The 57,671-nt window shown below is 39.9% G+C and carries 57 protein-coding genes and 1 pseudogene (2 of these 58 running past the window's edge); 46 read left to right on the top strand and 12 right to left on the bottom strand.

Annotated features, from left to right (window positions below):
* From mutS to FCL54_RS09690, 3 genes are all read left to right on the top strand, one after another.
* Window positions 1–2,380, top strand: partial view of a DNA mismatch repair protein MutS gene (mutS, locus tag FCL54_RS09680; protein WP_138125811.1) — the 3' portion only. The gene continues 245 nt to the left of window position 1, outside the view; only the last 2,380 of its 2,625 coding nucleotides appear in the window; its start codon lies beyond the left edge, outside the window; its stop codon occupies window positions 2,378–2,380.
* Window positions 2,381–2,418: 38 nt separating this feature from the next.
* Window positions 2,419–4,365: a DNA mismatch repair endonuclease MutL gene (mutL, locus tag FCL54_RS09685; protein ID WP_138125813.1), complete on the top strand. Its 1,947-nt coding sequence runs from the start codon at window positions 2,419–2,421 to the stop codon at window positions 4,363–4,365.
* A 122-nt stretch (window positions 4,366–4,487) separates the two neighbouring features.
* Window positions 4,488–4,886: a DUF1259 domain-containing protein gene (locus tag FCL54_RS09690; RefSeq protein WP_138125815.1), complete on the top strand. Its 399-nt coding sequence runs from the start codon at window positions 4,488–4,490 to the stop codon at window positions 4,884–4,886.
* Between the two features lie 75 nt (window positions 4,887–4,961).
* On the opposite strand, the gene FCL54_RS09695 is transcribed toward FCL54_RS09690, so the two are convergent.
* Window positions 4,962–5,318 (bottom strand): hypothetical protein, encoded by a 357-nt coding sequence (locus tag FCL54_RS09695; protein WP_138125817.1) that lies wholly within the window; start codon window positions 5,316–5,318, stop codon window positions 4,962–4,964.
* Between the two features lie 162 nt (window positions 5,319–5,480).
* Between FCL54_RS09695 and FCL54_RS09700 the strand changes: the two genes are divergently transcribed.
* From FCL54_RS09700 to hfq, 3 genes are all read left to right on the top strand, one after another.
* Complete coding sequence (locus tag FCL54_RS09700; RefSeq protein ID WP_246055193.1) at window positions 5,481–5,675, top strand: hypothetical protein; 195 nt, start codon at window positions 5,481–5,483, stop codon at window positions 5,673–5,675.
* A 92-nt stretch (window positions 5,676–5,767) separates the two neighbouring features.
* The gene (gene miaA, locus FCL54_RS09705; RefSeq protein WP_138125819.1) at window positions 5,768–6,703 is read left to right on the top strand and encodes a tRNA (adenosine(37)-N6)-dimethylallyltransferase MiaA; all 936 of its coding nucleotides are present in this window, start codon (window positions 5,768–5,770) and stop codon (window positions 6,701–6,703) included.
* A gap of 51 nt (window positions 6,704–6,754) precedes the next feature.
* Entirely contained in the window at window positions 6,755–6,988 is a 234-nt protein-coding gene (gene hfq, locus FCL54_RS09710; RefSeq protein ID WP_138125821.1) for an RNA chaperone Hfq, read from the top strand.
* Between the two features lie 74 nt (window positions 6,989–7,062).
* Here the strand turns inward: hfq and FCL54_RS09715 are convergent, their stop codons facing one another.
* Window positions 7,063–8,043, bottom strand: a complete 981-nt coding sequence (locus FCL54_RS09715; protein ID WP_138126231.1) for a tyrosine-type recombinase/integrase — start codon at window positions 8,041–8,043, stop codon at window positions 7,063–7,065.
* 130 nt (window positions 8,044–8,173) lie between these two features.
* Between FCL54_RS09715 and FCL54_RS09720 the strand changes: the two genes are divergently transcribed.
* From FCL54_RS09720 to glnA, 6 genes are all read left to right on the top strand, one after another.
* A complete protein-coding gene (locus FCL54_RS09720; protein WP_138125823.1) occupies window positions 8,174–8,359 on the top strand; it encodes a cold-shock protein in 186 nt (61 codons plus the stop codon).
* 59 nt (window positions 8,360–8,418) lie between these two features.
* Entirely contained in the window at window positions 8,419–8,793 is a 375-nt protein-coding gene (locus tag FCL54_RS09725; protein WP_138125825.1) for a hypothetical protein, read from the top strand.
* Between the two features lie 217 nt (window positions 8,794–9,010).
* Window positions 9,011–9,949 carry a stage V sporulation protein K gene (spoVK, locus tag FCL54_RS09730; protein ID WP_138125827.1) on the top strand — a complete coding sequence of 313 codons (939 nt, stop codon included), beginning with the start codon at window positions 9,011–9,013 and terminating at the stop codon, window positions 9,947–9,949.
* A gap of 56 nt (window positions 9,950–10,005) precedes the next feature.
* The gene (gene hflX, locus FCL54_RS09735) at window positions 10,006–11,274 is read left to right on the top strand and encodes a GTPase HflX (protein ID WP_246055194.1); all 1,269 of its coding nucleotides are present in this window, start codon (window positions 10,006–10,008) and stop codon (window positions 11,272–11,274) included.
* A 10-nt stretch (window positions 11,275–11,284) separates the two neighbouring features.
* Window positions 11,285–12,553, top strand: a complete 1,269-nt coding sequence (locus FCL54_RS09740; protein WP_138125829.1) for a methionine gamma-lyase family protein — start codon at window positions 11,285–11,287, stop codon at window positions 12,551–12,553.
* 233 nt (window positions 12,554–12,786) lie between these two features.
* On the top strand, window positions 12,787–14,121 hold the full coding sequence (glnA, locus tag FCL54_RS09745) for a type I glutamate--ammonia ligase (RefSeq protein WP_138125831.1): 1,335 nt from the start codon (window positions 12,787–12,789) through the stop codon (window positions 14,119–14,121).
* Between the two features lie 204 nt (window positions 14,122–14,325).
* Here glnA and lexA read toward each other — a convergent pair whose 3' ends face one another.
* Entirely contained in the window at window positions 14,326–14,946 is a 621-nt protein-coding gene (gene lexA / locus FCL54_RS09750) for a transcriptional repressor LexA (RefSeq protein ID WP_138125833.1), read from the bottom strand.
* Between the two features lie 152 nt (window positions 14,947–15,098).
* On the opposite strand from lexA, the gene yneA reads away from it, so the two are divergent.
* From yneA to FCL54_RS09805, 11 genes are all read left to right on the top strand, one after another.
* Window positions 15,099–15,395 carry a cell division suppressor protein YneA gene (yneA, locus tag FCL54_RS09755; RefSeq protein ID WP_138125835.1) on the top strand — a complete coding sequence of 99 codons (297 nt, stop codon included), beginning with the start codon at window positions 15,099–15,101 and terminating at the stop codon, window positions 15,393–15,395.
* 21 nt (window positions 15,396–15,416) lie between these two features.
* Window positions 15,417–16,070, top strand: coding sequence for a YneB family resolvase-like protein (locus FCL54_RS09760; protein WP_138125837.1), 654 nt, complete (start codon window positions 15,417–15,419; stop codon window positions 16,068–16,070).
* 60 nt (window positions 16,071–16,130) lie between these two features.
* Window positions 16,131–16,367, top strand: coding sequence for a DUF896 domain-containing protein (locus FCL54_RS09765; protein ID WP_138125839.1), 237 nt, complete (start codon window positions 16,131–16,133; stop codon window positions 16,365–16,367).
* 131 nt (window positions 16,368–16,498) lie between these two features.
* The gene (locus FCL54_RS09770) at window positions 16,499–16,786 is read left to right on the top strand and encodes a HesB/YadR/YfhF family protein (protein ID WP_138125841.1); all 288 of its coding nucleotides are present in this window, start codon (window positions 16,499–16,501) and stop codon (window positions 16,784–16,786) included.
* A 314-nt stretch (window positions 16,787–17,100) separates the two neighbouring features.
* Window positions 17,101–19,101: a transketolase gene (gene tkt / locus FCL54_RS09775; RefSeq protein ID WP_138125843.1), complete on the top strand. Its 2,001-nt coding sequence runs from the start codon at window positions 17,101–17,103 to the stop codon at window positions 19,099–19,101.
* Window positions 19,102–19,247: 146 nt separating this feature from the next.
* A complete protein-coding gene (gene sirA, locus FCL54_RS09780; protein WP_138125845.1) occupies window positions 19,248–19,691 on the top strand; it encodes a sporulation inhibitor of replication protein SirA in 444 nt (147 codons plus the stop codon).
* A 148-nt stretch (window positions 19,692–19,839) separates the two neighbouring features.
* Entirely contained in the window at window positions 19,840–20,058 is a 219-nt protein-coding gene (locus tag FCL54_RS09785) for a YneF family protein (protein ID WP_138125847.1), read from the top strand.
* A 160-nt stretch (window positions 20,059–20,218) separates the two neighbouring features.
* Window positions 20,219–21,127, top strand: a complete 909-nt coding sequence (locus FCL54_RS09790) for a M15 family metallopeptidase (RefSeq protein ID WP_246055195.1) — start codon at window positions 20,219–20,221, stop codon at window positions 21,125–21,127.
* A gap of 114 nt (window positions 21,128–21,241) precedes the next feature.
* Window positions 21,242–21,952, top strand: coding sequence for a cytochrome c biogenesis CcdA family protein (locus FCL54_RS09795; protein WP_138125849.1), 711 nt, complete (start codon window positions 21,242–21,244; stop codon window positions 21,950–21,952).
* Window positions 21,953–21,977: 25 nt separating this feature from the next.
* Complete coding sequence (locus FCL54_RS09800; RefSeq protein WP_246055196.1) at window positions 21,978–22,430, top strand: Na(+)/H(+) antiporter subunit B; 453 nt, start codon at window positions 21,978–21,980, stop codon at window positions 22,428–22,430.
* 192 nt (window positions 22,431–22,622) lie between these two features.
* Window positions 22,623–23,108, top strand: a complete 486-nt coding sequence (locus FCL54_RS09805) for a CcdC family protein (RefSeq protein ID WP_138125853.1) — start codon at window positions 22,623–22,625, stop codon at window positions 23,106–23,108.
* A gap of 64 nt (window positions 23,109–23,172) precedes the next feature.
* Here the strand turns inward: FCL54_RS09805 and FCL54_RS09810 are convergent, their stop codons facing one another.
* Window positions 23,173–23,595 (bottom strand): DUF2621 domain-containing protein, encoded by a 423-nt coding sequence (locus FCL54_RS09810; RefSeq protein ID WP_138125855.1) that lies wholly within the window; start codon window positions 23,593–23,595, stop codon window positions 23,173–23,175.
* A gap of 251 nt (window positions 23,596–23,846) precedes the next feature.
* Here FCL54_RS09810 and FCL54_RS09815 point away from each other — a divergent pair, with 251 nt between their 5' ends.
* Window positions 23,847–25,280: a carbon starvation CstA family protein gene (locus FCL54_RS09815; protein ID WP_138125857.1), complete on the top strand. Its 1,434-nt coding sequence runs from the start codon at window positions 23,847–23,849 to the stop codon at window positions 25,278–25,280.
* 115 nt (window positions 25,281–25,395) lie between these two features.
* Here the strand turns inward: FCL54_RS09815 and FCL54_RS09820 are convergent, their stop codons facing one another.
* The 3 genes from FCL54_RS09820 to FCL54_RS09830 form a co-directional block, all read right to left on the bottom strand.
* Window positions 25,396–25,656: a DUF1292 domain-containing protein gene (locus FCL54_RS09820; RefSeq protein WP_138125859.1), complete on the bottom strand. Its 261-nt coding sequence runs from the start codon at window positions 25,654–25,656 to the stop codon at window positions 25,396–25,398.
* 203 nt (window positions 25,657–25,859) lie between these two features.
* Window positions 25,860–26,885, bottom strand: a complete 1,026-nt coding sequence (locus tag FCL54_RS09825; protein WP_138126237.1) for a glycosyltransferase family 2 protein — start codon at window positions 26,883–26,885, stop codon at window positions 25,860–25,862.
* An 18-nt stretch (window positions 26,886–26,903) separates the two neighbouring features.
* Window positions 26,904–28,589, bottom strand: coding sequence for a DUF6044 family protein (locus tag FCL54_RS09830; RefSeq protein WP_138125861.1), 1,686 nt, complete (start codon window positions 28,587–28,589; stop codon window positions 26,904–26,906).
* 338 nt (window positions 28,590–28,927) lie between these two features.
* On the opposite strand from FCL54_RS09830, the gene FCL54_RS09835 reads away from it, so the two are divergent.
* The 4 genes and pseudogenes from FCL54_RS09835 to selA all read left to right on the top strand — a co-directional run bounded on the left by FCL54_RS09835 (window position 28,928) and on the right by selA (window position 34,275).
* Window positions 28,928–30,061 (top strand): zinc-dependent alcohol dehydrogenase, encoded by a 1,134-nt coding sequence (locus FCL54_RS09835; protein ID WP_138125863.1) that lies wholly within the window; start codon window positions 28,928–28,930, stop codon window positions 30,059–30,061.
* A 421-nt stretch (window positions 30,062–30,482) separates the two neighbouring features.
* The gene (selB, locus tag FCL54_RS09840) at window positions 30,483–32,372 is read left to right on the top strand and encodes a selenocysteine-specific translation elongation factor (RefSeq protein WP_138125865.1); all 1,890 of its coding nucleotides are present in this window, start codon (window positions 30,483–30,485) and stop codon (window positions 32,370–32,372) included.
* 248 nt (window positions 32,373–32,620) lie between these two features.
* Window positions 32,621–32,812: pseudogene (locus FCL54_RS24595) on the top strand (Rdx family protein); the annotation flags it as partial.
* 65 nt (window positions 32,813–32,877) lie between these two features.
* Window positions 32,878–34,275, top strand: coding sequence for an L-seryl-tRNA(Sec) selenium transferase (gene selA, locus FCL54_RS09850; RefSeq protein WP_138125869.1), 1,398 nt, complete (start codon window positions 32,878–32,880; stop codon window positions 34,273–34,275).
* A 121-nt stretch (window positions 34,276–34,396) separates the two neighbouring features.
* Here the strand turns inward: selA and FCL54_RS09855 are convergent, their stop codons facing one another.
* Complete coding sequence (locus FCL54_RS09855) at window positions 34,397–34,534, bottom strand: small acid-soluble spore protein P (RefSeq protein WP_138125871.1); 138 nt, start codon at window positions 34,532–34,534, stop codon at window positions 34,397–34,399.
* Window positions 34,535–34,651: 117 nt separating this feature from the next.
* Here FCL54_RS09855 and FCL54_RS09860 point away from each other — a divergent pair, with 117 nt between their 5' ends.
* The 8 genes from FCL54_RS09860 to FCL54_RS09895 all read left to right on the top strand — a co-directional run bounded on the left by FCL54_RS09860 (window position 34,652) and on the right by FCL54_RS09895 (window position 40,528).
* Entirely contained in the window at window positions 34,652–34,906 is a 255-nt protein-coding gene (locus FCL54_RS09860; protein WP_138125873.1) for a hypothetical protein, read from the top strand.
* A 311-nt stretch (window positions 34,907–35,217) separates the two neighbouring features.
* Window positions 35,218–37,938 (top strand): aconitate hydratase AcnA, encoded by a 2,721-nt coding sequence (gene acnA, locus FCL54_RS09865; protein WP_138125875.1) that lies wholly within the window; start codon window positions 35,218–35,220, stop codon window positions 37,936–37,938.
* Between the two features lie 191 nt (window positions 37,939–38,129).
* On the top strand, window positions 38,130–38,258 hold the full coding sequence (locus FCL54_RS09870) for an FbpB family small basic protein (protein ID WP_138125876.1): 129 nt from the start codon (window positions 38,130–38,132) through the stop codon (window positions 38,256–38,258).
* 195 nt (window positions 38,259–38,453) lie between these two features.
* Window positions 38,454–38,597 carry an acid-soluble spore protein N gene (sspN, locus tag FCL54_RS09875; protein WP_138125878.1) on the top strand — a complete coding sequence of 48 codons (144 nt, stop codon included), beginning with the start codon at window positions 38,454–38,456 and terminating at the stop codon, window positions 38,595–38,597.
* A gap of 138 nt (window positions 38,598–38,735) precedes the next feature.
* The gene (locus FCL54_RS09880; RefSeq protein WP_138125880.1) at window positions 38,736–39,254 is read left to right on the top strand and encodes a hypothetical protein; all 519 of its coding nucleotides are present in this window, start codon (window positions 38,736–38,738) and stop codon (window positions 39,252–39,254) included.
* 179 nt (window positions 39,255–39,433) lie between these two features.
* Window positions 39,434–39,652, top strand: a complete 219-nt coding sequence (tlp, locus tag FCL54_RS09885; RefSeq protein ID WP_138125882.1) for a small acid-soluble spore protein Tlp — start codon at window positions 39,434–39,436, stop codon at window positions 39,650–39,652.
* Between the two features lie 132 nt (window positions 39,653–39,784).
* Complete coding sequence (locus FCL54_RS09890) at window positions 39,785–40,204, top strand: acyl-CoA thioesterase (protein ID WP_138125884.1); 420 nt, start codon at window positions 39,785–39,787, stop codon at window positions 40,202–40,204.
* A 12-nt stretch (window positions 40,205–40,216) separates the two neighbouring features.
* Entirely contained in the window at window positions 40,217–40,528 is a 312-nt protein-coding gene (locus FCL54_RS09895; RefSeq protein WP_138125886.1) for a hypothetical protein, read from the top strand.
* A gap of 41 nt (window positions 40,529–40,569) precedes the next feature.
* Here FCL54_RS09895 and FCL54_RS09900 read toward each other — a convergent pair whose 3' ends face one another.
* Window positions 40,570–40,857: a HesB/YadR/YfhF family protein gene (locus FCL54_RS09900; protein ID WP_138125888.1), complete on the bottom strand. Its 288-nt coding sequence runs from the start codon at window positions 40,855–40,857 to the stop codon at window positions 40,570–40,572.
* A gap of 176 nt (window positions 40,858–41,033) precedes the next feature.
* Between FCL54_RS09900 and FCL54_RS09905 the strand changes: the two genes are divergently transcribed.
* The 5 genes from FCL54_RS09905 (at window position 41,034) to FCL54_RS24600 (ending at window position 46,210) form a co-directional block, all read left to right on the top strand.
* A complete protein-coding gene (locus FCL54_RS09905; protein ID WP_138125890.1) occupies window positions 41,034–41,999 on the top strand; it encodes an SGNH/GDSL hydrolase family protein in 966 nt (321 codons plus the stop codon).
* A gap of 578 nt (window positions 42,000–42,577) precedes the next feature.
* The gene (locus tag FCL54_RS09910) at window positions 42,578–44,206 is read left to right on the top strand and encodes a M4 family metallopeptidase (protein ID WP_138125892.1); all 1,629 of its coding nucleotides are present in this window, start codon (window positions 42,578–42,580) and stop codon (window positions 44,204–44,206) included.
* 163 nt (window positions 44,207–44,369) lie between these two features.
* Window positions 44,370–45,173 carry an SGNH/GDSL hydrolase family protein gene (locus FCL54_RS09915; RefSeq protein ID WP_138125894.1) on the top strand — a complete coding sequence of 268 codons (804 nt, stop codon included), beginning with the start codon at window positions 44,370–44,372 and terminating at the stop codon, window positions 45,171–45,173.
* Window positions 45,174–45,235: 62 nt separating this feature from the next.
* Window positions 45,236–45,889, top strand: a complete 654-nt coding sequence (locus FCL54_RS09920) for a uracil-DNA glycosylase family protein (RefSeq protein ID WP_138125896.1) — start codon at window positions 45,236–45,238, stop codon at window positions 45,887–45,889.
* Between the two features lie 189 nt (window positions 45,890–46,078).
* Window positions 46,079–46,210, top strand: coding sequence for a hypothetical protein (locus FCL54_RS24600; RefSeq protein ID WP_281281362.1), 132 nt, complete (start codon window positions 46,079–46,081; stop codon window positions 46,208–46,210).
* Between the two features lie 268 nt (window positions 46,211–46,478).
* Here FCL54_RS24600 and FCL54_RS09925 read toward each other — a convergent pair whose 3' ends face one another.
* A complete protein-coding gene (locus tag FCL54_RS09925) occupies window positions 46,479–47,372 on the bottom strand; it encodes a helix-turn-helix domain-containing protein (RefSeq protein ID WP_138125898.1) in 894 nt (297 codons plus the stop codon).
* A gap of 199 nt (window positions 47,373–47,571) precedes the next feature.
* Window positions 47,572–48,372: an SDR family NAD(P)-dependent oxidoreductase gene (locus FCL54_RS09930; RefSeq protein WP_138125900.1), complete on the bottom strand. Its 801-nt coding sequence runs from the start codon at window positions 48,370–48,372 to the stop codon at window positions 47,572–47,574.
* A gap of 164 nt (window positions 48,373–48,536) precedes the next feature.
* Here FCL54_RS09930 and FCL54_RS09935 point away from each other — a divergent pair, with 164 nt between their 5' ends.
* Window positions 48,537–49,307, top strand: coding sequence for an SDR family NAD(P)-dependent oxidoreductase (locus FCL54_RS09935; protein ID WP_138125902.1), 771 nt, complete (start codon window positions 48,537–48,539; stop codon window positions 49,305–49,307).
* Between the two features lie 97 nt (window positions 49,308–49,404).
* On the opposite strand, the gene FCL54_RS09940 is transcribed toward FCL54_RS09935, so the two are convergent.
* Window positions 49,405–49,998 carry a hypothetical protein gene (locus FCL54_RS09940; RefSeq protein WP_138125904.1) on the bottom strand — a complete coding sequence of 198 codons (594 nt, stop codon included), beginning with the start codon at window positions 49,996–49,998 and terminating at the stop codon, window positions 49,405–49,407.
* Window positions 49,999–50,223: 225 nt separating this feature from the next.
* On the opposite strand from FCL54_RS09940, the gene dat reads away from it, so the two are divergent.
* The 4 genes from dat to FCL54_RS09960 form a co-directional block, all read left to right on the top strand.
* The gene (gene dat, locus FCL54_RS09945; RefSeq protein WP_138126239.1) at window positions 50,224–51,090 is read left to right on the top strand and encodes a D-amino-acid transaminase; all 867 of its coding nucleotides are present in this window, start codon (window positions 50,224–50,226) and stop codon (window positions 51,088–51,090) included.
* An 806-nt stretch (window positions 51,091–51,896) separates the two neighbouring features.
* The gene (cshA, locus tag FCL54_RS09950) at window positions 51,897–53,360 is read left to right on the top strand and encodes a degradosome RNA helicase CshA (protein WP_246055197.1); all 1,464 of its coding nucleotides are present in this window, start codon (window positions 51,897–51,899) and stop codon (window positions 53,358–53,360) included.
* 225 nt (window positions 53,361–53,585) lie between these two features.
* Window positions 53,586–57,368, top strand: a complete 3,783-nt coding sequence (locus FCL54_RS09955) for a dynamin family protein (protein ID WP_138125906.1) — start codon at window positions 53,586–53,588, stop codon at window positions 57,366–57,368.
* Between the two features lie 26 nt (window positions 57,369–57,394).
* On the top strand, window positions 57,395–57,671 hold the 5' end (the start) of the coding sequence (locus tag FCL54_RS09960) for a sulfurtransferase (RefSeq protein WP_138125908.1). The gene runs 554 nt beyond the window's last position; only the first 277 of its 831 coding nucleotides appear in the window; it begins with the start codon at window positions 57,395–57,397; the stop codon falls past the right edge of the window.

Here is a 57,671-nt window from a genome sequence, read left to right on the forward strand (position 1 = left end):
AATCGCAATCTGCGAACAAACCGAAGACCCTAAGCAGGCGAAGGGTGTAGTCCGAAGAGAAGTTGTCCAGTTGATTACGCCTGGTACAGTAATGAATGACGGATTGATTAAAGAAAAAGAAAACAATTACATTGTTTCCATCTCTCGCTTTGATGATCTTACATACGGATTGGCTGCAAATGACCTTACTACAGGAGAAACAATGGCAACACTTCTGTCTGGGACATGCGAGGATGTTATTAGTGAGGCTGCTTCACTGTCACCCAAAGAGATTGTTGTGTCCTCGTCGATGCCTGAAGGTGAGAGAAAGCTGATTAAAGAACGACTTGCAATCACCTTATCATTTGAAGAACAGTCTCATCTCCCGGATGCTTTCACTCACCTGGCAAAACATATTGATCAGGTAAAGCTTCTTGATGTGTTTGGCCGTTTATTGCATTACCTTGTCCGTACACAAAAGCGGTCACTTGATCATTTACAGCCACTAAAGCATTATCAGGTCAACGAGTTTATGAAGATTGACATGAACTCAAAGCGGAACCTAGAGCTTGTGGAAACGATCAGGGAGAAACGCCGAAAAGGGTCGTTGGTATGGTTTCTGGACCATACAGTTACAGCGATGGGCGGAAGGTTGCTCAAACAATGGGTTGAGCGTCCTTTGCTTAGTAAAACGACGATCAACCATCGGTTAAGCATCGTAGAAACGTTGATCAAGCAGTTTTTTGAAAGGGAAGCATTAAGAGACCAGTTAAAGCAGGTCTATGATTTGGAAAGACTGGCAGGAAGGGTTGCTTTTGGGAATGTGAATGCAAGAGATCTTGTCCAGTTGAGAAAGTCGCTTGGAAAAATACCAGAAATCAAACAGCTTGTAAGTGAGCTTGAGGATGAGTGTGCACAAAAGCTTGCTGCATCGATAAAGCCGTGCAATGAGTTGAACGGGCTGCTTCAGGAAGCCCTTGAAGAGAACCCTCCCGTTTCAGTAAAAGAGGGAAACATGATAAAGGATGGCTTTCACAAGGAACTTGACAAATACAGGGATGCAAGCAAAAACGGTAAAAGCTGGATTGCTTCACTTCAACAAAAAGAACGCCAGGAAACGGGTATTAAGTCATTAAAAATCGGCTATAACAGAGTATTCGGTTATTACATTGAGGTCACGAAGGCGAACCTTCATCTTCTTGCTGAAGGTAGGTATGAACGCAAGCAAACATTGACGAATGCCGAGCGTTTTATCACCCCGGAGCTTAAGGAAAAAGAAGCTCTGATTCTTGAAGCGGAAGATAAGATGATGGAGCTTGAGTACGAACTATTTTCGAATCTGCGTGAACAGGTGAAAACTTTTATACCGGAGCTTCAAGAGCTAGCAAAAACGTTAAGTGAAATCGATGTTCTCCAGGGCTTTGCATCGGTAAGTGAAGAAAACAGGTTTTGCCGCCCGGAATTTTCAGATAACCGCGAAATCAGGATAAATGAGGGGCGGCATCCTGTGGTCGAAAAGATGCTGGATGACCGAGAGTACGTTGCCAATGACGTGATGATGGATGAAGATCGTGAAATCCTGCTTATTACCGGTCCTAACATGAGCGGTAAGAGCACTTATATGCGCCAGCTTGCCTTGATTGCCATAATGGGCCAAATCGGATGTTTTGTACCCGCGACGTCTGCAGTTCTTCCAATCTTCGATCAAGTGTTTACAAGAATTGGAGCTGCCGATGACCTTGCAGCAGGCCAGAGTACGTTTATGGTAGAAATGCTGGAAGCAAACTATGCGATCACAAAGGCAACACAGGACAGTTTGATATTATTAGATGAGATCGGGAGGGGAACGTCTACTTACGACGGAATGGCTCTTGCCCAGTCTATCATCGAATATATTCACAATGAGGTCAGGGCAAAAACATTGTTTTCCACTCACTATCATGAATTGACCGTACTCGAAAAGGAACTTTCCCGCGTTAAGAATGTCCATGTAAAAGCAGTGGAAGAAAAGGGCAGGGTAGTTTTCTTGCATAAGGTTCATGATGGTTCTGCCGATAAAAGTTATGGTATCCATGTTGCGCAACTTGCAAATTTGCCAGACAGGCTAATAGAACGTGCAGCAGCAATTTTAAAAGAGTTAGAACGTCCTGTCCATCCAAACGGCCAAACTGTTCAAGCGGAGCAGGTTAACGAATCAGAAGCTGCCGCACAGCTTGCTGCAGCAGAAGAAGATAACGAAGCGCAGCTGTCATTTTTTGGGGGGAGCAAGAAAAAAAGTTTAGAATCTTTTTCAAAAGAAGAGAAAGCAGTTCTCCAGCTGTTGCGGAAATCCGATATTTTAGAGATGACGCCGATGGAGGCGATGAACATACTATACGATATGAAACGGAAACTAAAATAAGTCGTTATATTTAGTTAACCATGGAAGAGGTGAGAGTGATGGGGAAAATTATTCAGTTGGACGAGCAACTGGCAAATAAGATTGCAGCAGGAGAAGTGGTTGAGCGTCCTGCATCCGTTATTAAAGAACTAGTTGAAAATTCTATTGATGCCAACAGTTCAGAAATTACTATTGAAGTGGAAGAGGGCGGTCTTTCAAAGATCAGGGTTGTCGACAATGGAGACGGTATGGAAAGGGAGGATTGCAAGCTTGCCTTTTTCAGACATGCAACAAGCAAAATCAAAGATGAACGGGACTTGTTCCATATCAACACACTTGGATTCCGAGGAGAGGCTTTGCCAAGTATAGCTGCAGTATCCCACCTCGAGCTTAAAACAAGTAACGGGAAACAGGCTGGTACGTATGTAAACATTCAAGCCGGTGAGATAAAAGAATTTTCCTCAACGGATAGCCGTAAGGGAACTGAAATCACTGTCACGAACCTGTTTTATAATACGCCTGCACGCTTGAAACACATGAAAACAGTTAATACCGAGCTAGGGAACATTGCAGATATTATTAACAGACAGGCAATGGCGCATCCGGAAATAGCTTTTCGCTTTTATCATAATGGGAAAAGGCTGTTGTATACGAACGGGAACGATGATCTCCTTCAGGTGGTCGCGCAAATTTACGGTTATTCCGTAGCAAAAAAAATGATTTCATTAAAAAGGGATACGATTGATTTTAATATAAGCGGCTATATGGCGAAACCGGAAGTAACCCGCGCCTCAAGGCAGTACATTTCGCTTTTTATGAACGGAAGGTATATTAAGAATTATCCGATCAGTAAAGCGATTCAGCAGGGCTATCATACACTATTGCCGATCGGAAGATATCCGGTTATTGTATTGCATGTAGAGTTGGATCCGACTTTGATCGATGTTAACGTACATCCTTCAAAACTGGAAGCGAGAATTAGCAAGGAAAAAGAGTTGGCTGCATTGATTCAAACCGCCATCCAGGACGGATTTAAAAGAATCCAGCTCATACCTGAAGCAGCCGTACCGAAACAAAAGAAAGAAAGATCAGAGCAACCGTCCTTTTCTTTTCAGCATGCCGGATCAAGAGAAAATGAAGAAACTTATACAGCTTCCGAACAAAATTTTGAAAAAATGTTTCAAAGTGATTCGAAAAAGCCTGCCCAAGGAAACTATTATAACCAGGAACCTTTTTCAAAACCGCCGAAAAAAGCGATTGATCTCATAAACAAGGATATATTGGATAAGGATGAACTTAATGAAGAATCCGATAACAATCCAGGACAGGAAGAGATAGAATACTACAAGAAACAAAATGTGAGGGAAGAGGATCTGGAATTGGAAGATAAGGGCCTTTCTGATACTTCTGTAAAAGAAGAATCCAGAATCCCACCCCTGTACCCGATCGGACAGATGCATGGAACTTATATTCTTGCCCAAAATGAAAACGGCCTTTATATTATCGATCAACATGCTGCACAGGAAAGGATTAAATATGAATTTTATCGAGAAAAGGTCGGACAGCTTAATGATGAGGTTCAGGAAATGCTTGTACCTATTACGCTAGAATTTAGTAACGCTGAAACTTCAATCATTAATGAAAGGATGGAAGATCTGGCAAAGGTAGGCGTATTTTTAGAGGAATTTGGAAACAATGCGTTTATCGTCCATTCCCATCCACAATGGTTTCCAGCGGGCGAGGAACAAAGTACTATTCAAGAGATTATCGATGAAGTGCTAGCGAATAAAACGATAGATATAAAAAAGCTTAGAGAAGAAGCAGCCATCATGATGTCGTGTAAAGGATCGATCAAGGCAAACCGGCACCTTCGAGAGGATGAAATTTTCACTCTGCTCGAAACGCTCAGAAAAAGCATCGACCCATTTACCTGCCCTCACGGTAGGCCGATCATCGTTCATTACTCAACATATGAAATGGAAAAAATGTTCAAACGGGTAATGTAAATAAGAAGCAGCGACATTGTCGTTGCTTCTTATTATTTTTACTGTTCTTCTGAGAAATCTTCGTTAAAAATGTCACAATGTTAAAAGAAGAATAGGATAATAAAAAACGGAGTTGAAGTGGGATGTCTGCTGAAAGCATACAAGGTATTTGCAACGAATTCGGAAGAATATTAAATGGAAAAGCAAACGTGGACAATGGTGTTTGTTCCGTGAATATAAAACGGAACCTGCACGTTGAAATACAGGGTAGACCAAGCAAAGCAGAATTGGAAGCGGCTTTATCTTTCGAATCAATGGACCAGTATGGCAGGGCATTAAACCTTGGGGAAACAGTTCTGTTGACTGAAGAAGTTAATCCTTTTATGGATGTAATTAAAAGGAACGGTATACTCATCAGTGCACTTCATAACCACTGGCTGTTCACAAGTCCTAATATTTTGTACTTGCATTTTCAGTCAGTTGAGCCGCCGCTTCATTTTGCCTCAAAGGTAGCAGAAGCGTTTAAAGTGCTTAAGTACTAGGAGAGATCCACTTTTACACTTTTCCTGGTATGAAACAACAGAACGGCAGAAACCGTTCTGTTGTTTGATCAAGATTTAATCATTATTATTGTTGTGCAGGTCTAAGTCGTTTTCTCTTCTTTGTTCAGATGGCTCTTCATCAAGATCAGGTTCTTCTTCGTCCATCCCATTATTACGGATGTCGTAGTCTCTTTCATCCTCGTCTAATCCACCAGGCACAACATCTTCATCAAGGTCCGGGCTGATGTCATTATCATTCATATCGTTGTCTAAACGATTGTCGTCATTATCCAAACGATTAATATCATTACGGTCATCATTGATGTTTTGAATATCAGGATCACCGTTGTCATCATTATTCATGTTACAACCTGTCAATAATCCAGCGGTTAATAAAAGTGAAAAAGCTGAAATCTTAATAAGATGTTTCATTTTTTACCTCCGAAAAGTAAATTTTTATCACTTGTTATTATTTCTAATCTTTTTATAAATAAACGAAATACTTATTTCTATTTTTATCCATTAAGAAACAAATACCAGTATTGCTTTCAAGAACTTTTCGCAAAATAAAAGAAACGAATGAAAGGAAAGATCATGATGCAAAATCAAGGAAAATGGCTGCCGTTTGTAGCATCTGTAGGGCTCGGTGCTGCAGCTTATTATAATATGACGAGGAATCAAAATTTTGGAGGTACTATGCAACAGATGATACCTCTTGTAACAGGATTAAGCGGAGGAAAACAAAAGCAAAAAGATCAAACAAATACACAAACCCAGCAGCTCCAATAAAAAAACAAGTCCACTTCTCTAGGGTGGACTTGTTTTTATGCAGAGAGTTGACTAAAATGAAATGCATAATACATAAAAAAGGGATTTGATGAATGGGACATTATAAAGAAAAGTTAGTGACGATCCTTGGACCTACTGCAGTAGGAAAGACGAAAACAAGTATTGAAGTTGCAAAATCGGTCGGAGGAGAAATCATCAGTGGCGATTCTATGCAGGTGTATAAAGGGATGGATATCGGAACAGCCAAAGTAACAAATAGCGAAATGGATGGAATCCCTCATCATCTACTCGATATTAAAGAACCGACTGAAGCATTTTCTGCTGCAGAGTTCCAGGAGCTTGCGACAAAGTTGATCACAGACATAAACAAGCGTGGGAAAATACCGATCATTGCAGGGGGGACAGGGCTTTATGTAAAAGCGGTAACGCATCAGTATCACTTCTCTGAAGCTCCCTCTGACCCTCGATATAGACGTGAGTTAGAGGAATTCGCAGACAAAAACGGTCCGGTTCTTCTTCATGAAAAGTTGAAAAAAGTGGATGAAGAAAGCTATTCAAACATTCATCCAAATAATGTGCGTAGAGTGATACGCGCACTCGAAGTTGTCCATGCAACCGGCAGGCCTCTTTCAGAAAATAAAAGCAATAAGGAAGAGCGCTCTCCATATCATCTTGTAAACATAGGCTTAACAATGGATAGGGAAAAGCTATATAAGAGAATCGATCGCCGCGTTGATATGATGATTGAAGATGGTTTAATTGAAGAAGCCTGGAAATTATACAATGAGGGTGTTAGGGACTGCCAATCTGTACAGGCGATTGGATACAAAGAAATTTATTACTATCTTGAAAATAGAGAGACAAAAGAAGTAGCGATCGAAGAATTGAAGAAGAATTCAAGAAGATATGCCAAACGCCAATTAACCTGGTTCAGGAACCAGATGGAAATAAATTGGTTTGATATGACCGAGGACAGAGAACAAAAAATAAAGGAAATTGTTCAATTTGTTGCAGGAAAGCTGCAATAAAAAGAGAATGTAATTAGGGAATGTCTATAGAGAATAGAGGAGGACTGAATAATGAAGCAGCAAATTAATATCCAGGACCAATTTTTAAACACTCTCCGCCGTGACAACGTATATGTAACAGTTTATCTGTTGAATGGATTTCAATTAAAAGGACTAATCAAAGGGTTTGATAATTTTACTGTAACTCTTGAAACAGATGGAAAGCAGCAGCTCATCTATAAGCATGCTATTTCTACATTTGCTCCTCAGCGTGCAGTAGAATTAAATATGGATTCAGAAAAATAATGCAAGTCCCTCACGAAAGTGGGGGACTTTTTTGGATTACTTTTAAGCTGGCGATTTTTCCCTGTCCTAGTGTTTCAACTACTGTATTGTTGTTCTGAATTAACGTAATTATAATATCTTTTCAATGTTAGAGAAGATTTTAGGCCTAATCTTTGTTTGATGTCTTCTTCGGAAGCGTGTTGTGTAATTAAGTCTTTAACATAGGTTCGTCTCATATGCTGAGCGGAAATTCCCTTCCTTAACCCTGCTCTTGCAACCTCCTGGCGGATCATTTTTTGTACGGCAATCTCTGTTAACCGTTTGGGTTTCTCATAATCATAGTCCCACCGATATGTTTCCCGTTGAAAGTCGAAAGCTACGAAGAAGGGATCTTGGCTGTGCAGCCGGGGTCTTACAGCAACTGGTATTGTTTTAAAATAGTTATATAGTTGCTTTTTGTGTTCAGGCTTTATTTTGACTATCCGTTTAGTTTCCATGTTTTGTATCTCTAATTCATTTTGTTCAAAGTGAATGTCTTTCATATTTAAACTGACAAGCTCCCTAAGCGAGAGTCCATATTGCAAGAAAAGCTGAATGATACTGATATTTCTCTCGATCAGAAGGTGTCTGGTTTTAAGCTGGTTATCAGAGAGGCCATCAGGTGAAGAGACACTGCTGATCAACCTTTCTTGCTCTTTCGTTGAAATGAAATGTTCGGTTTTGAACTCTACCGATTCAGTCGTGTTGATCGAAAGTTCACTGACCGGATTGAAAGCGAGTCGTCCTATGCTTCTATAGAACCGGTACAGCTGGTTGATTACCGTTATTATTCTTTTTATCGTCCGTTCTGAATATCTTCTAGAAGTGAGCAAAAAATCGATATAACGTTCCAATTCTTCAGTGGTCAATGCCTTAATAGTATCAAAATTAACCTGTTGGGAAGAGGCGAGTTTGAGCCATCTATGAAAATCCTCAAGATCATACCGATACCGTTTTATCGTAGAAGGCTGCCTGCCCCTGGTCTCAAGAAAAGACAAATAACTTTCAAAGCAATCCGGCAATTTTTGTTCCATCATATCCAACTTGCTCAACTCCTCTCAAGCCCTATTATAACAAACCAAAAGAAAGCAGGTTACTTTCAAAAGAATGAAAATGAATTTTATGGAGATACTATGCCTAACAAAACGAGGACTGGGGGAAAATTAAATGGCTTTCTTCTCTAAACAACAACCTGAACCAATACCTGAAGTGGAAACTTCCGTGTGGTCATGTACAAACGACGGATGCTCAGGATGGATGAGAGAAAATTTTTCATTTGAAGCAACACCAGCCTGCCCGTTATGTGCTTCAACCATGCAGCCTGAGGTTAGGATGCTGCCAGAAATCAGTTAGTAGCGCGAGAATTTTCTCGTGCTTAATTTTATTCAGGGGTTCATTGAAAGGAGTAAGAAATGAACGAGAATATTAGCAGATTCCTATCATGGACAAAAGGAGTCATCATTCAATCCCGGGGTGTCTTAAAAGAAAAAATAAGCAATGCGTTAAACAGTGAATCGATAACGATCGAGGACCTGGCAACGATTATTAGATACCATCCAGAATCTAAAAAACAAACACAAGATTTTCTTGGGATCACGTTTGTAACCTGGACAGTAAATCACGGAGACAATCATTATCGGCTAATGGAAAAAGGGAAATATGGCGAAAAAATATTAGAAGTGGATGCAATAGTGGGTGGAGAAAAAATAATACGTTATCGAACTTATGAGAGCCGTTCCTCGCTCGAAAAGAAAATTTCGCTTCCAGCAGACCTTCTAGGTAATTAACAAGGCTAATATTTCCTGAGGAAGCGCATAAAACGACATTTTATTTTAAGCTGATTTATTTTAATAGATAAACGATAGTTGCCTATTAGAAGAAAAGCAGACCTTAACAGGTTCTTTTCTTCTTTTTAGTGTGCATTTTAGCGGAGCATTGGGCTGTTGTCACGGTTTGTGCCCCTATTGCGTATACTATCCTGTCAAACGAAAAGGGGTGAATGGCTTGCAGGGCTCCATTACGAAGCGTACTAAAGGTCAAATCAACGTTGTCCTAAATCAAAAGCAGGGAGAATCTCTTTCAAAGCAAGACACTTTTCTTTTAGATAAAGAAAGCCGTGACAAACATTATCCGTTGGATGTTATACAAAAAGAAATGGCAAAACTTATAGGGATGGATGAATTAAAATATCTCGTGAAAGAAATATATGCATGGCTATACATCAACAAGTGCAGAAAGGAAAAAGGACTGAAGGCAGGGAACCAGGCCCTTCATATGCTGTTTAAAGGAAATCCTGGTACGGGAAAAACGACGGTCGCACGATTGCTTGGCAAGCTTTTTTTTGAAATGAAAGTTCTTTCTAAAGGGCATCTGATCGAGGCGGAAAGGGCAGACCTCGTTGGGGAATACATCGGCCATACCGCTCAAAAGACCCGGGAACTGGTAAAAAAAGCTTCTGGGGGCATTCTCTTTATCGATGAAGCTTATTCTCTTGCAAGGGGAGGGGAAAAAGATTTTGGGAAAGAAGCAATCGATACATTGGTGAAAGCGATGGAAGATAAGCAGCATGATTTTATGTTGATTCTTGCTGGATATTCAGATGAAATGGAAAACTTTTTATCCTTGAACCCCGGATTGCCGTCAAGGTTCCCAATCGTGATCGATTTTCCCGATTATACGAATGATGAACTCCTTTCGATTGCCCGCCAGATGGTAGTTGAGCGTGAATATCTCATCACTAAAGAAGCAGAATGGAAGATTAAGCAATCGTTAATGAAGGCAAGATCACGCCATTCCGATGCAGCTTTCAGCAACGGGCGTTACGTAAGGAATTTGATTGAAAAGGCTGTTAGAAAGCAGGCTGTAAGGTTATTAAGAGAAGATGAAATAGACAGGGATCGGCTGATGACCCTTGAAGCTGCTGATATACAAGTAGAAGAATGAATTAAGGTCTGGTAAGATAGATGAAGATAAAGTCAAAATAGGAAGGATATCAGTGATTGAGACCAAATAATATCTCTAACCAGGAAAAAGCAATATTAGTTGGCTGTCATTTGTCCAAAGAATCAACAGAACGGTTTGAATACTCCATGGATGAATTGGCAGCTCTAACTGAAACAGCTCAAGGGACATCTATTGCAACAATTACCCAAAAACGGGAAAGGCTGGATCCGGCTACTTATATTGGCTCGGGTAAAGTGAAGGAAATAGCTGAACTGGAAGAAGAGTTGGAAGCGGATGTAATTATTATTAACGGAGAACTTTCACCAAGTCAGGTTAGAAACCTGTCGTCTTATTTCACTTCCAGAGTGGTGGACAGAACTCAGCTAATTCTTGATATTTTTGCACAGCGGGCAAAATCTAAAGAAGGTAAATTGCAAGTTGAGCTAGCCCAGCTTCAATACATTCTGCCGAGGCTGGCAGGTAAAGGGATCGAGTTATCCCGGTTGGGCGGTGGAATCGGTACTCGAGGTCCCGGTGAAACAAAGCTTGAAACAGACAGAAGGCATATACGAAACAGAATAAAAGATATAAAGCGCCAGCTCAGTACGATTGTCCAGCATAGAGAGCGTTACAGAAGCAGAAGAAAGCGTAATGAAGTTCTTCAAATCGCACTTGTTGGATATACAAATGCCGGCAAGTCCACAATTTTTAACCGGTTAACAGAATCGGACGCTTACGAAGAAAATAAATTATTCGCCACGCTCGATCCGATGACTAGAAGGTTAAAGCTTCCTAATGGTCTTGAAGTCTTGTTAACAGATACGGTAGGGTTTATTCAGGATCTACCGACGACTTTGGTGGCTGCGTTTCGCTCTACACTCGAAGAAGCGACAGAAGCAGATCTCATTTTGCATGTCATCGATGGTTCCCATCCTGACCACGACCAGCATGAAAAAATTGTTACCGGTTTACTGAACGAACTGGATGCAGCACACATTCCGGTTTTAACGGTCTATAACAAAAGAGACTTAATTGAAAACAGTTTTGTACCGGCAAGTATACATGACACCATTTTTATTTCTGCTTTAGAAATGGGAGATATAAGAAAGTTAAATAAAAAAATCGAAACGGTTCTTATCGATCAAATGGAATATTATCATTTCTTTGTTCCGCCGGAAAATGGAGCAAGCCTTTCGAAGCTGCGCTCTAAAACTGTGTTACAGTCTAAACAGTGGGATGAAGAGAAGAACCTATTTGAATGTAAAGGGTATGCGCCAGTTGCAGTCCTTCATAATATCGAGAAAGAATTGGACAACATCAGGTAGGAGATACATCATGTTTAAACACTTGCAATATGGCGAGGCTTTAAAAAGTCTCGCAAGATCGATCGAAGAAAAAATCGCTCCGGTACACCGGAAAATTGATGAAATAACAGAAGGCAACCAGTACAGGGTATTAACCAGTTTTCAACGATTAAGGATAAGCGATTATCATTTCACTCCCTCTACAGGTTATGGGTATGACGATGACGGGAGAGACACATTAGAGCAGCTCTACGCAGATGTTATGGGAACCGAATCCGGGCTGGTCAGATCCCAAATCGTTTCAGGAACACACGCGATTTCTACTGCCCTTTTTGGTGTCCTTAGACCGGGGGACAACTTACTTTATATTACTGGATCCCCGTATGATACGCTTGAAGAAATCGTAGGCTCAAGAGGAAACGGTTCTGGCTCATTAAAAGAATTTGGCATAGGATACAATGCTGTGCCGCTACTGGAAAACGGCAAAATTGATTTTGAGGCTGTACGTTTATCTATCGATGAAAATACGAAAGTGATTGGCATTCAGCGTTCGAAAGGATATGCCAACCGTCCTTCCTTTACGACAAAAGAAATAGAAGAAATGATTACATTTGTTAAATCAATAAAAGCAGATGTTATTGTGTTTGTGGACAATTGTTACGGAGAATTTGTGGAAGAAGTAGAACCCTGCCATGTAGGGGCAGATCTTATGGCAGGCTCCTTGATCAAAAATCCTGGAGGAGGAATCGTAAAGACTGGAGGCTATATTGTAGGAAGGCAAGACCTCGTGGAACTTTGCGGGTACCGGCTTACATCACCTGGGATCGGAAGGGAAGTAGGCGCCTCCTTATATTCTCTTCAAGAGATGTATCAAGGGTTCTTCCTTGCACCACATATAGTTGGACAGGCTTTAAAAGGAGCAGTGTTCACCGCTGCATTCCTGGAAGAAATCGGATTCGATACACATCCTTACTGGAACTCTCCAAGGACGGATTTAATCCAGTCAGTCCAATTTAACGACAGAGACAAAATGGTCGCGTTTTGCCAGGCTGTACAGTTTACTTCTCCTGTAAATTCTCATGTAACGCCACATCCCAGCCCGATGCCAGGATATGAAGACGAGGTCATAATGGCTGCGGGAACGTTTATACAGGGGTCTAGTATCGAGTTGTCAGCAGATGGTCCCATCCGCCCTCCTTATCTTGCTTACGTACAGGGTGGCTTAACGTATGAACACGTGAAAATCAGTGTTATCAGTGCGGTTAACGATTTACTTGAAAAAGGTTTAATTACCATGTAAATAGGTTATAAAAAGCAGGGGAGGTTAAGTCCTTCCCTGTTTTTTTAAGTGAAAGAAAAATAATGTGAGATTTTCTTACATACTTAAACACCTGTAGGAATTTTCATAGTATAGTGACAATAAGCAAAGGGAAGAGGAAGGAAAAATAAACTTCTGCAAAAAACTTCCCGCCCGAAAAGGAAGATTCTTTCACTAAATAGTATTGATTATTCTTGAGGAGGATTCAGTTTAAAATGGGAAAGTATAACAGAGAAGACATTCTAAGAATGGCAAAAGAAGAAAATGTTAAGTTTATCCGTTTACAGTTTACGGATATGCTTGGAATTATTAAAAACGTAGAAATTCCTTTGGATCAGCTTCCAAAGGCGCTTGATAACCAAATGATGTTCGACGGTTCTTCTATTGAAGGATTTGTCCGGATCGAAGAATCTGATATGCTTTTATATCCTGATTTAGATACATGGGTAGTTTTCCCATGGACGTCTGAAAAAGGGAAAGTTGCACGTTTGATCTGTGATGTATGTATGCCGGATGAAACTCCGTTTGAAGGAGATCCGCGTTCTGTGTTGAAACGTGTTCTTAAAGAGATGGAAGAATTGGGATTCACTGACTTTAACATAGGGCCTGAACCTGAATTCTTCTTGTTTAAAATGGATGAGAAGGGTGAACCGACTCTTGAATTGAATGATAAGGGCGGTTACTTTGACCTTGCTCCAACTGACCTTGGAGAAAACTGCCGACGTGATATTGTTCTTGAACTGGAAGATATGGGATTTGAGATTGAAGCTTCTCACCATGAAGTAGCTCCTGGACAGCATGAAATTGATTTCAAATATGCAGATGCAGTAACAACCTGTGATAACATTCAAACGTTTAAGCTTGTTGTTAAAACGATCGCACGTAAACACGGCTTGCATGCTACGTTTATGCCGAAACCATTGTTCGGTGTCAATGGATCTGGAATGCATGCGAATATGTCATTGTTTAAAGACGGCGAGAATGCATTCTATGATCCGAACGATAAGGACGGCCTAAGCGAAACTGCCAGACAGTTTATCGCAGGAACAATGAAGCACGCAGAAGCTTTCACAGCGATTACAAATCCTACTGTTAACTCTTATAAGCGTCTTGTGCCTGGCTATGAAGCACCTTGTTATGTTGCATGGTCAATGCAAAACAGAAGTCCGCTGATCCGTGTGCCGGCTTCACGCGGGTTAAGTACAAGAATTGAAGTCCGCAGTGTCGATCCTTCAGCAAATCCATACCTTGCAATGGCGGCGTTGTTAGCGGCTGGTCTTGACGGAATAAAAAATCAAATGAAAGCTGTAGCTCCGACAGACCGCAATATTTACGCGATGGATAAAGAAGAGCGTCGTGAAGAAGGAATTGCAGATCTTCCGGCAACATTAAAAGATGCGCTTGAAAAGTTCAAACAGGATGATGTATTGACTTCTGCTCTTGGAAGTCACACAACAGAACATTTCATTGAAGCGAAAGAAATTGAATGGGATATGTTTAGAACGCAAGTACATCCATGGGAACGTGAACAATACCTTACAACTTATTAAGACTATTTTAAAAGAGACGGCCGTTGCCGTCTCTTTTTTATACCTTTGACACGCTATGTGAATAATGGGAGGGAATAACTTTAATGAAAGGAAAGAACAATTAAGGAAATATATTGCTTTTTACAAACCGTTAACCCGGTGTGTAGGTTACATTCACATGAAAAATGGCCCCTTCTGCTAAACGGGCAGTGAGGCCATAAATGCTTAATGGATCGTTCTGAATACACCGATCACTTTTCCAAGGATAGATACATTTTGTAAGATGATAGGCTCCAAAGAAGAGTTCTCCGGCTGAAGCCGCACATAATCTTTTTCCTTAAAGAAACGTTTTACTGTCGCTTCTCCTTCTTCTGTCATCGCTACAACGATATCGCCATTTTGAGCAGTCGGCTGCTGTTTTACAATAACCATGTCTTTATCAAAAATACCTGCTTCGATCATACTATCGCCTTCGATTATTAAAATGAATGTCTTATCGTCCTGTACAAACTGGTCAGGGAGGGGAATGTATTCTTCGATATTTTCAATAGCAGTGATGGGCTGCCCGGCAGTTACTTTACCGATCACCGGGATATTAACAGTTTCACTTCTAGGAATCTGTTGTTCCTCTTCTAATCCCAGCACTTCTATTGCCCGGGGTTTAGTGGGATCGCGTCGGATGTAGCCTTTTTTCTCCAGCCTTGCTAGATGGCCGTGGACAGTAGAGCTTGAAGCTAAGCCGACTGCTTCTCCAATTTCTCTTACCGAAGGGGGATATCCCTTCTTTTTTACTTCGACTTTAATAAAGTCAAGTATATCCTGCTGGCGTTTTGATAGCTTTATCATATTTGGCACCTCGTTCCAATCTATCTATTTATTAGTAGTATACCAGAATTTCTGTTCGGGTACAAACGGTTGTTCGAAAAAAACGGTTGACACGAACAGAGGTTCTGTATAAACTATAAAACAGAACAAATATTCGTATCGGGGTGTATTATATGAAAAAGTCAGCTAATCAGTATACAGGAATGGACTATTTGTTAATAGTTATGTTTGTTATGATATTATTGTTTGTTATGACATCATTGATGACAGCAGCGAGTTCTCCTGACCTAATAGGATACAAAGAAGTAACCGTTCAAGCAGGTGATACCTTATGGGATATTGCTGATGAATATGAGGAAGATCATGAGCTGAGTAATGAAAAGTTCGTGAGCCTGGTAGAGAAGGCAAATGGGGTAAATGCAAACAATCTTATCGCAGGAGAAGTTATCAGAATCCCTGTTGAGCAATAAGTAAGGAGAGCAAACACATAAATGAAAGCAATCATATACTGTAGGGTCAGCACACAAAAGGAAGCGCAGTTTTCTTCCCTGGAAAGGCAAAAGGAAGAATTAATAGTTTTTGCTGATAGGAATGGCTTTGCCGTGAAAAGAATTATTGAAGAGAAACACAGCGGTTATGAGATAGACCGTGAAGGGATACTGGAAGTGCTGGACCTCCTAAAAGACGGAGAAGCAGATGCAGTTCTCGTTTCTGATGAAACCAGGCTTGGCAGAGGAAATGCAAAGATTGCCCTGTTGCATGCAATTCACAAATACGCTGGAAAGATCTATTCGATAAGTGACAAAGGGGAGTTGCAAATTTCCGAAGCTGATTCGATGGTTCTCGAAATAGTAGGTATCGTCGAAGAGTTCCAGAGAAAATTACACAACCTAAAGATTAAAAGAGGGATGGAAAACGCTGTGAAAAAGGGGTATAACCCCCGAAAGAACCTTAAAAACAATACATATGGGGGCAGAGACCGAAAAGAAGCCCCTCTTGAAGAAATAGTAAGGTTAAGAAATATGGGATTAACTTTTAATGATATAGCAGCCACATTAAAAGGATTTGGCTATAATGTCTCGAAAGCAACGGTCCATCGCAGATACAAAGAGTTTGAAGAAAGTCAAAATCAGCAACATTCTTGAGATTCTTTCCTTATTGCGTTACGATTGTGAAATAAGCGACGCGTATAAAGGAGTAGAAATATGTTATCAAAAGAAAAGATTGATCGTATAAATGAACTAGCTAAGAAAGCTAAAAGCGAAGGGTTAACACTATCTGAAAAAAAAGAACAACAGGGATTAAGAGAAGCTTACTTAAAAAATCTTCGGAAATCTTTTTCAAATCAACTTCATTCTGTAAAAGTTGTGGATGAAGAAGGAAATGACGTGACGCCCGATAAGTTGAAAAAGAGTAAAGAAAGAAGAAGAAACTCCCATTAATCCATTCTTTAAGGCCTAATTTTGCACGTTTGCGAAATTAGGCCTTTTTTATGGTTGCAATATTCTTAAAATTCGTTATACTGTTATATAACAAGTTGTTATATTACACATCAATAGAAAGGGTGGATTAGATGACTTTTTCAGTAACGGATTCTGCGGCGCGTTTTTATAAACATGAGATGGATTTGAAGAACGGGGATTGCCTCCGCCTGTTTTGCAGATATGCAGGAAGTGGTGCGGAAGGTGGTTTCAAGCTGGGAGTAATGGCGGATCATCCTGAAGATGGTGATTTTATACAGCAGTTTAACGGAATTAATTATTTTGTTCGGCCGGGAGACCAATGGTTTATTGACCAGATGAAGCTTGATTATGACGAATCCAACCAGGATGTAATTTGCGAGTTGCCGAGTATGGTATAACACGAAACCTGTACTATAACATTAATGTTATAGTACAGGTTTTCTTTTTGAACAAAGTACCCTCTAAAAAGCATTTTACTTTTGTATTCCCTCCAAGCGGTAAAGATACAAGCGTTATAAGGAGCAGTTCGTATAATGACAACTATTAAAATGAAAAGAAAAAAAGTTGGACAATATAAGGAAAGAAGGCTTGATCAATCGCCGTTTACTTTATCCCTTTTACAGAGGGAAGTTATAGCAAATTCTTGTACTCTGCAGCAATAAAGTATAAGATGATAACTAGAAAAATTATTCTATCGAAAAGGAAGGATAAAATGACACAGAATATTGATCAATTGGCTATTAATACGATTCGTACTCTTTCAATAGACGCGGTAGAGAAAGCGCAATCCGGGCATCCAGGAATGCCGATGGGTGCAGCTCCTATGGCATACGAGCTGTGGAAGGATTATATGAATCATAATCCTGGAAATCCTGAATGGTTTAACCGTGATCGTTTTGTGCTGTCTGCAGGGCATGGATCAATGCTTTTATACAGCCTGTTGCACCTTTTTGGCTATGATGTTTCGATGGAAGATTTAAAGAATTTCAGGCAATGGGGAAGTAAAACTCCTGGACATCCAGAATATGGTGATACGCCTGGAGTTGATGCAACAACTGGACCGCTCGGACAGGGGATAGCGATGGCTGTAGGAATGGCGATGGCAGAAAGACATCTTGCAAGCCAATATAACAAGGAAGGCTTTCCTGTTGTAGACCATTATACATATGCAATTTGCGGAGACGGAGATTTAATGGAAGGTGTTGCAAGTGAAGCTTCCTCTCTTGCTGGCCACTTGAAACTGGGACGTCTTGTTCTTATGTATGATTCAAATGATATTTCACTCGATGGAGACCTTGATCTTTCCTTTACTGAAAACGTTCAAAAACGTTTCGAATCTTACGGTTGGGAAGTTATTCGAGTGGAAGACGGAACAGATATTGATTCGATTGGAAAAGCGATTGAAAAAGCAAAAGAAAACGAAGAACAACCTACATTAATTGAAGTGAAAACCGTGATCGGATATGGATCTCCTAATAAATCCGGTAAGTCAGCATCCCACGGTGCACCGCTTGGAGAATCAGAGCTTAAGCTTACGAAAGAAGCTTACAAGTGGGATTTCCAGGAGGATTTCCATGTTCCTGAAGAAGTACAAAAGCATTTTGCGGCTTTAAAAGAACAGGGACAAAAGAAGGAAGCAGAATGGAACGAGTTAGTTAGTAAGTATGAACAAAAGTTTCCGGAACTTGCTAGTCAGCTGAAAAACGCGATTGAGGGTACACTTCCTGAAGGATGGGACAATGACCTACCTACTTACCAAGCAGGAGACAAGCAGGCAACAAGGGCTATTTCTGGTGAGGTTATAAATGCTATCGCAAAGGCAGTGCCTCAATTCTTTGGCGGAGCAGCCGATCTGGCAGGGTCTAATAAGACCTTGATCAAAGATGGCGGAGATTTCTTCCCAGGAAGCTACAATGGCCGAAACGTATGGTTTGGTGTTCGTGAGTTTGCGATGGGAGCAGCGATGAATGGAATGGCGCTTCATAAAGGATTAAAGCCTTTTGGCGGAACGTTCTTTGCTTTTTCTGACTATATGCGTCCTGCTATCCGTCTTGCAGCATTGATGAAACAGCCGGTAAGTTTTGTGTTTACACATGATAGTATTGCTCTTGGTGAAGATGGTCCTACCCACCAGCCGATTGAGCAGCTTCCTTCACTGCGTGCAATGCCAAACTTAACCGTCTTGCGCCCGGCTGATGCAAATGAAACAAAGGTTTCATGGAAAGTTGCACTTGAAAGCCAGGATCGCCCATCTGCCCTTGTTTTGACTCGCCAGGGCTTGCCAACACTGGATAGTTCTTCTGAACTTGCAGAAGAAGGAGTTAGAAAAGGAGCGTATGTAGTTAGTGAAGCAGAAGGGAAAGCATCTGCATTATTGCTTGCGTCCGGATCTGAAGTAAGCCTGGCAGTAGAAGCACAGAAAGCGTTGAAAGAAGATGGGATCAATGTATCCGTTGTAAGTATGCCCGCATGGAATCTTTTTGACGAGCAATCAGATGAATACAAGGAAAGCGTTCTTCCTTCTTCTGTTAAGTATCGACTGGCAATCGAAATGGCTGCACCGTTCGGATGGGAAAAGTATACTGGAGATAAGGGCGAAGTTTTGGGAATTAATCGCTTTGGCGCCTCTGCTCCTGCAGAGAAGTTAATGGAAGAATACGGCTTTACAGTAGAAAACGTTGTTTCTAAAGTGAAAGCTATGTTAAATAAGTAATAATTGCGAGGATGGGAACGATTGGTTTCCATCCTTTTTTTATTTCGACAAAACTAGTGCCTCCTTGCTCCACTAAGAGACAATCATTTTTCTTTCTGTACGGTATACTAACCTTTATAAATGTTGGGGCAAAAGGAGGGGCATAGATGAGGCATTATGTGATTTATCTCGTGAAAAAGGATATTGCATGCGATTATGTAGGAAAAGAACCAACGTTGTACCAACTTTTTTGCGACGAGAAAAAACACAGTGGTTCTCCGAAACAGCACTTGCTAACAAGGCAGATCGAATATATTACAAATCCTATTCCGATTCAATTGATAGAAAAAGCGATAAGTAAAGAACTGGGAGATTTTCGCTCATACGAATATCGTCGTGGTGGACATAGTTTATGTATCAAGCAATCGAAGAGCAACGCAACACTTTTTGTGAATAAAAGATATATCAATCTTTATGCAAACGGAAACTATGAAGCAGAAACGATATTTTTTGAAGTGTTAAGGAAAATCGAAGCATCTTTCTTAGCAGTAAATTTTCAATCGGAACAATTTGGCTGGCTTAACCCAATTAAACAGGAAAAAATGGTTTAACAAAAACAGGAAGCAGATGCCTTCCTGTTTTTCATTTTACAAAAAGCTTGTTCAAAGAAATGTCTACTATTTTATAAGGGTTTATTGTATAATCGGTTAGGGTTGTAGTACACTATTTTTAGAGATAGATGAAGGAGGAAGTTGGTTTATGTGGATTTATATTCTTGTGGGCCTTGTAGCACTGTTGGCTGGCGCTGCACTTGGTTTCTTTATCGCCCGCAAATACATGATGGACTATTTGAAGAAAAACCCGCCGATTAATGAAAATATGCTTCGTGTGATGATGATGCAAATGGGACAAAAACCTTCCCAGAAGAAAATCAATCAAATGATGAAAGCTATGAACAATCAAATGAACAATAAGTAATTGATTTAAATAGGCGCTCATGTCGATAATGGGCGCTTTTTTATTGTGATTTTAATAAATAGTTCAAAAACTTTCATCAAATTTTTGCATATCGTTGACGTATTAAAAGAGTATGATGATATGATAGAAATTGAAAATTAACAGCAGGAAGGATTTTAACATGAACCACTGGAAAGTTCTAAGTTCGGCTTTTTTATCGATTTCCATCCTATCCGGGTGTGCTGCAAATGATGGAACAATGCCGAATAATAATAATAAACAGCAACAAGAAGGGCAGCCAGCGAACCAGGAGCAAAATAACAGCAACAGTTCCGGGGAAACAAACACCAATAAAGACACAGATAAACAACAACAAGATAATCATACAGGTGAAGAGCCGGGAAACAATGATAGTGAAGATAAGAGTGACGAGAATTCATCAGATAAAAACCAGCAGGGCAGTGAATATCCTGGCCTTGAGGAAACTGTTAAAATGATAGAAGGAAAAAAAGTCGTAACAAACCCGGCCAGTATTTATGTAGTGGCAAATAAACAGCGGAATTTGCCGGCAGACTATACACCTTCAGATCTAGTAGAACCTGATGTTCCATTTCCGTTTGCAGAAGATCTTCCTAAAAAATTGATGAGAAAAGAAGCAGCCAGTGCTTTGGAAGAGCTGTTTAAGGCTGCACAATCAGAAGGCCTTGACCTTGTTGCACAGTCGGGTTACCGTTCTTATGAGAGACAGGATGCAATTTTTGCTTATAATGTCCAACAACGAGGAGAAGAAAAAGCAAATCAAGTCAGTGCACGGCCAGGACAAAGTGAGCACCAGACTGGGCTTACGATGGATGTGACGACTCCCACTATCAACTATGCACTGACAGAACAATTCGCTGAAACACCCGAGGGTAAGTGGGTCAAAGAAAATTCATATAAATATGGCTTTGTGATCCGCTATCCGAAAGGGAAGGAAGAAATTACGGGTTATCAATATGAGCCATGGCATCTCCGTTATGTAGGGAAAGAAGCTGCATCTGAAATCTATAAAAAAGACACAACACTTGAAGAGTTTTTCTCAAAGAACTAAATCGTTAAGGAATGTTCACACATCAACTTTGTTTCTTTACGTAAATTAGATAAAATGACATGGAGAAGGCAGTTTTGAAATGTGAAGTGAAGAACTTGTTGGAGGGGGTAAGTTATGACAGATGTAAACATTCTCCTGGCTTTTGGGGCCGGGTTTTTATCATTTATTTCTCCATGCTGTCTGCCGTTATATCCGGCTTTTCTTTCCTACATCACCGGTGTTTCAGTAGCAGAGCTAAAAGAAGAAAATGGGATGATGCAAAAAAGGGCAATATTGCACACCGTCTTTTTCTTGATTGGATTTTCAATTATTTTTCTGGTTCTGGGCATGTCTACTTCCTTGCTCGGTACTTTTTTCATTAAATATAAAGACCTTGTAAGACAGGTTGGAGCTATTATTATCGTGTTGTTCGGACTCGTCATCGTTGGCTTGTTTCAGCCGAAATTTTTAATGAAAGAACGCAAGCTCCATATTCGCAACCGTCCATCTGGCTATTTCGGCTCGATCTTGATCGGCATGGGTTTTGCGGCAGGGTGGACACCCTGTACTGGACCGATCCTGGCGGCGGTAATTGCACTTGGCGTAACAAACCCAAATGCGGGTATGCTATATATGATCGCCTATACACTTGGATTTGCGGTTCCGTTTTTACTAATGTCATTTTTCATCGGAAAAATGCAATGGATTAAGAGAAACAACCAGAAGATCGTTAAAATTGGCGGTTATCTTATGATCACTATGGGGGTTTTCTTGTATTTTAACTGGATGACTCTGTTTACCTCATTTTTAGTCAATAAAGTGTTCGGGGGCTTCCAGGGCTTCTAAAAACGTTTTAGAAAGGAAGATGCGCTTGAAAAACGTGACAAATGACTTAATTTTAAAAACAGCAACGACCATAATCGTTTTCCTTATTCTTGGTTTTTCGGTTTATCTCTTTTTTGCCGGCCATAATGCACCTGGAGGAGGATTTATTGGCGGACTTATGACTTCAGGTGCATTTGTCCTGCTATACATAGCTTACGGATTTCAGACGATGAATCGAGTGGTAAAGATCGATTTTAAGACTTTTATACCGATAGGATTGACGATAGCGGTGTTAAGCGGTGTTGGCTCATTTTTATATGGGCAGCCATTTTTAAGCCATACAGACGGTTACTTTCATTTACCTATTATAGGCAAGGCACACCTTGCTACTGCAATGATATTTGATCTTGGGGTCTACTTCACGGTTATTGGAGTAACGATGACGATTATTTTATCGATCGCAAAAGATGAAGGCGAACAGGTTGAAAACGCCGAATAGAAAAAGAAGGCAGTTGAATGGTCAACTGTCTTCTTTCTTGTCATATAAAGGTTTTACTATTTTTTCAGGGGGAGAATGATCGAAGGGTTTTCTTTAGATCAAGTCACTTGTGCTTGTATTTTGGTCAGATTATACATACAATATGTATAGAGTGAAAACCTCGTTTTCTTTATTATAGAGAGGGATGGATATATGATTTTACTGAGCACGATTATCGGTGCGATCATGGCGCTTGGTGTTATCTTCATTCGTTTGAAGGCCAGCCAAAAGCCTGTAAGTGCAAAAAAAATTATACTCCCGCCGATTTTCATGTCGACCGGTTTTCTGATGTTTGTGGTTCCTCAGACATGGGTTCCTTTATATGAAGCAGCGGAAGCATTCTCTGTTGGAGCAATCTTTTCGTTATTATTGATCAAAACTTCGCAGTTTCATATCAAATCAGATCAAATCTATTTAAAACGTTCAAAGGCATTCGCTTTTATATTAATAGGATTATTAGTGTTTAGAATTGCATTAAAAACGTATCTTGGTCAGTACATCTCAGTTGTCCAGACGAGCTCCTTGTTCTTTATCCTGGCGTTCGGGATGATATTGCCCTGGAGGGTGGCGATGTATATTCAATATAAGCGGATGGAACGCAATTTGATCCACCGTTTGAAGTTTCAGCAAACAACATAATTTAAACAGAAAAAACTCGCTTAAGCCATTTGGCCAAGCGAGTTTTTTCTTATGCATTAAAGCGTTAAAAAAGATGCTGGTAAGGCTGAACGTCAATATGCTTTTCATGTAACGTTTTGATCAGCCACTTGTGGTCTCTTTTAGGAGTAGCAAGGATATACCCCTTGATAATCATCTCCTGATTCATTTCTTTTGCGTTTTGTTCGACTGCGATTTTCCCTATTTTTCCAGCGATTTTATTCCTGGCAACATCTCGAAACAGCTCAGGTACCGGTTTTACAAGTTCTTCAAGAAGATCCCTTTGTTCCTGTGACCAGAGATGTTTTGTTTTCTCAATATAATAGTCTTCCCAGTCAAGGATCGATTTGCCGTCCTCTTTCGGAAGCCGTTTTAAGAATTTGCGGAACATAAAATATCCGCCTATAAAGAACAATGTAATCAATAAGATAGACCATAATACGATAAACCATTGAAACCAGCCTGCCAAAGGTTTCACCTCTTCATAATCATGTTTCTTGTATGATAATTACTAGGTGACATTATACCGTTAGTCATACTTGAAAATCAAGTGACAGAAAAAAGTACTGGATTGCTGGATAGGTAAAAATAACTAAATTTTAAATGAAAACGGTTAAATAAACTGAATTACATGTTTTTTCTAAAAAGTATATTGTCTTTCGTGCTTTTCACTATTAAAATGTTCTTTAAATTCTAAAAAAACTAAAGGAGGCGAAAGACATGGTGACATTCGTTGCTTCAGTAATCCTACTAATCACTGGTTATATTTTTTATTCAAAGGTGGTCGAACGAATTTTTGGTATTGATGATCATCGTGTAACGCCTGCTTATAGCAAAAATGATGGTATGGACTTTATGCCGATGAACTGGCTAAAGGGAAGTTTAGTACAACTTCTTAATATTGCCGGACTTGGCCCGATTTTTGGTGCAGTCATGGGAGCGCTCTATGGACCGGTAGCGTTTATTTGGATTGTGTTTGGCTCTATATTTGCCGGGGCTGTCCATGATTATTTTTCTGGAATGCTTTCATTAAAGCATCATGGTGAGCAATATCCTTCGATTGTAGGAAGATATCTAGGCAGTGCTGCAAAGACAATTATTAACGTTATTTCCCTTGTCCTAATGATACTCGTTGCTGCGGCTTTTACAGCTGGTCCTGCGCAGTTGATCGCGGAAATAACGCCGTTAGGGTTCATGGCCTCATTGGTCGTTATCTTTATTTACTTTGTCCTTGCAGCTGTTTTGCCGGTGAATAAAGTGATCGGTAAGGTCTATCCTTTGTTTGGGGCTATTTTAATTTTTATGGCTGTTTCGATTGCATTCAGTTTGTTTTTTATGGAACAGCCACTGCCGAATCTTACTTTTTCCAATATGCATCCCGGTGAACTCCCGGTATGGCCTTTATTGATGGTTACAATCTCTTGCGGTGCTATATCTGGATTCCATAGTACACAGAGCCCGATTATCGCAAGAACACTGAAAAAAGAAAGCGATGGGAGGAAAGTGTTTTATGGTGCAATGGTTGCTGAAGGCATTATTGCTCTGATCTGGGCAGCTGCAGGGATGGCATTCTTCGGTGGGCCTGATGGTTTACAGGGAGCGCTGGCAAACGGCGGTCCCGCAGCAGTGGTAAACGAAATCAGCAGTACATTATTAGGAAAACTTGGAGGAGTATTAGCGATTCTTGGAGTAATTGTTTTACCTATCACTACAGGAGATACTGCGTTACGTTCTTCCCGCATGATGCTTGTTGATCTGCTCAACAAATTCATACGGATAGATACAAGCAAAAAAGCTGCTTTTATGACGATTCCGGTAATGGTTCCGACGTTTCTTTTAACACAGCTCGACTACTCATTCTTATGGAGATACGTGGGATGGACAAATCAAGTAGTGGCAACGGTGATGCTGTGGACGGGAGCAATTTATTTATTGAATAATTATAAAAACCACTTCATCTGCAGTGTCCCTGCAACTTTTATGACATTCGCGGTTTCAACTTATATATTTTATGCGCCAGAAGGTCTGCATCTTCCTTATCGGTTATCGGTCGTGTTAGGTTCAAGTTTAGCGGTGGTAGTTTTGGTTGCCTTTAATTTAAAAGTTGTATCAATGAAAAGCCATCAAAAACAAAGGGTTTCTAAAGCAGCTTAATGAAAATTAGCCATTTGCAGTGCCTTTTGGCGGCGATGAGTTGTTAATCACACATATACTTCATAGAAAGGCCGGGAACAGGTTGTTACTTTACTTGTTCCCGGCCTTTTTAAACTTATTGGATTTCATCGCTCGCAGGAGAAGCCTCCACAGCGATTTGGTAGGCGCTAAGGATAGCGTCGATTTTGTCCTGGTCCTCAATTGCAACAAGAAATTGTTCTTCTGCAGTGCCTTCAACTTTCATCACTACAGTTTCGTCTTTATCGGTCAAAAGGGCATAAGTGTGATCATCCATATCAAACAACGCCTCTACGGCAAACTCCTTTGTATTTCCCTGTTCATCCTTAACTGTTACAAAATCCCTTATATTGTTCATGGTACCCTCCCAGTATAAACTTGATCGATAGTTTTTCAGAAGAAAGAGCTTTTTTATGCATTATCATTTTGGAAAAACGAACTGCTTTTGCTCTGAAATGTTAAGATAGGTATAAAACAAAGTTCCGCATATTGATGTAACCTTCGCATGAAGGACACATATGTTTAGAAAATAACTTGACATACGGACGAAGGTGGAGCGAATCATTTGCTGCTTTGCTTCATTTCTTCCAAGATTATTCTGGCTCTTTTTGATTTCATGTTCTCCACTGGACTGGTAAATAAATCTGTTTCAACGGCATATTTTGGCCGCCTCTTTGACTCAACGAAAATTTTGCCGATATATTCCCCTAATAAGCCTATGCTTATTAACTGCAAGCCCCCAAGAAACCAGATCGAAATAATCAATGAAGTCCATCCAGAACTCGTGTATCCGTAAAACTTCTGAATCAGTGCATATCCACCCGCAACCCCGCTTAGCAAAAACAGGATGAACCCTAATATTGTGATAAATCGAATCGGAGCGATGCTAAAAGAGGTAATGCCGTCAAATGCGAACGATAGCATTTTTTTCAATGGGTATTTGGTTTCTCCCGCAAGGCGCTCTTTCCGGTCATAATAGATACAGGCAGATTTAAAACCGATAATCGGGACGATCCCCCGCAAAAAGAGATTAGATTCGGTAAACTTGCTTAATTCTTCAAGTGCCCGTTTACTCATCAAGCGGTAGTCCGCATGGTTTGGAACCAGGGGGATGCCGATACTCGTCATAAATTTGTAAAACCCGGTAGCGGTAGTTCTTTTGAAAAACGTATCGGTAGTCCGTTTTTTTCGTACTCCATACACGATGTCACAGCCGTCAAGATACTTTAAGATAAAATCCTTTATCACAGCTGTATCGTCCTGAAGATCCGCATCGATCGAGATGACGCAATCCGATGTTTTTCTGGCTTTTTCCAGTCCGGCAAGCAATGCTTTTTGATGTCCGACATTCCTTGCTAGCTTTAATCCGGTAACATGAAATTGATTGACATGTCTTTCCCTTATGATCTGCCATGTTCTGTCTTTACTTCCGTCATCCACAAACAATAATCTGCTATGTTTTGAAATTAGCGATTCACTGATCAAATCTTCTAACACATTCGACAGTTGGCAAATCGTTGAGTTGAGGACTTCTTCTTCGTTGTAACATGGAATAACGATTGTCAACAATGGCTGGTTCAAAAGTATCCTCCTCACTGTGAGCGGTTATTTTGCTTTGTACAAATAAATTTTCCAGGCTGAATCAGGATGATTGAACGTGTTTACAAGCATAAGGTCATTTTCTGCAGCATTTAAAATTGGCACAGACGATAATAAATAACGCCCGCCCAAACGTTTAAACGCTGCTGTATTAAGCTGGAGATTATGAATCTTTTTTTTGGAATCCTTTTTGAACTCATATTTTTTCCCCAGTTCATCGACGAAGATATAGCAGCGGCTGCCCCAGTCATCAAAATACCTTTTGAGAATCCCGTTTTTCTCCAGTTCTTTTGCTATTATTTGCCTGAATTGCTTTTTATATGTAAGCGGATAAAAGTTGTTATACGTGTCTAGTGTATAAAAGCCGTTGTACTGGGCGATCGCTGGGTGAAGCCCGATGCTTGCAACCCGGTAGGAACTCTGCGGATCTCCTATAAATTTTTGAATTTCTTTAAACTGCTCCACCGCATAAAATTCCTTGAATGTAGGAGTGTCGAACGTACCGTAACGGATCTCTTCATTGAAAGGCACTAGCACAGCAATCTGTAAAACCACAGCAGCAACAATAAAAGGGCGCCACCTTTTGCCGAGCCGCCAGATAATATAGCAGCCGATAGCAAAGCTTAAGTAAATGACAAGAGGACGCAGAAAATGGAAGCGAGCAAAGTTAAAAGTTCTTAAAATCGCAAACTGAGATTTTAGAGGCTGCCACATTTCATTGAACCATAACGCATACCAGAGAGAGAGGGCATAGTTAAGCATAAACAAAAACAAAAAGGCTTTTGTGAGCTTTGTTTTTTTAATAAAAGGAATGATGAAAAGGCATATCAGCAATAACGGCAAGATCACCACAGTGTGGACGGTCATAACATGGGTATGGCCAATTATAAAATTTTTCAGTGACAACCTTAAGGAATGGGGAAAGTTTTGCCTTGATGAAACAAATTCGCTTCGCTGAGTCAATTCGTGCGGAAACACTAAAGAGTGAACGAGCCGATAATCAGCAAGTGAAAAAACCAAAAACATAAAAACGATACTTACCAGAAACGGCCAGTTCCATTTTCTTTTCATGACCACATCCCACAACCATAACAGGCCTATGCCGACGAAAAAAAAGGCAAACCCGAGTACCAGGCTTGAATAAAGGGGAAGCAATGCAAGAGTAAGCCAATTTTCCCATGAATAATCTCCGTTTCGGATGTTAAGGAATGCCCATAAAGCGAGCGGGAATCCAAGTGTGCTGAGCATTCCAGAAGGCCAAAAAGGTGTAAAAGAGAAGGCGAGAGCAACACCGACGCTTATTATGCTTGCACTCTCGTCTTTAATAAAATGCCATCTTAATAAAAGAAACATCCCAAGAAAAGCACAAAATCTCGTAATCGCCTGGCTTATCGCATATGCAGTCATAGATGGAAAAAAAGCATGCAGAAGAACGATCCCGCTGTACTCGGTCCCATAGGCGTTTCGCGATAAATTTCCGTTGATTACCTGTGGGATCCTGGCATCGATCGGCCCGAACATTTCACCGCTTTCATTGAGAACCTTATACCAGGCAAGATTAGAATCAAGATTGTCATGAACGCGAATGTGAGCATTTTCTCCAAGGATAAATAAAGGGGATACAAAGAATGCAAGGAGAATGGAAGCGATCAGCAAATAGGTTTTTTCTCTGTTTTGTAAATGACCACGCATCCTAACACTTCCCGTTCTTTGTTAATGATATAGACTTCGTTAAAAGAAGGTTTAAAACTTTATATGCCAGCTTTAAGAAACGCCTAAAAAAGATATAAAAGTATTTTAATGGCGAACAACCATCGGTAGACAGTATTGGTTTTTAGGAATGAATTCATTCCTATTTTTATCAGGCTGTTGAAAAATACACCCGGATCAGGACTTCCATAGAAACATATTTGAAATGATGACAAAGCAATGGTTGATTTGTACCGATTTTAATTTCATGTCTTAGAGCGGTTTAAGGAAACATGGAAAAAGGAAGTCTCTACCTATAAACCGAAAAAAGGAGTGGTAATATCAAGGCAGTTACAGTGCAGGGCAGCGAAGAAGTAAAGGTGAAAGATGTTGATGCACCTAAAATCCAAAAAGAAGATGACATGATCGTAAGGATAACGAGCACCGCTATTTGTGGTTCAGACCTACATCTTTACAAAAAGACGATACCGATCCAGGACGATTATATTATCGGCCATGAACCGATGGGAATTGTGGAAGAAGTGGGGCCTGCAGTTACCAAATTGAAAAAAGGCGACCGAGTCGTCATTCCTTTTAATGTTGCCTGCGGGCACTGCTATTATTGTAACCATGACATGGAGAGCCAGTGCGATAATTCAAATCCGCATTTTGACTCTGGTGCTTATTTCGGATATACAAAAAAGTTTGGTAACTATCCAGGGGGACAGGCAGAATATTTACGAGTCCCCTATGCATATTTTTCATCTTTCGTTGTTCCAGAAGATGCTGAACTGGACGATGAACAGGTCCTTTTTTTATCTGATATCATACCAACGGCATACTGGAGTGTAGAGAACAGTGGAGTTAAAAAAGGAGATACAGTTATCGTGCTTGGTTCAGGACCTGTCGGGCTTTTAACCCAAAAGTTCGCATGGATGAAAGGGGCAGAACGTGTTATTTCAGTTGACATGGTTTCATACCGCCTCATGCACGCTAAAAATACGAATAATGTAGAAACCTATAACTTCGAAGAAATGGATGATATTGGTAATTTACTGAAAGAGGAAACGAAGGGCGGAGCAGATGTTGTCATTGACTGTGTCGGTATGGACGGCAAAAAGTCCCCGGTAGAAAAAGTTGAAACTGCTTTAAAAATGCAGGGAGGTACACTAAGTGCGATTGAAACAGCTTCAAAAGCGGTCAGGAAGTTTGGCACTGTTCAGCTCACAGGAGTTTATGGCTTAATGTATAATGCCTTTCCGCTCGGCCAGTTTTTCTCAAGGAACGTAACCTTAAAGATGGGACAGGCTCCTGTCATCCATTATATGCCGAAGCTGTTTGATATGATAAAAAAAGGAGAGTTCGATCCTACTGATATTATCACTCATAAAGTTCCGTTAGAAGATGCGCAAAAAGGATATGAAAAATTTCATGACAGAACAGATAACTGCATTAAAGTAATTTTAAAACCATAGCAATTAACGAACAGAGGCAGACAACACGTTCGGGGAAGTTTCCGCGGTTATTCTGCCTCTTTTCTAAAGGGCCTTTTCGCGTTCTTTGTTGCTTAATAAGTTTCACATTATATGAATGTAACGGCTACTTCTCTTCGACCCGCACCGGTTTCAAAAGGTCTGAAGAAAGGGACAGGGTTTCGACTTCTGAAAAAGCGATCAAGAATTCGTCTGGATTCGCTCCTCTGTTTACGACTGCTCCCCTTCATATTCCACACGTTGACCCATCCAAAACTCCATGGATATCGCTCCTTTTAAATAAAGTGGTTTCTCCAAGTAGTATGTACCAGAACAGAAACTCCTATATGCTAACTTCTTGCAGACTGGTTTCATTTTTTTTAAAGTATAATCAAAGCAAAGAAAAAGACACGGGGGAAACACGATGGACTATTATACAATCGGGCTTGCAGGTCATATTGACCACGGAAAAACCACACTGGTTAAAGCGTTAACAGGGATCGAAACTGATCGTTTAAAAGAAGAAAAAGAACGAAAGATTTCAATAGAGTTAGGTTATGCACCTTTTCATTTATCTGAGGACATGCAAGTATCAGTCATTGATGTTCCGGGACACGAACGGTTTATCAGGCAGATGATTGCAGGTGTTGCAGGAATTGACGCAGTGATCGCAGTAGTAGCTGCAGATGAAGGCGTGATGCCGCAAACAAAAGAGCATCTCGAAATTTTATCGTTATTAGGCGTGGAAAACACTATAATCGCTGTAACGAAAGCTGATATTGTAGACGAAGAACTGTTAGCGCTGGTTAAAGATGATATTCGGCTATTTATAAAAGGGACAGCCTTCGAAAAGGCTGCTATTATTCCAGTTGATAGTGTATCCGGCAAAGGCTTGCCTGAACTAAAAGAAGAGTTGCAGAGCCTCCTGGGTGATGTGAAGAAAAGAAATTCTTCCGGCGCACTTCGCCTTCCGATCGATCAGGTGTTCTCTTTAAAAGGACACGGAACAGTTATAAGGGGAACCATCTATGATGGAATGATTCAAAAAGAAGATACATTGAAGATCTTACCGGAAGGATATAATCCCCGGGTCAGGCAGCTGCAATCACAAAATAAAGTAGTTTCACAAGCAGTTGCAGGCCAACGGGTAGCAGTGAATCTCGCAGGGATCGACAAGCAAGTGCTGCGTAGAGGGCAGGTGGTTGTTGATTCGGATTCCTATGCAGTAACAAATACGATAGATGTTGTAATTAGAGGTACTTCTCTTGTGGAAAGCCCAATCAAACAACGTTCCCCTGTGAAACTCCATATAGGGACTTCTGAGGTGATGGGTAAGATCGTATTTTTCGATCGAAATAAGATGGAAGGCGGAGAAGAAGAGGCAATACTATGCCAGATCAGACTTGAGGAGCCCATTGTAGCAAAGAAAGAAGACCGGTTTATTATAAGGAGGCCATCTCCTGCCGAAACGGTTGCAGGGGGAAGAATCATCAACGTATCGGGACAAAAATACCGTTTTGGAGAGGAGACAATACAAAAATTAAAGCGGATGGAGCAGGGGACTCCTTCTGAGAGAATAACAGCATTAATCAACGAACAAAAAATGATTGCAACCGACATGATTATCAAAGAATTAGGAATAACATCACAAGTGTTGCAGGATCTTTTACAGGAAGAAAAAAGCCCTTTTCTTTCAGTTGGGAAATCGATCACATCGATCGTTCAGGTTGAAAAAATGAAAGGTGAGATAATCGAGCAACTGGAAGAACTTCATCAAGATGCTCCTCTAAAAGAAGGATTATTAAAAGCAGAGCTGGTCCAGTCATTCAGTGGAGGTTACCCTTCCCGGCTTGTGGAGCATACGATTCAGTCGATGTTGGAAGACCGCACCGTTGAACTGCGAGGTGCGTTTATTGCAAAAGAGGGGTTTGTCCCACACCCTCCAAAACAATGGAAAAAACGAATGGAAACTGTACTTTCGATAATAAAACAACAAGGTCTAGAAGTAGCTGCTATTTCAGATTTACTAACCGAACAAAACATTCCTGTACAGCTGCATTCGGATTTTATAAATTACCTTGAAAATCAAAGGCACGCATTTTCCCTTGATGATAAAAACTATGTTCACACACAAAACGTGGAACGTTTAGTGCAAGAATTGAAACAGAACTATCCTGAAGGATTTTCCCTTCAAGAGGCGAAATCTGTCCTTGGTGTTAGCAGAAAATATCTCGTCCCTTTTCTTGAATTGCTGGACCGGCTTGGGTACACAACAAGAGATGCACAGGAAAGAAAATGGAAAAAGAATGCTTGAGTAATTCCTTTAACTAATTAGATTGGCTTTCAGATTAACTTTCTAGACTGAAAAATATAGCATCGTTCATAAAGTTTTCATTGGACATAAACGTATTTAATGGATAAGGCTGCAACATGGAGTTCTATGAAATGCCCTTTTTAAGTGATATAGTAGATAACACCGGAATAGAAGCAAGATCGGAAGGGGTGAACGACGTGAGCCATAAAGTTTCAATCGAGTTTTGCATGCAGTGAAACTATGCACCGAAAGCCGCGAGTTTCGCGGAAGAGCTTTTCAGCCATTTTCGGCATAACATCGCATTAATGGAATTAATTCCTGGCTCCAAAGGGGCTTTTGAAGTTACAGTCAACGGAACGAAAATATATTCTAAGCATGAGACGGGAAGATTTCCTGATACAAAGAAAATTATTGACCAGATTCAACAGGTTGATCGTTAGGGAAGGCATCGAAACCGATGTCTTTTACTAGTTTTTGCCTGCTTTAGCTGGAAAGGAGCCCGAAAATGAAACATTTGCTACGTGAGCTTCCACCCATTCATCAACTTCAATCACAGTTAAATGAAATGCAAGGAATTGAAAAACTGCCGACAGAAGTCATAACAAAAATTTTACAAGAAGAACTGGAAAAGATCAGAACACATATCTTGAAGGGTGAATGGGAAGGTCCAGAGAAAACAAGGGACGAGTTTAAGAAAAGCATGTTGGATACTGCTAAAGAAAAAGCCTTTGCTTTCAATCAGACCCGCTTAAAACAAGTGATCAATGCGACAGGTGTAGTATTACATACCAATTTAGGAAGAGCGAGGCTCGGTAAAGCTGCTGTAAAAAGCCTCATTGCAACAGCTGAATCTTATTCGAATCTGGAATATAAACTAGAAACCGGAGACAGAGGGTCAAGGCACAGCATCATCGAATCGTTGATTTGCGAAGTTGCTGGATCTGAAGCAGCAATGGTCGTTAACAATAATGCGGCTGCTGTATACCTGATACTATCAGCCCTTGCGAAACAGAAAGAAGTTATTGTTTCAAGGGGAGAATTGGTGGAGATAGGAGGCTCGTTCCGAATTTCTTCAATAATGGAAGAGAGTGGTGCATGTCTGGTAGAAGTAGGGACCACAAATAAAACCCACCTGTTTGATTATGAGAGAGCAATAACGGAAGACACTTCCATGGTTATGAAAGTACATCGCAGCAACTTTTCAATTATTGGGTTTACGAAGGAAGTCGGTACAGCAGAGCTGGCTGACCTGAGTTCGCAATATGAAGAAGTACTCTTTTATGAAGATTTAGGGAGCGGGGCTCTTTACGATTTTAAAAGTGCAGGAATCGGAAATGAGCCGGTTGTTTCGGAAGTGATAAAAGCAGGGGCAGATCTTGTCTCATTCAGTGGAGATAAATTGCTTGGCGGACCGCAGGCTGGAATTATTGCAGGTAGGAGATCGCTGATAGAGCGATTGAAAAAGCACCAGCTCGCCAGGGTCCTGAGAGTTGATAAGTTCACCTTATCTGCCCTTGAAGCTACTTTGAAGGAATATGTTAAAGGATCAGCTGCAGAAGAGATACCGACCGTCCGGGATATTTTAGCATCTGAAGAAGCGATAAAACAAAGGGCCGGCTGCTTTGTTGAAGAGCTTAAGTCGTTGAACAAAGATATAGAGGTAAGTTTAGGCCAGGAGGATTCTAAAGTTGGCGGAGGAACGATGCCGGATGTAAGACTGCCTACTTTTGTTGTAGAGATCAAACATAGTGCCATTTCTTCAAAGCAGCTTGCAGATCGATTACGTAAAAGGCCGGTTCCGATCATTTGCAGAATAAAGGATGAAAAAGCGTTGTTTGATCTAAGGACTGTAAATGAAGAAGAAACAGGTGAAATAATCACAGCGTTAAAAGAAATATTGTAGGGGCTGACTCAAAAGCAAAGTGTCAGGCACCTCCAACACAGTATCCAGGGGAACATTGGTACAAGTTCCCCTGGATACTGTGTTAAACGGAGAGAGCCAGACACTTATGGGACAGTCTTTTTTAATGCCCTTCCCCGTGATTTTGCCTGGAATGGTTTTGGTTTTTCACCTTTTTGGAACCGCTCAGCGGCTCAGGCTGTGAACCACCGTTTCTCGATGCGTTTCTACGAATATCCTTTGCATTGTGCTTTTCAGTCATAGAGAAACCTCCTCAGGGGTCTGACCCCTCTAAATTTGTGGATATGATTGCATAGGAATATTATTTCCTGATTTTGCGGAAAATATGGATACATTTTTTAACCGGGAGGAATAAATTATGCCGTACCATAAGGACAAACAACAGGCGTTTCAGGCTGCACAGCAAGGGTATGCACAGGTCACGGATGCAAAAAATAATCTAGTGAAAACTAGCAGTAATTACGGATCAGAACTTAAGCATCTTCAAAAAGAGGTGGGGGAAGCGGTAATGCAAATTGAAAATGCACTTGAAGTTGCTTCAGAGCATCAAAGGGAACAGCTAGAACAATTTCAGCAGGATCTTTCCGCTATCCAGAAGGAGATAATAGAATAATCAAAAAAGCCCGCCACTGGGCTTTTTTCTTCGAAAGAAATTATAGCTCTTTATCATAGAACAGGTTAGACGCCAGTAAAAAAGTTAAGATTAAAGATATTGTCTTATAAGTCGCCGAGTTTTATTTATCCTGTAAAATGGTGATAAGAAATTCTTATAGTACTTGATAACGTTCTTGTTATTTACTTATGAATAGGAATCGAATAAGATAAGTAAGGGAAGTTGGAAATGATATAAAAAAATAAGGAGTATCATTTTCGACAAATTTTCATTTTTAAGGTATTATGGATAGTTGAGGAGGGGAACTACATATGGCAAATACAAATGTTAATAATGATGTTTACAACGCTAAGAAGTCATTCGAAGCGAATGGTAAAACATATCACTATTTTAACCTGAAAGCACTGGAAGATGCCGGTCTTGGCGATGTTACAAAATTGCCTTACACAATTAAGGTTCTTCTTGAATCTGTGCTGCGTCAATACGACGGAAAAGTAATCACAAAAGAACACATTGAAAACCTTGCGAAATGGGGAACAAAAGAGCTTAAAGACATCGATGTTCCATTCAAGCCATCTCGTGTTATCCTTCAGGACTTCACAGGGGTTCCTGCAGTGGTTGATCTTGCTTCCTTACGTAAAGCAATGGCAGACATGGGCGGAAATCCTGATAAAATTAATCCTGAAATTCCAGTTGACCTTGTTATCGACCACTCTGTACAGGTTGATAAGTATGCATCAGATGATGCGCTTGAGTTCAACATGAACAAAGAATTCGAACGTAACATGGAACGTTACAAGTTCTTGAGCTGGGCACAAAAAGCATTTGAAAACTATCGTGCAGTGCCGCCTGCGACTGGTATCGTCCACCAGGTTAACCTTGAGTACATCGCGAATGTTGTTCAGGAAAACGAAGAAGATGGTGAGCTTGTAGCTTACCCGGATACTCTATTCGGAACTGACTCCCATACGACAATGATTAACGGTCTTGGTGTTCTAGGATGGGGAGTTGGAGGTATCGAAGCAGAAGCAGGAATGCTTGGCCAGCCTTCGTACTTCCCTGTACCAGAGGTTATCGGTGTTAAACTGACTGGCGAATTAAAGCCGGGTACAACTGCAACTGATCTTGCACTGAAAGTAACGCAAGTATTGCGTCAAAAGAAAGTTGTAGGCAAGTTTGTTGAATTCTTTGGTCCAGGGCTTTCTACAATGCCTCTAGCTGACCGGGCAACAGTCGCGAACATGGCACCTGAGCAAGGATCGACTTGTAGCTTCTTCCCGGTAGATGAAGAAGCGCTTAACTATATGCGCTTAACTGGCCGTCCGGAAGAACAAATCGAGCTTGTTGAAGAATATTGCAAAGCGAATGGATTATTCTACACTCCAGAACATGAAGATCCAAACTTTACAAGCGTTGTTGAAATCGACCTTGGTGATGTTGAACCGAGTCTTTCCGGTCCTAAACGTCCTCAAGATTTGATCCCTCTATCTCTTATGAAAGAGGAATTTAACAAAGCGCTTGTAGCTCCAGCTGGAAACCAGGGCTTCGGGCTTGGTCCGGATGAAATTAAAAAAGAAGCGACAGTGAACTTTAAAAACGGAGAAGACGTTAAGATGAAAACAGGTGCAGTTGCAATCGCTGCGATAACTAGCTGTACAAATACATCTAACCCTTCCGTAATGCTTGGTGCTGGCCTTGTGGCTAAAAAAGCTGCTGAGCTTGGACTTGAAGTTCCTGCCTATGTAAAGACATCTCTTGCACCAGGTTCAAAGGTTGTAACAGAATACCTTGAAAAATCTAACTTGATGCCTTACCTTGATAAATTAGGATTTAACCTTGTTGGTTACGGATGTACAACATGTATTGGTAACTCCGGACCGTTGAAAGAAGAGATCGAAGACGCAATCGCTGAATCTGATCTAACTGTTACTTCTGTTCTTTCCGGTAACCGTAACTTTGAAGGCCGTATCCATCCGCTTGTGAAAGCAAACTATCTTGCTTCACCTCCGCTTGTTGTTGCGTATGCACTTGCTGGAACGGTTGACTTTGATTTCGAAAAAGATTCACTCGGAAAAGACAAAGACGGCAATGATGTTTACTTGAAGGACATCTGGCCTTCTCTTGAAGAAGTGAAAGAGGTTGTTTCAGAAACTGTAACACCAGAAATGTTTAAAGAGCAATACGAAAATGTTTTCCATCAAAACGAAAGATGGAATGAGCTTGAGACAACTGACGAAGATCTTTATAACTGGGATGATGAATCTACTTACATTCAAAATCCTCCGTTCTTCGAAAACCTATCCAAGGATCCAGAAGAAATCCATGCGCTTAACAGCTTAAGAGCGATTGCGAAATTCGGAGATTCCGTAACGACTGACCACATTTCTCCGGCTGGTGCGATCGCGAAAGATATGCCAGCAGGCAAATACCTACAGGACAAAGGTGTACGTCCGATCGACTTTAACTCTTATGGTTCCCGTCGTGGTAACCATGAAGTTATGATGCGCGGTACGTTCGCAAACATCCGTATCCGTAACCAGATCGCTCCTGGGACTGAAGGCGGATGGACAACATACTGGCCAACAGAAGAAGTTATGCCTATCTATGATGCGGCAATGAAGTATAAAGAAGAGAATACTGGCCTTGTAGTTCTTGCTGGTAAAGACTACGGTATGGGGAGCTCTCGTGACTGGGCTGCCAAAGGTACGAACCTTCTTGGTATCAAGACAGTCATCGCTGAAAGCTATGAGCGTATCCACCGCAGTAACCTTGTGTTGATGGGTGTGCTTCCGCTTCAATTTAAAGAAGGCGAAAATGCTGAAACATTAGGATTGACTGGAAAAGAAACATTCGCAGTTGAGCTTGACGAAAACGTGAAGCCTCGCCAGGAACTAAAAGTAACAGCAACTTCTCCAGAAGGAAAAGAAACAACATTCACTGTCCTGGCCCGTTTTGACAGTGAAGTCGAAATTGATTACTACCGTCACGGCGGTATTCTGCAAATGGTACTTCGAAACAAGCTTGAGAAGTAATCGTTATATTTAAAAAGGCAGCTCTTTCGGGAGCTGCCTTTTTAAAGCCTTTTCTAAATTTCACATACCGTATTGGGATTAAAATCAAGTAATAATGAGGATTATAAAAAGTCGGGTAATTTGAATAATTATTCCACTTATTGGCGATAATACTTAACAAGATAACCAACTTATTGTAAAGGAGTAAGTAAATGAGGAAAAAGAAAAAACTGTCGTTCAAAGAATTGATAATGGAAAACAAGCGTGAGTTGTTGAGTGACAGAAAAGCCATGGAACGGATAGAAGAACGTTTTGAAGAGAAGCATGCGAAAAATTTGTAAGGAAGGATACGGGACTTAGATTCCCGTATCTTTTTTTCGTAAAGGAAATAAATTACATTTTAGCAAAAAAAGAACCACGCAGTGTGAAATTGAGCAACTACTGACTTCTTTTCTTCTTCCCCTAACGGCTTGCAGAATGGCGTTCGAATGGAAAAAGGTTGTAATGGTAAATCTATAGTGGAAGGAGGGGAAAGAATGAGTAATCCAAAACGCGATCCGCAGCCTTTTTCACCGGATCATCTAGGAGATAGAGATCCACAGGCTCCTGGAAATAAAGGGAAAAAGATGGCTGACAAAACAAATGAAGAACCCGATTACGTACCGCCAAAAGGAAAATAAATAACAAAAACCAGAAAGACTGCAGTTCTTTCTGGTTTTTGTTATTTCATAGTAAAAAATGACAAAAGGAGAAAACGTCGAAAACGATGTTTAGGTATCGAAAATATATAGATAGGAAAAGAGCGGGGGGATTTACATATGAGTATTACAGCTAAATTAGAGCCTTTACCATATTCGGATAATTTAGAAGATGAGGAAGGACAACTATATAGAAATCTAGAAATTAAAATGCAGCAAATGGGATATCTCGTACCATATCGTGAAGAATTAAATTGGAAGGAAAATATACAAAATATTGACCTTGGCGATCAACATGCACTACTTGGCTTAAAAAAAGCAGCTGCAAAAAATGATCGTGTTTTATTGTTTTATGCAAAGCTTTTAAAAGGGACGGTTTATCAAAATATTATATTGCATCCAAACAATGAAGGAATTTATTTACCCTTTCACTTTGAAAAACCGTTTACTTTGAATATCAAAGGGAAAAAGCTCTGGATCGGATCATCGTCTCGATTAAGTGAAGAGCTTTCGTGGCTGAAAATGTCGATAGAACAAGAAAACCACAGTAAAGAGGTCATTTCCTATTGGAAAAACCTTAGAAAAGCCGCAGAGGTTAGTGTAGAAAATGTTAGCCCAATTGTAATAAGGAAGTCCTGATGTTTTGAAAGAAGGTAATTCTAATAAACAACAGTTACCGGTCCATAGGTGAATCGCTTTATAAAACAAATGGTATATTTTAGAAATAAATGTTCTGGTTATCGGAATAGGAAGCGAAGATTTCTCACACACTACAAAAGTCAGCAAAAAGCTGAAGTAATGTTACAGGAGGAATGAAAATGCCAGTACCGAAGCCTGATGATAGAAGAGACAATAAAGAAAAGCTTCAAGAAATGGTCCAGAATACGATCGAAAATATCCATGAGTCTGAGAATTCTCTTCCGTTGACAGATAGCAAGGAGCAACAACATATGATTCAAGAAAAAAATAAGCGGCGAGAACAAAGTATAGATGCGATGAGAAGTGAAATAAAAGATGAAACAAACGTTTCAAAATAATTGATTTTTATAAGTGGCTTAGTATGCAAATGGCATCTAAGTCACTTTTTGTTAAAAGAGCAAGTAAAATAGATTAGAAAACAAATTATGATACAATAAAGATAGGTAATAATTAATGGAGTGAAGGCAAAAATGACAATTGTTCGAACAAAAGTTAACGTAAGATATGCAGAAACAGACCAAATGGGTGTTGTATACCACGCCAATTATCTTGTTTGGTTTGAACTTGGCAGAACTGAATTAATAAACAGCCTGGGTTTCAATTATGCAGAAATGGAAGAGCAGGGCGTCCTTTCCCCTGTTACCGACGTGGAGTTAAAATATATCAAACCATTGAGGTATGGCCAGACTGCTACGGTAAAAACATGGGTCGAAAAATATGATGGACTCCGGGTTATCTATGCATATGAAATTTATAACCAGGAGGAAGAGCTTTCTGTCACTGGGAAGTCCACTCATATTTGTGTAAGGAAGGAAACCTTTAAACCGATTTCCATTCGAAGAACCTTCCCTGATTGGCATGAAGCATACTTGAATGCGGCAGAACAGTAAAAGGAGATAGATATGGCATTTGGAATTTCCAGAAGTGAGTTAAAAGCTTGGAAAAGAAAAGTTTTAAATGGGGAAGTTGCTTTTGTAACCCATTACTGGTATGATCCGCATCGTCCTGAAATAAGAACTGTAACGAAAGCAGGATGCAGCGATCTTAATCGTCTGTTTGAGTGGGGAGAACAACATGGATTGAAAAAAGAATGGATCCATGACAGGGTGCGCTATCCGCATTTTGACCTTATCGGACAGCAGCAGGCTTCCATTCTAAAAGCTGAGGGACAGTGGGAACAAATTAGGAGATTTAACCTGGAGGGAAATGATTAAGAAGCAGAACGGGGTATTTTCCGCTCTGCTATCAGCAAACTTCATTCTAGGATAAAGCTGATTTCATCTTGCTTACGGCTGAATTTTACGGTTAGATTTCCATCCTTGAAATACCATAAGTCTTTTTCTTCTACAAAAAACTCAATTCCGTCTACTGTTTCGCTGGCAGCTATTTCTTCAGGCTTTTCTTTGTTTACTCCGAGTGAAAAGCCTTCCTGTACCGTGCTGTAACCTCCATAACGGACAAAGAATCGTATACTGTCCCCTTCTTCAGCGTCCATTTCATTTTTAAACCAATTTAAAGCTGGCTGTGTTACTTTAATATCCATTAGGATTCCTCCTTAGTATATGCAAAAAGTAAGAAAGTCATCTTATTCATTATAAGGAAACAGTAGGTCACATGGCAAAGAAATAAAGCTAAAAAAAGAAAATATCGGGTAACTATAGAATAAAAGATCAACTTCTCATAAAATACAAAAGAGATTACCTTAATGGAGGTGGCATCATGAGAAAAAGAGTTGGATTTACAAGCCTCCTGTTATTCATTTTATTGTTCTCAATATTCGGTTATCGCTCTTTAATGGAACATAGGGAAACTCGTATCATGATGTTGAAAAATGCAATGATTCAAAATACTCCCGAAGAACAAAAAAAAGAAGTAACTGCTTTTAAGCCTCAGGAACCAGATGCAACTGAGAACAAAGAGAAGACAAATAAAAATGATGGAACAAAAAATAAAGATGAAGCAGATTTTAATAATAATCAAAAAGCGAGAATCGAAGAAAAAGAACGTGAAGTGCAGGAGAAGCTAATCGAATATGATACGAAATATGTTGGACTTGGAGATTCTCTGACAGTCGGGATAGGAGATGCTGAAGAAAAAGGTTATATAGGGATGGTGAAAGATGGGATAGAACGAAAAGATAACATTGTTATTGATCTGAAAAATTATGCTGACAGAGGTGACCGGACGACCCAGTTGATGAAAATATTAAAGAAAGAAAAAGTCCAGCAATCTGTTAGGGATGCAGATGTTATATTCCTTACGATCGGCGGAAATGATCTAATGAAAGTTGCGAGGGACCACTTTCTTTCTCTTGATCAGAAGTATTTTGACGAAGAGCGAATCACTTATCAAAAACGGCTGGAAAAGATACTATTAACTATCCGTACTTTGAATCCCGATTGTGATATTTATTATATCGGCCTTTTTAATCCTTTTTTAAAGTATTTTGAAAATGTAGTAGAGATCGATGCGATATTACAACACTGGAACGAAGGAAGCAAACAAGTGATCGAACGGTTCCCTAACGTTTATTTCGTTCCAGTCTATCCATTGTTTAACCAGGTAGATGAAGACCTTTTCTTTAAAGACAACTTTCATCCTAATGCAAAAGGCTATCACCTAATTGCAAATCAAGTGCTTGCAGAAATGGAAAAACATAAAGACGAGGAGACATCAAGTGATTAACGATGATATAAGTAAAAGGAAAAGATTGGCATATGTTTTCAATTACTAAGAATGCAGAGGATAGACTTACAAGTATGCTGTCAGGCTATATAGATGATGAAACGGAATATGTTCGACTTTTGTTGGCTGTTGGCTGAGGAGAACCGTCTTTCAGCCTGTCTCTGGAAGAGGCAGCACGTCCTGCGGATCATGTAATCGAATTAAAGGCTATAAAACTTATTATCAGCTATAAAGACAAAAAGCTTTTAAAAGATGTCACCCTAGATTTTAATCCAGTTGCACATACGTTTGATTTTATAGGTTTTTCTCCTAAAGATTGCTCATAGAAGCTCCCTTCCAGGGGGCTTTTTTTTATTGGCTATCCTTATCTGAGAGGTTGGGAAACCCCAAAAGAAAAAAGCCTTTAAATATACAAAATTCGCTATATATTTCCCAATACAAAGAATATTCTGAATATGATATCGTTTTAGTACACCTTAGATGAGAGGAGGAAAATACTTTAAAGTGTCCTATATGAGAAAATTGGAAATTAAAATTAAATAAAATAACAATCATTTATTTTAAAAGGGAGAGAGAATATGAAAAAGAAACAAATACTTGCACTGGGTCTTTCTGTAGGATTAGCAACAGGTGTGTTCGCCCAGGATGCAATGGCAGCCAAAAATGTCATGTCTACTTATAAATACAATGAGATGGTTAAATCACCTGAATTTGTTGCTGGAAAACTAACAACCCCTTCCAATGCCTCTGCAGAAAAAATAGTCTTTAACTATTTTAATAGTAATAAAGACAAGTATAAAATAGGTGAAAAGGCAGCTAAGGAGTCCTTTAAAGTTCTAGATGTAACAAAAGACAAACTCGGAATCACATCCGTCAGGCTTCAACAGGTCTATAACGGTGTGCCTGTCTGGGGGTCTACTCAGGTTGCAACCGTAAACGAAGAAGGCGTTCTTACAGTAGTTTCCGGTACAGTCCAGCCAAATCTTGAGCAGGAAAAAGGATTAAAAGGGGCAAGGCAAATCAGTCCTAAGAAAGCAGTGGATGTAGCTCTTGGGGACCTGGGATTTGATCCAATGCTTGAAAAGAGTGCAAAAGGCGAACTGGTAGTTTTAACAAAAGGTGATTCTGCTCGTTATGCATATCTGGTAAACTTGAATTTCTTATCTCCTGAACCAGGAAACTGGAATTATTTTATCGATAGTAAAACCGGAGAGATCCTGGATAAATATAATGATATGGATACCGTATCAGGAACAGATCAGGTTGGCTCTGGAACGGGTGTACTCGGAGATACGAAATCTTTGAACACAACACTTTCTGGCGGAACCTATTATTTGCAGGATAACACAAGAGGAAACGGCATACTTACATACGATGCACAGAATCGTAATCAGCAATTCTTCTTGCCTGGTAGCCTTTGGGCTGATTCGGACAACCTGTTGAATGAAAGCAATGCTGCAGCGGCAGTTGATGCACACTATAATGCCGGAGTAGTATATGACTATTATTTAAGCACGTTTAACCGGAATTCCTATGATAATAATGGAGCAACAATTAAATCATCTGTGCACTTCGATAGAAAGTATAACAATGCATTCTGGAACGGCCAGCAGATGGTATATGGAGATGGGGACGGAAGAACGTTTATCCCGTTATCAGGAGGGCTTGATGTTGTAGCCCATGAATTGACTCATGCTGTGACAGACACTAGCTCGGATCTAGTCTATCAAAATGAATCAGGAGCGTTAAATGAAGCGTTATCCGATGTTTTTGGGACACTTGCAGAGTATTACAACGGTGTTAACCCGGATTTTGAGATTGGAGAAGATATTTATACACCTAATACTTCAGGGGACGCTCTTCGTTCGATGAGTGATCCGACGAAATATGGTGATCCAGACCATTATTCCAAGCGTTATACTGGTACAAATGATAATGGCGGCGTCCATACTAACAGCGGCATTATTAACAAAGCTGCCTATTTGCTTAGTGAAGGCGGTACTCATTATGGTGTGACGGTTCCAGGGATCGGGAGAGAGAAGATGGGTGATGTGTATTACCGGATGAATACTGTTTATTTAACAGCCTCCGCTACATTCAGCCAGGCGCGTGCCGCGGCTGTTCAAGCAGCAACTGACCTTTATGGAGCAGGCTCCACTGAAGTGAATTCTGTTAATAAATCTTTCGATGCAGTCGGCATTAACTAAAACTAATCAGCTTTTCTAATATTGGTAAACAATCAAAAACTCCTTAAGATGGCCCCAATAAACCGGGGTCATCTTTTTTGTGAGATATAATCCTTGCCCTTCTATAAACGTTTGCCTTATCATTTTGTTAGGGTGCTAATAGATTATAGAAAAGGAAAATTTTATGAAAAAAGCGTATATTATAACGTTATCTGTACTGCTCTTACTATTAGGTGGAACCTATCTATTTCTTTCCTTAAAACCCTCATCCGTGTTAATGGTATCCGAGATTACGCCTTTAGAAAGGGAAAACCTAGAGGGACTATTTCCGCCTTTGCCTCATGAGTATAAAATTGTAGGTCTAGGAGATTCCTTAACAAAGGGTGTTGGTGATGAGAATAGTGAAGGGTATATCGGATATGTAGCAGATCATTATTTTAAGGATTCGCTCCATGGGGAACCTATTTTAAAGAATTTTGCAGTTACCGGGAACAAAACCGATGATCTACTAAAGAGGCTACAAGCTAAAAAGGTACAAAAAGAGGTGAAAGAGGCCGATTTTATTTTCATAACAATCGGTGGCAATGACCTTATGGGAGTGGTGAAAAATAATTTTCTAAACCTTGACAGAGATCTATTTACATTGCAGAAGAAAGTTTACCTTGAGAATCTTGAAAAGGCTTTAACAGATATAAGAGATATGAACGCTGAAGTGCCAGTTTATCTTGTCGGGGTGTTCAATCCCTTTTCAAAGGTTTTTGGAGAGATTCCTGAAATAAATGATATCGTAAATGAATGGAATGCGGGAAGTAAACAGGTAACCGGGGAATTTGAGAACGTGAATTTTGTTCCTATTTACGATTTATTTGAAGAAAGTGAAATAAATCTTTTGTATGACGATGCCTTTCATCCCAACGGAGCTGGATATGAACGGATAGGAGAAAGAGTGATTGAGCATTTAGAAGAAAAAGAGTTGGCCAGACATTAAGATTATTTTCCTAAAAGACAGGGAAAAAGGAAATAGACCATGGACGGGAAGGAGGAGTAAAGATGGATGAGTTGATAAAAAAATATGAAACGGCGATGGAAGAACTGGAGGAAAGCTATGGTGTTGAAGGAGTGATTACAGAAGATACCAGGATGGTGTTTATTCTTGAGTCACCCCATACAGCTGAGGTGAAAAACAATATTCCTGTAGCGGGTTCTTCTGGTGCAACGATGACAAGGAACTTGTTTGAAGATAATATTAATGAGCCTCTTGGTTTGTTAATAAAAAAGCATTTAAAAGAAAGTAAGGAACTTCCAAGGCTTGAAAAAATAGGGTTATTAAACGTATCAAACATACCACTGCAAAAAAGGCCGTATAAAAAAGAAGACCTGACCGGAACTAAGTTAGAGCTCCTTGAGCAGTTTGAAAAGGTGAGAAAAAACAACCAAAAAGATTCTTTTAAGGAATCGGATCTTGAAGCCGCCCAGGAACTGCTTCTTAAGAAGTTTCGAAATAGGCTAAACAATTTTACTGACCGCTCTCTTATACTTGTTCCCTGTGGCCGATTTGCACAAAAATTCTTTCGTATCGCAAATGTAACGGCAGACGGTTGGAGAGTAATTGAAGAAGTTCCGCATCCGTCCTATAACTCCTGGAGCAGGGATAGATATAAAGACCAGATCGAGGAAGTAAGAAGGGCATTAAAATCAGCGTGACCGATCTAAGAAAGTTTCATAAATTATTAACAAGTTTATAAAAAAGCAAAAAACGGCCAGGTACAGCAACCCTGGCTGTTTTTTTTTGAGATAAAACGGGCGAGAGGGGAAAAGCGAAAGATTCGAAAATTTCGTAATATTTAGACAAGCAATCCTATAAAATTATAACAAAAATGGGAGGTGATTGAAATGACAAAATGGTTAATGATCGGTATCACTTTGATTACAATATCGACAAACTCTGTTTTTCTTCCGAGTGTTACACTTTCAGATCACTCTGTTCGGTTAGCGCAAGATGAAGATTTACCATGGTGCCACTAGTTGAAAAAAAGAAAAGGAGAAAGCATACGGTGATCAATTTTATAAAATTTCTTATTTACAGGATGGACAGCCATTAACCTTTACGGAAGGAGTGATGGAGATGGAGGGAATTACTATCTTTTTAACAACAGGTCTCTTCCTTTTGTCCTTGCTAAACTTTATCATCATATTAATAGAAAAGACGAAGAAATGAAAAGATTGAGATATTAACAGATCCTTATGATTTGTTGTTCATCCTGTTTTAACTTTCCATTACCTTGAAAGTATTTTAGATAACATAAGAGGGCTCTGTATTATATTTCGAAATTACCTTGCGTACATGGTTGGTGAATAGTTCGTTTCCTTCAAGTTCAAAGATAGCCAGGGCTTTCTTAAGATAGAGAAGAGAATCTTCAAAGCGGTTCATTTTGATTAAGTTCTTCCCCGTTTGATAGCATAGTTCTCCATATAAGTACCACACCTGCCTGGTTGAACAAAGTAACATACCTTCTTTCGCAATAAAGATTGATTTCTCGTACGAATTCATCAGAGTCAGCAACTTGGAATAGTTATAATAAAGGCGAATTTCGATCAATGGATTCTTGATAATCGGGAAAAATCTGACATGATAAAATCCTCGTTTAAAGTAGACGGCAGCCTGCTTATATTCTTTTTCTTCCGCATGAATGATTCCTATGCTGATTAAAATTTCGATCTCTCGTTCTGAGAAGTTCTTTCCGGTAGTTGCAGTCAATTCAAGTGACTCATTTAGCAAAGCGAGTGACAACGCTTTGTCATGCTTTAAATAATATGCACAAATCCCCTTGTGCCATTGAAAAAACTGCTTGTTCTTTCGAGAATGGAAAAGGGGATTTTTTTCCTCTGCTTTTATAATTTCTGCAACCATGTTATATTCTCTTTGTTTAATGTTTTTTCTGATTTGAAAAAAGACCTCTTGTACATAGTCAAGTCTTGGGCAGTCTGTCATGTCAAAAAAGTAATTAATGTCTACACCTAGACGGCTTGCGATTTTATACAGGATATCTGCGGTAGGAGAGACCTGATCGTTTTCAATCTGGCTTATAAGGGATTGTGTGCATATACCATTTGCAAGCTCTGACTGTGAGATTCCGAGAAAAGAACGCAACTCTCTAATGCTTTTCCCAACTTTCACATGCTCCATGTTGTTCCCCCCAATATCTGTTAAAAATAGATATTTTCAAAAAAATAACAGAAAACAGGGAACGATAACAGAGTCGTTATTCCCGTAATTATTTTATTTTTTGAAGTAACAGGATTTTAGCCTGCATCTATTTAACTAATAAGTTTCCAACATGCACTTTTGCGGTACATTTTTCATAAACAGAAACAAACATTCGATCTTACCTCATCACATTTTCTCCAGAAATTTTAACAGATTCTCCAACAATATTTACCGCTGCATCAGTCAATAAAAATGCTATTGTATTTGCTACTTCTTCTGGATTGGTTATTTTTCCCGATGGAATACCGTCTTTCGCAAGCTCATATTCTTCCTGAAAAGAACGATCGTTTCGAAGTGCTTTTTTGTTTATCGCATTTTTCGCCATCTCTGTTTCAACATAGCCAGGACAAACGGCGTTTACACGAATGTTGGATTCTATTGCTTCCAAAGCTAAGGACTGGGTAAACCCGATAAGCGCGAACTTTGAAGCACTGTATGCACTGTTGCCATATGTACCTCGTAACCCTGAAAGGGAAGAAACGTTAACGATTGCTCCTTTTTGTGATTGGATCATTCCTTGATAAATCTGTTGGGTTAATAGGACGGTAGCAGTATAATTCACTTCCATTATTTCCTGTAGATCTTTTGGAGTCAGTCTGTCTACTGTATCCCCGCCTGAAATACCAGCTGCATTGACGAGGCAGGTAATAACCCCATTACGTGAGGATGCCTGTCCTACTAGAACGTCACGTTCTTCTGCTTTCAATATATCCGCAGCCACCACACAGATCCTGTCTTTCGTTGCATAGGATGAAAGCTCCTGTTCCAGTTCCGTTAATTTTTTCCGGTTCCTTCCGGTTACCGTTACCGAAGCTCCCATTTTTAAAACGGTTATAGCGGTCGCGCGTCCAATCCCGCCTGTTGCCCCTGTTATCAATACATGCTCTTCCTGGAGTGCAGCAGATGAAAAGATACCCATGGTTAGCCTCCTATATTTCTATTCTATTACCCCTTATTACCTTGCTATTTCATTTTGAAACCCATAAGGTACAATAATATCATTATGTAAACTTATCTTTGTTTGCAGGAAACAGAAGATATTCGATAGAATATAAAAGAGATAGATAGAGAAGGAGTGATAACATGTTTTTACCATCTTTTGATTTAAAAGATAAAGTAGCAGTAGTTACCGGAGGCGGAAGAGGAATCGGTAGAGCACTTGCAATCGGGCTGGCTGAAGCAGGTGCTGATGTTGCGATTTTAGCACGCACAGAGAAAGATCTTGAAGAGGTGGCAGTACATATTACGAATGCAGGCAGGAAAGTATATAAAATCCAGGCGGATATTACTAATAAAGATGCGGTAGACCAGGCTGTTGAACAGATTGTGACCCGAGCCGGCAAGATTGATATATTAATTAATAATGCGGGTATGAATATTAGGACTCCTGCTCTAGAAGTAACGGAAGAAGAATGGCAAAACATTGTTGATCTGAATTTAAAAAGCGCGTTTTTTATGGCACAAGCCTGTGCGAAGCATATGAAAAGCAATAACAGTGGAAAAATCATTAATATTTCTTCTGTTGCCGGTCATGTTGCTTTAAAAACTGGAGTTGTGTACGGTGCTACAAAAGCGGGGCTAATTCAGATGACCAAAACGTTGTCTTATGAGTGGGCGAAATACGGAATAAATATAAACGCGATTGGTCCATGGTACTTTAAAACGCCGCTTACTGAAAAGCTGCTAGCTGATGAAAAGTATTTGCAGGAGATTCTTGATGTTACCCCGATGAAAAGGGTGGGCGAGTTGAAAGATCTCGTTGGTGCCGCTGTATTTTTATCTTCTGAGGCATCAAACTATGTAACAGGCCAGACACTATTTGTTGATGGCGGCATGACCGTTTACGGATTTTAAGAATACCGTTTACTCGAATTAAAAGTTCCGAACGTTACATTGAGTATTCACCCAAAAAATAAAGCCGTTACGTTACCGTAACGGCTTTATGTATTTCTTATCCTTCTAGATCTTTCATTAAGCTCGGCTTAGCCATTCCCAATTCTTCGTATACTTCGCCGATTTTTTCTTCTCCTGCAGCAAACAGGTCATCCGCTTCTTTATATTCTGCTTCCGGTTCGTCCGAAAGGTTTGCAGCTCTTGATTCATAAGCTTTAGCAATATCCTCTAAAGCGGAACTCAATTTTTCTTTATATGCATCTAATTCAGAAGGTACTTCTAATCCTTTAACTTCTTCGGCAACTTTATTCGCCGCATCTTGAGCTTCTGTTTTCATTTTAGCGAGCTCTTCAGCAGAAGGTGCTTCTTCACCTTCTTTTGTTTTTGCAGTTTCAAATGCATAGATTGCACTGTCGTTGGCGTTAATCGTGTCTGTTAATTTCATTTGGAAATCAAGCAAAGCACCCTTAACTTCTTCTTCGTTTGCTCCCTTGTCTTCAGAGGCATTGTCTTCGTTTCCCGTATTATCGGTTTTTTCTGTATTGTCTGTGGTGTTATCAGCGCTTTCATCTGTAGCATTTCCGTTTCCGTTATTACATGCTGCAGCGAACAGAAGTAAGCAAAGCGCCGTAATAGATAGTAGTTTTTTCATGATTACCCCTCCCAGGAAATTTTTTCTATTATTCTTACCTTCCATAGTTTAAAACTTTTCACAAGATTTGTAAACAAAAAGATATGGAACTTTAACTTTGCTGTAAAATAAAAAGAAAATTTAGATTTATTTAATTATTCAAGCGATACGTTTATATTAGTAGGTTAGAGGGCAATTATATGTTTTAATAATCATATGAATAGAATAAAGGGAGTGGATGAAACGATGATAATATTCCAGAATAAAATAATGGACCGTTCGGAGGTTTCCATTGATATTGAAGATCGAGGTTACCAATTCGGTGACGGAGTATACGAAGTAATACGTATTTATGATGGAAAATTGTTTGAAATGGAAGGGCATATGAAAAGACTGGAAAGAAGTGCCGGTGAAATCGAACTTTCGCTACCGTTCCCGGCAAGTGAGATTATCTATTCTATAAAAGAACTTATTAAACATAACAATATAAAAGACGGGCATGTCTATATGCAGATTACAAGAGGTGCTTCTTCAAGAAACCATCCTTTTCCTGATAACGCAACGCCGGTTTTGACTGCTTATACAAAGGAATATGAAGAAAATCCTTCTGCTACCACTGAAGGTATAAAGGCTCTGTTAGCAGATGATATTCGCTGGCTCCGCTGCGATATTAAAAGCCTTAATCTTTTAGGTAACGTACTCGGAAAACAAAAGGCCAAAGATAATGGTTACGATGAAACGATATTCCATCGCGGTGATACTGTAACGGAAGGCAGTTCAACTAATGTTTTTATTGTAAATAACGGGCAATTAGTAACACATCCAGCAACAAACCTAATTTTAAACGGGATAACAAGGAAAGTAGTTATCGACCTGGCTCAAAATATGAGCATCCCCGTCCGAGAAGAGGAATTTACTATTGATGAGCTTCTGTCAGCTGATGAAGTGTTCATCACAAGCACAACTATTGAAGTAGCTCCAGTGACGCAAATAAATAACACAGTGTTAAACGATGGAAAAACAGGGGAAGTGACTCGAAAGCTTCAAGAAGCTTTTAAAAATCGAATTTCTAAAGTGATAAATAAAAATGAAGAAATCAAGACTGGCGATTAATTTTATTCTTTATTTATAGATATAACCACCGCAATTAATTGAGTCTGGTACAAAACTATTTTAACCAAAAAAAATCCGAACTAAGAATTCAAATTCTTACCTCAGAATTTGGATTAGTTCGGATTTTTTAGATACTCCAATAATCCCGAGCCTCCAAGGCTGCAGTTTTCCGAGAGGACGCTTATCCCGTGGAAAGCAAGGTATTCTGCCGAAGCGGTTTGCAAGTACCATTCATTTAGACTTTAGCGTCTTATTTATGTTCTATCCTCTTTCATAATCTTTTGTAAATCACCGCATACTAATATAGTCCGGGTCATGACAGTGTCTATTCCCAACGATGGATCGGTAAGGAAATCCGTTAAGAACGGAGCAGAAGTAAAACCATCATGTATTTGGGGTAGGAAGAGAATACAGGGACAGGGAAAAGGAAAGAAGATGATGGACCCAGTAGTGCTGTAGAAAAAACAAGCAAGATAAATTCTGTTAGCAGTTTTGGGCAAAACGAGATCAGTTATGTCATTATACAAAAGATATGGCTTTGATTTTGATGGAATTCAAAAAAACAGTTATGCATCATTGGCGAATACGATGATGAGATTTTTTGAGCATATTTCTTTCAAAATGAAAAGAATTCCCGTTAAAGTTGAATTAGTAGCCATTTCGTGGTACCTTTAGAACGGCTAATGCGAATCACCCTAGCGGTTAATTCTAGCATTTCTGTTCTGGAAGTGCTTTTTTTGAACGATTAAAAGTGGAATATTCGGGAAAAGCTCAAACAAAGAATATAAAAAAGGAGTTATGAGCGATTGAAAAAGTTTGAAGAATTAGGATTACAAGAAGAGATACTAAAAGCCGTCAGTAATATGGGCTTTGAGGAAACTACACCTATTCAGGAAGGAACGATATCCTTTGCCCTTGAAGGAAGGGATGTAATCGGACAGGCGCAGACAGGTACAGGTAAAACGGCTGCATTCGGTATACCGATTATTCAGCAAGCTGATGTGAATGGAGGATTACAAGGAATTATCCTTGCTCCAACACGTGAACTAGCGGTTCAGGTTGCTGAAGAATTGAACAGAATCGGAAATGTAAAAGGGATTCGCGCACTTCCTATCTATGGAGGACAAAGCATCACACACCAGATCAAGGCGTTGAAGAAGAAACCACAACTAATCGTTGCAACGCCGGGAAGATTAATGGATCATATGAGACGGAAGACAATCCGTTTGCAAAACATCAATGTCGCTGTTTTAGATGAAGCGGATGAAATGTTAAACATGGGCTTTATCGAGGACATCGAAGAAATCCTTAGTCAGGTACCGGATGAAAGGCAGACGCTATTATTTTCTGCCACGATGCCTCCAAAGATTCAGTCTCTGGCGGAACGTTTTATGCGAAACCCAGAAGTTGTGAAAACAAAGACAAAAGAAGTAACTGTTCCGACGGTGGAACAACACTATTATGAGATTCAGGAGTCGAAAAAATTCGATCTTTTATGCCGACTGCTTGATATCCAATCACCGGAACTCGCAATCGTATTCGGAAGAACGAAAAAGCGTGTCGATGAATTGACAGAAGCACTAGCGAAGCGCGGTTACCTTGCTGGAGGAATTCACGGTGACCTCGCACAGCGCAAACGTGATCAGGTCATCCGCCAATTCAAAGAAAGTACGATCGATGTTATGGTAGCTACGGATGTAGCTGCAAGAGGCCTTGATATCACAGGTGTTACTCACGTTTACAACTTCGATATACCTCAAGACCCAGAAAGTTACGTACACCGTATCGGAAGGACAGGCCGTGCCGGTCAAACAGGACTTGCGATAACATTTGTAACACCAAGAGAAATCGATCATATGAAAGTGATCGAAAAGATAACGAAAAAGAAAATGAAGAAAATGGCGGTTCCTTCGTTTTCCGAAGCACTTGAAGGCCAGCAGCAAGCAGCAGTCAGCAGCCTTTTGAGAACTGTGGAGGAAACGAACCTGTCTACTTATAAAGCATCTGCTGAACACTTGCTAGAAGACATGGATTCTGTAAGCCTTGTTGCAGCTGCATTAAAGTTGCTTACTAAAGAGCCCGACACTACACCTATAAAGTTAACTGAGGTAGCTCCACTTCGGGCCAAAAAATCGAAGAATCAACGTGGAAAAGGCGGCGGCGGACGCGGCAATAGACACAATGACCGAAGAAGTGATAGGGACAGAAAGAAAAGAAACTTTAATGACAACCGTCGGGTAAATCCAAAAGGGAAAAACCGCAATAAGTAAGTGATTGGAAGCTGTATTTTTGCAGCTTCTTTTTTGCTTGCTGTAAGCACGATGATGCTTTAAGCTTTTTTATATAGTAAAAACCCCGGGTTAAAGAAGACACTGTTATGTATCTTTAAAACGTTTTACAAACATTCTGCTTATAATAAGAAAAGATTATTTGAATATTAACCTGAAAGCGGTATTCTATAATTAACAGTTTTTTTGAAAGGTAGCGAGTTCGTCATGAATCCATTAGTAAGAAAGGAATCTGTTACAGTAAACCCTTTTTGGAGTAAAACAGATATCTCAGTCGATCAGGAAAATATGATACAAAGGTTGAGCCATTTAAAAGAAGAAATCGATTCAAGAGGTTATTCGGAACAAGAAGATAAATTAGAACAATTGATGGAAAAGGTCTACACTGGTGAATATATGGCAGTGTTCAGTGGCCATTTTTCTGCAGGTAAATCCTCTATGATAAATGCCCTGTTTGAAGAAGACCTATTACCTTCTAGTCCGATTCCTGCTAGTGCAAACATGGTCCAAATAAAGTCAGGTGATCCTTATGCGAAAATTTTATTTAAAAATGATGAGGTATATGAGTTCGAACACCCTTATGATATAGAAGAAATAAAAAATTATTGTTTGAACGGAAATGATGTTAAATATGTGGAGATAAGCCATCCGTCAACCTTTTTGCCGGAAGATTTTGTGATAGTCGATACACCCGGGATCGACTCTACGGATGATGCACACAGACTTGCTACAGAAGCATCGATGCATCTGGCGGATATTGTATTTTATATGGTGGATTATAACCATGTGCAATCGGAGCTTAACTTTGAGTTTGTAAAAGAACTCGAAGATCAAAACAAGAAAGTTATTTTAATCGTTAACCAGATCGATAAACATAATGAACTAGAAATATCCTTTAGGGATTTCAAGCAGGGTGTAAAGGATGCTTTTGCAGATTGGAACATCGATTTAGAAGAAATATTTTTCACTTCCTTGATTGATTTGTCGCTAGAGGCCAACGAATTTAACGATCTTCGTGTGTACATTACAGGACTGTTGGCGAATAGACATGTCGAAGTAATCCAAAATGCGTTAGAGGCAAGTTATCTGATAGCTGAAAATATAAAGGAAACATCACTTCAGGAAAAGCTTCATGGGGAGGCTCCTAAAAGTAACGAGGGAGAACTTCAAAATCGGTATGATCAATTAAATAATCAAATAGAAGCACTTGATCAGAAAGTGGAGGAGTTTAAAGAATCGTTTGAAGCTGATCTCGGGAAGTTAACGAAGAGCGCAATTTTGATGCCATTTGAGGTAAGAGAAGCTGCTAAGCAGTTTATGGAAGCATCCCAGCCAGATTTTAAGGTTGGTTTTCTGTTCAAAGATAAAAAAACGAAAGAAGAAAAAAAGAATCGTTTTGACACGTTTTACGACATGCTATCTAAGCAGGCATCATCACAGCTAGAATGGCATTTGAAGGAACTTCTCGTTCAAAAGAGCAAGGAGTGGGAAATAGGTGATGAAAGATTATTCAAAGAACTCTATAATATCTCCATTCCTATCCCTGAGGAATTAATCGATTCTGAGCTTGAGACCGGTGCAGGTCTTACAGGGCAAGCTGTTTTAAATTACACAGAAGGTGTTTCTTCCAGTGTTAGAAGAATCTTCAGGCAAAAAGGGCTCCAAGAAATGGATAGATTGGCCGACATTCTTTCCGAAAGCCTGGAAGAACAAAAGAAAGAAATTAAGCGTGAAAGAAATGAACTAAGTGCAGAACTGAAGAAGCAGCAGACTGAGCGGGCACTAATAAGAAAAGAGGAAGAATGGTTCATTAAATGTATCGAAATTTTGGAAGGCCATTATAATAAGCATTCGAAAGAGGCTTTTCAAAAATGGCAAACCGAGAAAGAAGGCAATTTGAAACAGAGTACTATTATAAAGAGCGGCGAAAAAGTATCGGGTAACAATGAAGCGGACAAAAACGAAAAGAAAGATGCCGAGGATGTGGAGATTGAACGCCCTCAAGCTCTTGATACAAAGGAATATTTAGTGCAAGCAGCAGAAGATCTAAACGAGGCTGCCAGAAAAGTAGAAATTGTGCCAGAGCTTTCGGCTATCGCAAGGGAGCTGAAGCAAAGGGCTGAAAGAATCGAAAGCAGGGAGTTTACTGTTGCCCTTTTCGGTGCTTTCAGTGCAGGGAAGTCATCTTTTGCTAATGCGTTGCTGGGTGAAAGCGTGTTGCCTGTTTCCCCTAATCCCACAACTGCTGCGATTAATAAAATTTGCCCGGTAACTGCTGAATATCCTCATGGAACGGTAAAAGTACAATATAAAACAACGGAGCAGATGCTAGAAGATATCCAGTATTCACTTTCTTACTTTGATATGGAAGCCGAAACGCTTGAAGAAGCAGTATCACTGATAAAAAATAAGGTGCTTATAAAGAAAGATGTCACAGCTAGAGCAAAGCCGCATTATACGTTTTTAAAAGCTGTTAACAAAGGCGCTGCCCACGAACTACAAAATCTTGATGAAGTTCAAAAGGTTGGAATGGAAGCGTTCGGCGAGCTAGTCGCGAAAGAAGAGAAGGCTTGCTTCGTTAATCTGATTGAGCTTTACTACTCATGTCCTTTGACCGATCAGGGGATAACGTTTGTAGATACACCAGGTGCAGATTCGATTAATGCAAGGCATACAGGGGTAGCCTTCCGTTATATCAAGGAATCAGATGCAATTTTATATGTGACTTATTATAATCACGCTTTTTCGAAAGCTGATAGAGAATTTTTGATTGAGCTTGGACGGGTAAAAGATGTTTTTGAGCTAGATAAAATGTTTTTTGTCGTCAATGCGGCAGATCTCGCCAAAAATGAAAGCGAGCTCCAGCATGTGGTCACACATGTCGAAGATAACCTTATTTCTTATGGGATAAGAAAACCAAGAGTATATCCCGTGTCCAGCCATATTGCTGCGTTATCAAAAGGACTGGAAAAAGGTAATCTATCAAAGGAAAACCGGGACCGCCTCTCCAAATTGTTAAAGCTTAAAAGCAAGGAGGAAATAAGCAGTTCAGCGGGTATTAAAGAGTCAGGAATACAGGAATTCGAAAATGATTTCACTCATTTTATCAGTCACGATTTAACCGGGCTTGCAGTAGCTGCTGGATATGCTGATATCGACCGGGCGATATCGGTAATCAACGATTGGGTAAGTGCTTCAAGGCAGGATAAGAATATTCGCGAGAAGCAATTGAATGAGTTGCAGAAACGAAAAGAGGACAGTATTGAATATGTGAGGACCTTTGATCATGAGTCGAATGAGCGAGCGTTCAATCAAGAAACTAAAGAGCTCGTTTATTATATCGACCAGCGTATCTTTCTCCGATTTTCTGATGTTTTTAAAGAATCTTTTAATCCTGCAGCATTATCAAAATCAAAGGGCAATGTTAAAGAATCATTAATCGATTGTTTGAAAGAACTCATCGGGTTTATTGGTTTTGACCTGGCACAGGAAATGAGAGCAACTGCACTTCGGACAGAAAAATATGTTTGGAAAATCGTTGACGAAACGTATACGAAATTCAAGAAAACCGCTACTGCTGAGCTACCTGGTCTGCAGCTTTCTGCGATTGAGAAACATTCGTTTGATATGCCGGACTTTGAAGAAGAGTTAGTAGTGGAGCATTTTGATAAGTTAAAGGGTATCGTGTTTTCATCCTTTAAAAGTCCAAAGCAATTCTTTGAGCAAAATGGGAAGGAATTGCTAAAAGAGAAGCTTGAGGAGGAGTTGAAATCTCCTGTAAATCATTATCTTGAGCAAAAAAAGAGCGATCTTCAGACTGCTTATTGGAAAGCGTATCAAATTGTAGTAGAGGAACTTGAACAAAAGGTGATCGATGAAGTTAACAACCATGTGGAAGGGAAAAAAGCTGCTCTTTCCGTTAGTATCGACCCAGAAACCCTTGAGGACCTTGCAAACAGCCTTAAAAAGATCATGCCTGAATCATCTTAATAAATTAATAAAAAGGGGATGAAAACATGACCGATATTCTTGTTTCTGCTAGTTGGCTTTCAAATCATGTAAATGATCCTGATCTCGTTATCGCGGACTGTCGATTTAACCTGGCAAATAAGGAAGAAGGAATAGAAGAATATACGAAGGAACATATTCCTAACGCTGTTTATTTAGATCTGGAAAAAGATCTTTCTGGAATGGTAAAGGAGCATGGGGGAAGGCATCCGCTTCCTGATCTGGAACAGTTCGCACAACTCCTTGGAAACAAGGGTATAAATAAAAGCAAGCTGGTTGTTGCTT

Source organism: Exobacillus caeni (assembly GCF_005747095.1).
Classification (GTDB): domain Bacteria; phylum Bacillota; class Bacilli; order Bacillales; family Guptibacillaceae; genus Exobacillus; species Exobacillus caeni.

Bases quoted from the DNA above. Each gene is read 5' to 3' on its own strand.
- mutL (WP_138125813.1), top strand. From the start codon at position 2,419: ATGGGGAAAATTATTCAGTTGGACGAGCAACTGGCAAATAAGATTGCA.
- FCL54_RS09690 (WP_138125815.1), top strand. From the start codon at position 4,488: ATGTCTGCTGAAAGCATACAAGGTATTTGCAACGAATTCGGAAGAATA.
- FCL54_RS09695 (WP_138125817.1), bottom strand. From the start codon at position 5,318: ATGAAACATCTTATTAAGATTTCAGCTTTTTCACTTTTATTAACCGCT.
- FCL54_RS09700 (WP_246055193.1), top strand. From the start codon at position 5,481: ATGATGCAAAATCAAGGAAAATGGCTGCCGTTTGTAGCATCTGTAGGG.
- miaA (WP_138125819.1), top strand. From the start codon at position 5,768: ATGGGACATTATAAAGAAAAGTTAGTGACGATCCTTGGACCTACTGCA.
- hfq (WP_138125821.1), top strand. From the start codon at position 6,755: ATGAAGCAGCAAATTAATATCCAGGACCAATTTTTAAACACTCTCCGC.
- FCL54_RS09715 (WP_138126231.1), bottom strand. From the start codon at position 8,043: ATGATGGAACAAAAATTGCCGGATTGCTTTGAAAGTTATTTGTCTTTT.
- FCL54_RS09720 (WP_138125823.1), top strand. From the start codon at position 8,174: ATGGCTTTCTTCTCTAAACAACAACCTGAACCAATACCTGAAGTGGAA.
- FCL54_RS09725 (WP_138125825.1), top strand. From the start codon at position 8,419: ATGAACGAGAATATTAGCAGATTCCTATCATGGACAAAAGGAGTCATC.
- FCL54_RS09740 (WP_138125829.1), top strand. From the start codon at position 11,285: ATGTTTAAACACTTGCAATATGGCGAGGCTTTAAAAAGTCTCGCAAGA.
- glnA (WP_138125831.1), top strand. From the start codon at position 12,787: ATGGGAAAGTATAACAGAGAAGACATTCTAAGAATGGCAAAAGAAGAA.
- lexA (WP_138125833.1), bottom strand. From the start codon at position 14,946: ATGATAAAGCTATCAAAACGCCAGCAGGATATACTTGACTTTATTAAA.
- yneA (WP_138125835.1), top strand. From the start codon at position 15,099: ATGAAAAAGTCAGCTAATCAGTATACAGGAATGGACTATTTGTTAATA.
- FCL54_RS09760 (WP_138125837.1), top strand. From the start codon at position 15,417: ATGAAAGCAATCATATACTGTAGGGTCAGCACACAAAAGGAAGCGCAG.
- FCL54_RS09765 (WP_138125839.1), top strand. From the start codon at position 16,131: ATGTTATCAAAAGAAAAGATTGATCGTATAAATGAACTAGCTAAGAAA.
- FCL54_RS09770 (WP_138125841.1), top strand. From the start codon at position 16,499: ATGACTTTTTCAGTAACGGATTCTGCGGCGCGTTTTTATAAACATGAG.
- tkt (WP_138125843.1), top strand. From the start codon at position 17,101: ATGACACAGAATATTGATCAATTGGCTATTAATACGATTCGTACTCTT.
- sirA (WP_138125845.1), top strand. From the start codon at position 19,248: ATGAGGCATTATGTGATTTATCTCGTGAAAAAGGATATTGCATGCGAT.
- FCL54_RS09785 (WP_138125847.1), top strand. From the start codon at position 19,840: ATGTGGATTTATATTCTTGTGGGCCTTGTAGCACTGTTGGCTGGCGCT.
- FCL54_RS09790 (WP_246055195.1), top strand. From the start codon at position 20,219: ATGAACCACTGGAAAGTTCTAAGTTCGGCTTTTTTATCGATTTCCATC.
- FCL54_RS09795 (WP_138125849.1), top strand. From the start codon at position 21,242: ATGACAGATGTAAACATTCTCCTGGCTTTTGGGGCCGGGTTTTTATCA.
- FCL54_RS09805 (WP_138125853.1), top strand. From the start codon at position 22,623: ATGATTTTACTGAGCACGATTATCGGTGCGATCATGGCGCTTGGTGTT.
- FCL54_RS09815 (WP_138125857.1), top strand. From the start codon at position 23,847: ATGGTGACATTCGTTGCTTCAGTAATCCTACTAATCACTGGTTATATT.
- FCL54_RS09820 (WP_138125859.1), bottom strand. From the start codon at position 25,656: ATGAACAATATAAGGGATTTTGTAACAGTTAAGGATGAACAGGGAAAT.
- FCL54_RS09830 (WP_138125861.1), bottom strand. From the start codon at position 28,589: ATGCGTGGTCATTTACAAAACAGAGAAAAAACCTATTTGCTGATCGCT.
- selB (WP_138125865.1), top strand. From the start codon at position 30,483: ATGGACTATTATACAATCGGGCTTGCAGGTCATATTGACCACGGAAAA.
- selA (WP_138125869.1), top strand. From the start codon at position 32,878: ATGAAACATTTGCTACGTGAGCTTCCACCCATTCATCAACTTCAATCA.
- FCL54_RS09855 (WP_138125871.1), bottom strand. From the start codon at position 34,534: ATGACTGAAAAGCACAATGCAAAGGATATTCGTAGAAACGCATCGAGA.
- FCL54_RS09860 (WP_138125873.1), top strand. From the start codon at position 34,652: ATGCCGTACCATAAGGACAAACAACAGGCGTTTCAGGCTGCACAGCAA.
- acnA (WP_138125875.1), top strand. From the start codon at position 35,218: ATGGCAAATACAAATGTTAATAATGATGTTTACAACGCTAAGAAGTCA.
- FCL54_RS09870 (WP_138125876.1), top strand. From the start codon at position 38,130: ATGAGGAAAAAGAAAAAACTGTCGTTCAAAGAATTGATAATGGAAAAC.
- sspN (WP_138125878.1), top strand. From the start codon at position 38,454: ATGAGTAATCCAAAACGCGATCCGCAGCCTTTTTCACCGGATCATCTA.
- FCL54_RS09880 (WP_138125880.1), top strand. From the start codon at position 38,736: ATGAGTATTACAGCTAAATTAGAGCCTTTACCATATTCGGATAATTTA.
- tlp (WP_138125882.1), top strand. From the start codon at position 39,434: ATGCCAGTACCGAAGCCTGATGATAGAAGAGACAATAAAGAAAAGCTT.
- FCL54_RS09890 (WP_138125884.1), top strand. From the start codon at position 39,785: ATGACAATTGTTCGAACAAAAGTTAACGTAAGATATGCAGAAACAGAC.
- FCL54_RS09895 (WP_138125886.1), top strand. From the start codon at position 40,217: ATGGCATTTGGAATTTCCAGAAGTGAGTTAAAAGCTTGGAAAAGAAAA.
- FCL54_RS09900 (WP_138125888.1), bottom strand. From the start codon at position 40,857: ATGGATATTAAAGTAACACAGCCAGCTTTAAATTGGTTTAAAAATGAA.
- FCL54_RS09905 (WP_138125890.1), top strand. From the start codon at position 41,034: ATGAGAAAAAGAGTTGGATTTACAAGCCTCCTGTTATTCATTTTATTG.
- FCL54_RS09910 (WP_138125892.1), top strand. From the start codon at position 42,578: ATGAAAAAGAAACAAATACTTGCACTGGGTCTTTCTGTAGGATTAGCA.
- FCL54_RS09915 (WP_138125894.1), top strand. From the start codon at position 44,370: ATGAAAAAAGCGTATATTATAACGTTATCTGTACTGCTCTTACTATTA.
- FCL54_RS09920 (WP_138125896.1), top strand. From the start codon at position 45,236: ATGGATGAGTTGATAAAAAAATATGAAACGGCGATGGAAGAACTGGAG.
- FCL54_RS24600 (WP_281281362.1), top strand. From the start codon at position 46,079: ATGACAAAATGGTTAATGATCGGTATCACTTTGATTACAATATCGACA.
- FCL54_RS09925 (WP_138125898.1), bottom strand. From the start codon at position 47,372: ATGGAGCATGTGAAAGTTGGGAAAAGCATTAGAGAGTTGCGTTCTTTT.
- FCL54_RS09930 (WP_138125900.1), bottom strand. From the start codon at position 48,372: ATGGGTATCTTTTCATCTGCTGCACTCCAGGAAGAGCATGTATTGATA.
- FCL54_RS09935 (WP_138125902.1), top strand. From the start codon at position 48,537: ATGTTTTTACCATCTTTTGATTTAAAAGATAAAGTAGCAGTAGTTACC.
- FCL54_RS09940 (WP_138125904.1), bottom strand. From the start codon at position 49,998: ATGAAAAAACTACTATCTATTACGGCGCTTTGCTTACTTCTGTTCGCT.
- dat (WP_138126239.1), top strand. From the start codon at position 50,224: ATGATAATATTCCAGAATAAAATAATGGACCGTTCGGAGGTTTCCATT.
- FCL54_RS09955 (WP_138125906.1), top strand. From the start codon at position 53,586: ATGAATCCATTAGTAAGAAAGGAATCTGTTACAGTAAACCCTTTTTGG.